Annotated in this window: 53 protein-coding genes (1 of these 53 only partly in view); 32 read left to right on the forward strand and 21 right to left on the reverse strand. The window is 36.3% G+C overall.

Translation table 11 applies throughout. The features are described 5' to 3' along the window. Positions 1-56: 56 nt before the first annotated feature. The 6 genes from OPU68_RS06145 (at position 57) to OPU68_RS06170 (ending at position 3682) form a co-directional block, all read left to right on the forward strand. Positions 57-734: a type 1 glutamine amidotransferase domain-containing protein gene (locus OPU68_RS06145; RefSeq protein ID WP_498473121.1), complete on the forward strand. Its 678-nt coding sequence runs from the start codon at positions 57-59 to the stop codon at positions 732-734. Positions 735-736: 2 nt separating this feature from the next. After that, positions 737-1048, forward strand: a complete 312-nt coding sequence (locus tag OPU68_RS06150) for a putative quinol monooxygenase (protein ID WP_498473122.1) — start codon at positions 737-739, stop codon at positions 1046-1048. A 101-nt stretch (positions 1049-1149) separates the two neighbouring features. After that, positions 1150-1479, forward strand: a complete 330-nt coding sequence (locus tag OPU68_RS06155) for a DMT family transporter (protein WP_498473123.1) — start codon at positions 1150-1152, stop codon at positions 1477-1479. Positions 1480-1530: 51 nt separating this feature from the next. After that, positions 1531-2172, forward strand: a complete 642-nt coding sequence (locus tag OPU68_RS06160) for a tetratricopeptide repeat protein (RefSeq protein WP_498473124.1) — start codon at positions 1531-1533, stop codon at positions 2170-2172. Positions 2173-2187: 15 nt separating this feature from the next. Next, positions 2188-2775 (forward strand): YdeI/OmpD-associated family protein, encoded by a 588-nt coding sequence (locus OPU68_RS06165; protein ID WP_498473125.1) that lies wholly within the window; start codon positions 2188-2190, stop codon positions 2773-2775. Positions 2776-3085: 310 nt separating this feature from the next. Next, on the forward strand, positions 3086-3682 hold the full coding sequence (locus tag OPU68_RS06170; protein WP_498473126.1) for a Crp/Fnr family transcriptional regulator: 597 nt from the start codon (positions 3086-3088) through the stop codon (positions 3680-3682). Between the two features lie 6 nt (positions 3683-3688). On the opposite strand, the gene OPU68_RS06175 is transcribed toward OPU68_RS06170, so the two are convergent. Continuing rightward, positions 3689-4285: a Crp/Fnr family transcriptional regulator gene (locus OPU68_RS06175; protein ID WP_498473127.1), complete on the reverse strand. Its 597-nt coding sequence runs from the start codon at positions 4283-4285 to the stop codon at positions 3689-3691. A 216-nt stretch (positions 4286-4501) separates the two neighbouring features. On the opposite strand from OPU68_RS06175, the gene OPU68_RS06180 reads away from it, so the two are divergent. The 6 genes from OPU68_RS06180 to OPU68_RS06205 all read left to right on the forward strand — a co-directional run bounded on the left by OPU68_RS06180 (position 4502) and on the right by OPU68_RS06205 (position 10009). Next, on the forward strand, positions 4502-4882 hold the full coding sequence (locus OPU68_RS06180; RefSeq protein WP_498473128.1) for a response regulator: 381 nt from the start codon (positions 4502-4504) through the stop codon (positions 4880-4882). 155 nt (positions 4883-5037) lie between these two features. Next, a complete protein-coding gene (locus tag OPU68_RS06185; RefSeq protein WP_498473129.1) occupies positions 5038-5880 on the forward strand; it encodes a transporter in 843 nt (280 codons plus the stop codon). 135 nt (positions 5881-6015) lie between these two features. Beyond that, positions 6016-7689, forward strand: coding sequence for an ATP-dependent nuclease (locus OPU68_RS06190; RefSeq protein ID WP_498473130.1), 1674 nt, complete (start codon positions 6016-6018; stop codon positions 7687-7689). Between the two features lie 584 nt (positions 7690-8273). Further along, the gene (locus OPU68_RS06195) at positions 8274-8438 is read left to right on the forward strand and encodes a hypothetical protein (RefSeq protein WP_498473131.1); all 165 of its coding nucleotides are present in this window, start codon (positions 8274-8276) and stop codon (positions 8436-8438) included. A gap of 38 nt (positions 8439-8476) precedes the next feature. Continuing rightward, positions 8477-8968 carry a hypothetical protein gene (locus tag OPU68_RS06200; protein ID WP_498473132.1) on the forward strand — a complete coding sequence of 164 codons (492 nt, stop codon included), beginning with the start codon at positions 8477-8479 and terminating at the stop codon, positions 8966-8968. A 177-nt stretch (positions 8969-9145) separates the two neighbouring features. After that, positions 9146-10009, forward strand: a complete 864-nt coding sequence (locus OPU68_RS06205) for a T9SS type A sorting domain-containing protein (RefSeq protein WP_498473133.1) — start codon at positions 9146-9148, stop codon at positions 10007-10009. A 157-nt stretch (positions 10010-10166) separates the two neighbouring features. Here the strand turns inward: OPU68_RS06205 and OPU68_RS06210 are convergent, their stop codons facing one another. From OPU68_RS06210 to OPU68_RS06220, 3 genes are all read right to left on the reverse strand, one after another. Then, entirely contained in the window at positions 10167-11603 is a 1437-nt protein-coding gene (locus tag OPU68_RS06210) for an OmpA family protein (protein WP_498473134.1), read from the reverse strand. A 324-nt stretch (positions 11604-11927) separates the two neighbouring features. Continuing rightward, a complete protein-coding gene (locus tag OPU68_RS06215; protein ID WP_498473135.1) occupies positions 11928-12377 on the reverse strand; it encodes a PA2169 family four-helix-bundle protein in 450 nt (149 codons plus the stop codon). 219 nt (positions 12378-12596) lie between these two features. After that, positions 12597-13343 (reverse strand): DUF421 domain-containing protein, encoded by a 747-nt coding sequence (locus OPU68_RS06220; protein ID WP_498473136.1) that lies wholly within the window; start codon positions 13341-13343, stop codon positions 12597-12599. A gap of 75 nt (positions 13344-13418) precedes the next feature. On the opposite strand from OPU68_RS06220, the gene OPU68_RS06225 reads away from it, so the two are divergent. Beyond that, a complete protein-coding gene (locus tag OPU68_RS06225; RefSeq protein WP_498473137.1) occupies positions 13419-14027 on the forward strand; it encodes a DUF4142 domain-containing protein in 609 nt (202 codons plus the stop codon). 110 nt (positions 14028-14137) lie between these two features. Here OPU68_RS06225 and gcvP read toward each other — a convergent pair whose 3' ends face one another. The 8 genes from gcvP to OPU68_RS06265 all read right to left on the reverse strand — a co-directional run bounded on the left by gcvP (position 14138) and on the right by OPU68_RS06265 (position 23361). Continuing rightward, on the reverse strand, positions 14138-16996 hold the full coding sequence (gene gcvP / locus OPU68_RS06230) for an aminomethyl-transferring glycine dehydrogenase (RefSeq protein ID WP_498473138.1): 2859 nt from the start codon (positions 16994-16996) through the stop codon (positions 14138-14140). 132 nt (positions 16997-17128) lie between these two features. Continuing rightward, a complete protein-coding gene (locus OPU68_RS06235; RefSeq protein ID WP_498473139.1) occupies positions 17129-18889 on the reverse strand; it encodes an AMP-dependent synthetase/ligase in 1761 nt (586 codons plus the stop codon). After that, entirely contained in the window at positions 18889-19899 is a 1011-nt protein-coding gene (locus OPU68_RS06240) for an NAD-dependent epimerase/dehydratase family protein (protein WP_498473140.1), read from the reverse strand. Before OPU68_RS06240 ends, OPU68_RS06235 begins: the two co-directional genes overlap by 1 nt. After that, positions 19896-20150 (reverse strand): hypothetical protein, encoded by a 255-nt coding sequence (locus OPU68_RS06245; protein WP_498473141.1) that lies wholly within the window; start codon positions 20148-20150, stop codon positions 19896-19898. The genes OPU68_RS06240 and OPU68_RS06245 overlap by 4 nt, the downstream gene beginning before the upstream one ends. Positions 20151-20174: 24 nt before the next feature. Then, complete coding sequence (locus OPU68_RS06250; RefSeq protein ID WP_498473142.1) at positions 20175-20951, reverse strand: alpha/beta fold hydrolase; 777 nt, start codon at positions 20949-20951, stop codon at positions 20175-20177. A gap of 16 nt (positions 20952-20967) precedes the next feature. Beyond that, positions 20968-21687 (reverse strand): pyridoxine 5'-phosphate synthase, encoded by a 720-nt coding sequence (locus OPU68_RS06255; RefSeq protein WP_498473143.1) that lies wholly within the window; start codon positions 21685-21687, stop codon positions 20968-20970. Positions 21688-21720: 33 nt separating this feature from the next. Beyond that, entirely contained in the window at positions 21721-22977 is a 1257-nt protein-coding gene (locus OPU68_RS06260) for a mechanosensitive ion channel family protein (RefSeq protein ID WP_498473144.1), read from the reverse strand. A gap of 75 nt (positions 22978-23052) precedes the next feature. Then, positions 23053-23361 (reverse strand): hypothetical protein, encoded by a 309-nt coding sequence (locus OPU68_RS06265; protein ID WP_498473145.1) that lies wholly within the window; start codon positions 23359-23361, stop codon positions 23053-23055. A gap of 63 nt (positions 23362-23424) precedes the next feature. Here OPU68_RS06265 and OPU68_RS06270 point away from each other — a divergent pair, with 63 nt between their 5' ends. Both OPU68_RS06270 and OPU68_RS06275 read left to right on the forward strand, forming a co-directional pair. Further along, positions 23425-23913 (forward strand): DUF456 domain-containing protein, encoded by a 489-nt coding sequence (locus tag OPU68_RS06270; protein ID WP_498473146.1) that lies wholly within the window; start codon positions 23425-23427, stop codon positions 23911-23913. Positions 23914-23925: 12 nt separating this feature from the next. Next, a complete protein-coding gene (locus OPU68_RS06275; protein ID WP_498473147.1) occupies positions 23926-24345 on the forward strand; it encodes a hypothetical protein in 420 nt (139 codons plus the stop codon). 47 nt (positions 24346-24392) lie between these two features. On the opposite strand, the gene OPU68_RS06280 is transcribed toward OPU68_RS06275, so the two are convergent. Continuing rightward, on the reverse strand, positions 24393-25037 hold the full coding sequence (locus tag OPU68_RS06280) for a uracil-DNA glycosylase (RefSeq protein ID WP_498473148.1): 645 nt from the start codon (positions 25035-25037) through the stop codon (positions 24393-24395). Positions 25038-25192: 155 nt separating this feature from the next. On the opposite strand from OPU68_RS06280, the gene OPU68_RS06285 reads away from it, so the two are divergent. The 3 genes from OPU68_RS06285 (at position 25193) to OPU68_RS06295 (ending at position 29865) form a co-directional block, all read left to right on the forward strand. After that, complete coding sequence (locus OPU68_RS06285; protein ID WP_498473149.1) at positions 25193-26305, forward strand: lactonase family protein; 1113 nt, start codon at positions 25193-25195, stop codon at positions 26303-26305. A 64-nt stretch (positions 26306-26369) separates the two neighbouring features. Continuing rightward, entirely contained in the window at positions 26370-28673 is a 2304-nt protein-coding gene (locus tag OPU68_RS06290; protein WP_498473150.1) for a DUF5686 family protein, read from the forward strand. Between the two features lie 64 nt (positions 28674-28737). Further along, entirely contained in the window at positions 28738-29865 is a 1128-nt protein-coding gene (locus OPU68_RS06295; protein ID WP_498473151.1) for a lactonase family protein, read from the forward strand. Here the strand turns inward: OPU68_RS06295 and OPU68_RS06300 are convergent. Beyond that, a complete protein-coding gene (locus OPU68_RS06300; RefSeq protein ID WP_498473152.1) occupies positions 29862-30347 on the reverse strand; it encodes a hypothetical protein in 486 nt (161 codons plus the stop codon). The genes OPU68_RS06295 and OPU68_RS06300 overlap by 4 nt on opposite strands. A gap of 86 nt (positions 30348-30433) precedes the next feature. Between OPU68_RS06300 and rsmA the strand changes: the two genes are divergently transcribed. From rsmA to OPU68_RS06315, 3 genes are all read left to right on the forward strand, one after another. Next, positions 30434-31207, forward strand: a complete 774-nt coding sequence (rsmA, locus tag OPU68_RS06305; protein WP_498473153.1) for a 16S rRNA (adenine(1518)-N(6)/adenine(1519)-N(6))-dimethyltransferase RsmA — start codon at positions 30434-30436, stop codon at positions 31205-31207. Positions 31208-31391: 184 nt separating this feature from the next. Beyond that, a complete protein-coding gene (gene idi, locus OPU68_RS06310) occupies positions 31392-31901 on the forward strand; it encodes an isopentenyl-diphosphate Delta-isomerase (protein ID WP_498473154.1) in 510 nt (169 codons plus the stop codon). A 42-nt stretch (positions 31902-31943) separates the two neighbouring features. Continuing rightward, the gene (locus tag OPU68_RS06315) at positions 31944-32597 is read left to right on the forward strand and encodes an NAD(P)H-binding protein (RefSeq protein ID WP_498473155.1); all 654 of its coding nucleotides are present in this window, start codon (positions 31944-31946) and stop codon (positions 32595-32597) included. Between the two features lie 35 nt (positions 32598-32632). Here OPU68_RS06315 and galE read toward each other — a convergent pair whose 3' ends face one another. Both galE and OPU68_RS06325 read right to left on the reverse strand, forming a co-directional pair. Continuing rightward, on the reverse strand, positions 32633-33652 hold the full coding sequence (gene galE, locus OPU68_RS06320) for a UDP-glucose 4-epimerase GalE (RefSeq protein WP_498473156.1): 1020 nt from the start codon (positions 33650-33652) through the stop codon (positions 32633-32635). A 30-nt stretch (positions 33653-33682) separates the two neighbouring features. After that, positions 33683-34810: a DegT/DnrJ/EryC1/StrS family aminotransferase gene (locus OPU68_RS06325; protein ID WP_498473157.1), complete on the reverse strand. Its 1128-nt coding sequence runs from the start codon at positions 34808-34810 to the stop codon at positions 33683-33685. A gap of 143 nt (positions 34811-34953) precedes the next feature. On the opposite strand from OPU68_RS06325, the gene OPU68_RS06330 reads away from it, so the two are divergent. Continuing rightward, the gene (locus tag OPU68_RS06330; RefSeq protein WP_498473158.1) at positions 34954-36561 is read left to right on the forward strand and encodes a S8/S53 family peptidase; all 1608 of its coding nucleotides are present in this window, start codon (positions 34954-34956) and stop codon (positions 36559-36561) included. Here the strand turns inward: OPU68_RS06330 and OPU68_RS06335 are convergent. Further along, positions 36551-36718 carry a hypothetical protein gene (locus OPU68_RS06335; protein ID WP_498473159.1) on the reverse strand — a complete coding sequence of 56 codons (168 nt, stop codon included), beginning with the start codon at positions 36716-36718 and terminating at the stop codon, positions 36551-36553. The two genes, OPU68_RS06330 and OPU68_RS06335, sit on opposite strands and share 11 nt — an antisense overlap. A gap of 31 nt (positions 36719-36749) precedes the next feature. On the opposite strand from OPU68_RS06335, the gene OPU68_RS06340 reads away from it, so the two are divergent. Beyond that, positions 36750-37892, forward strand: coding sequence for a vWA domain-containing protein (locus tag OPU68_RS06340; RefSeq protein ID WP_498473160.1), 1143 nt, complete (start codon positions 36750-36752; stop codon positions 37890-37892). A gap of 4 nt (positions 37893-37896) precedes the next feature. Further along, positions 37897-39351 carry a sigma 54-interacting transcriptional regulator gene (locus OPU68_RS06345; protein WP_498473161.1) on the forward strand — a complete coding sequence of 485 codons (1455 nt, stop codon included), beginning with the start codon at positions 37897-37899 and terminating at the stop codon, positions 39349-39351. A gap of 73 nt (positions 39352-39424) precedes the next feature. Here OPU68_RS06345 and OPU68_RS06350 read toward each other — a convergent pair whose 3' ends face one another. Beyond that, positions 39425-39601, reverse strand: a complete 177-nt coding sequence (locus OPU68_RS06350; RefSeq protein WP_498473162.1) for a BF3379 family histone-like protein — start codon at positions 39599-39601, stop codon at positions 39425-39427. A 215-nt stretch (positions 39602-39816) separates the two neighbouring features. Here OPU68_RS06350 and OPU68_RS06355 point away from each other — a divergent pair, with 215 nt between their 5' ends. The 8 genes from OPU68_RS06355 (at position 39817) to OPU68_RS06390 (ending at position 54340) form a co-directional block, all read left to right on the forward strand. Next, positions 39817-41076 carry a glycoside hydrolase family 88/105 protein gene (locus OPU68_RS06355; RefSeq protein WP_498473163.1) on the forward strand — a complete coding sequence of 420 codons (1260 nt, stop codon included), beginning with the start codon at positions 39817-39819 and terminating at the stop codon, positions 41074-41076. A 32-nt stretch (positions 41077-41108) separates the two neighbouring features. After that, complete coding sequence (locus OPU68_RS06360) at positions 41109-41843, forward strand: rhamnogalacturonan acetylesterase (protein WP_498473164.1); 735 nt, start codon at positions 41109-41111, stop codon at positions 41841-41843. Between the two features lie 24 nt (positions 41844-41867). Continuing rightward, on the forward strand, positions 41868-42770 hold the full coding sequence (locus OPU68_RS06365; protein WP_498473165.1) for an alpha/beta hydrolase: 903 nt from the start codon (positions 41868-41870) through the stop codon (positions 42768-42770). 6 nt (positions 42771-42776) lie between these two features. Then, positions 42777-45248 (forward strand): glycoside hydrolase family 95 protein, encoded by a 2472-nt coding sequence (locus OPU68_RS06370; RefSeq protein ID WP_498473166.1) that lies wholly within the window; start codon positions 42777-42779, stop codon positions 45246-45248. Between the two features lie 116 nt (positions 45249-45364). Next, positions 45365-46768, forward strand: a complete 1404-nt coding sequence (locus tag OPU68_RS06375; RefSeq protein ID WP_498473167.1) for a glycoside hydrolase family 28 protein — start codon at positions 45365-45367, stop codon at positions 46766-46768. Position 46769: 1 nt separating this feature from the next. Next, entirely contained in the window at positions 46770-50378 is a 3609-nt protein-coding gene (locus OPU68_RS06380) for a DUF4450 domain-containing protein (protein ID WP_498473168.1), read from the forward strand. Positions 50379-50747: 369 nt separating this feature from the next. Beyond that, on the forward strand, positions 50748-52883 hold the full coding sequence (locus OPU68_RS06385; protein WP_498473169.1) for a hypothetical protein: 2136 nt from the start codon (positions 50748-50750) through the stop codon (positions 52881-52883). A 410-nt stretch (positions 52884-53293) separates the two neighbouring features. Beyond that, positions 53294-54340 carry a GntR family transcriptional regulator gene (locus tag OPU68_RS06390; RefSeq protein ID WP_498473170.1) on the forward strand — a complete coding sequence of 349 codons (1047 nt, stop codon included), beginning with the start codon at positions 53294-53296 and terminating at the stop codon, positions 54338-54340. A gap of 148 nt (positions 54341-54488) precedes the next feature. Here the strand turns inward: OPU68_RS06390 and OPU68_RS06395 are convergent, their stop codons facing one another. The 3 genes from OPU68_RS06395 to OPU68_RS06405 form a co-directional block, all read right to left on the reverse strand. Continuing rightward, positions 54489-55640, reverse strand: a complete 1152-nt coding sequence (locus OPU68_RS06395) for an alpha-hydroxy acid oxidase (protein WP_498473171.1) — start codon at positions 55638-55640, stop codon at positions 54489-54491. Between the two features lie 111 nt (positions 55641-55751). Continuing rightward, positions 55752-57137 (reverse strand): FGGY-family carbohydrate kinase, encoded by a 1386-nt coding sequence (locus tag OPU68_RS06400; protein WP_498473172.1) that lies wholly within the window; start codon positions 57135-57137, stop codon positions 55752-55754. A 240-nt stretch (positions 57138-57377) separates the two neighbouring features. Beyond that, positions 57378-57671 carry the 3' end of a sugar isomerase gene (locus tag OPU68_RS06405; protein WP_498473173.1) on the reverse strand. 984 nt of this gene lie beyond the right edge of the window, so only the last 294 of its 1278 coding nucleotides appear in the window; the start codon falls outside the window, past its right edge; its stop codon occupies positions 57378-57380.

The raw sequence follows: 57671 nt of genomic DNA on the forward strand, positions 1-57671 counted from the left end.
TTGAACCTACTTTTGTCTTATCAATTTTAAATAATCATCAATTAAAATTATAAGGTATGAAAAAGAAAGTTTTAATCATCGTTTCAAACGCCAATTCAATTGGACCAAACAACAGAAGGACCGGAACATTTTTACCGGAAGTGGCACATCCTTATGCAGATTTTGAGAATGCAGGATTCCAGATTGATTTTGCTTCATTAACCGGCGACACGCCTTATCTTGACGGACTAGATCTTGCTGGCGACCCGGACAATTTGAAATTCCTAACCGGCGACGGCTGGGCAGAAATGCAGAAAGCAACCAAACTAAGTGATGTGGATACCAGCGTTTACGATGCCGTTTTCACACCAGGCGGATTGGCACCAATGGTCGATATGCCGGAACATCAGACTTTGAAAAAAGTACTTGCAGAAACTTATGAGCGTGGCGCAGTCGTAGGTGCAGTTTGTCACGGTCCGGTTTCTTTGCTGAATGTAAAGCTGAGTAATGGAAAATATCTAGTTGATGGAAAAAAAATCACGTCATTTACCACTGAGGAAGAAGCAATATACGCGATCGCAGATGTTCCTTTTGATCTTCAGACCGAATTATCAAAACAAGGTGCCATCTTCCACGCAGAAGCGCCATGGTCCGCACACAGCATCGAAGACGGAAATCTCGTGACAGGACAAAATCCTGCATCTGCAAAAGGTGTTGGTGAGAAAATAGTAGCTTTACTAAATCAAAAAAATTAATAATGGAAAATCAAACACAACACATCTTCATCTTTGCTAAATGGCAAGTGAAAGATGGAGAATTACAAACCGTTTTGGATCTGCTTCCGTCATTAATCGAAAAAAGCAGAAACGAAGAAGGCAATCTGTTCTACAAAATCTACCAGGATAATGCTGAACCCAACACCTTGATGCTGAGTGAAAGTTACAGAGATATGGCGAGTATAGAATCACATAAAAACTCCGATCATTATCAGGGAATTGCAGTGAAACAAATCATTCCTCTTTTGGAAAACAGAGAAGTTGTTTTGGCTTCTGAGTTGGATTTAGGATAAGAAAAAACATTTATGGATGACAGGCTGAGGTGAAAACTTCAGCTTTTTTGATTACTTTCGTTTAGGAAAAACTACATTTTCTATTATCAATTAATTCAAAAATGAAATATCTATTTTTAGGATTAGCAATCTGCCTGAAAGTTTTAGGAACGAGTTGTTTGGCGCGGTCGGAGAATTTTACAAAACTATGGCCGAGTTTCATTACGGTAATTGCATTTATAGCTTGTTTTTATTTCTTTTCCCACGCCATCAAGGAGATTCCGCTGGGTTTGGCTTACGCGATTTGGGCAGGATTAGGAATTGTTTTGACGGCTTTGGTGTCCGTTTTCTTTTTCAAACAGAAATTGGATCTGCCAGCCATCTTAGGAATCGCAATCATCATCATCGGCGTTTTAGTCATTAATTTATTTTCAAAATCTGCGATGCATTAGAAACAATTTCTTCTTTAATTAATTTATATTTCTAATATCAACTTTTAAGATATGAAACAAATAGCTTTAATTCTTTTTACTTTATTCGCAGTATCAATTTTTGCACAGAAAAAAATTGACTATTTGTCTGCTGGTAACGATTTGCTGAATCAAAACAAACCAAAAGAAGCAGAAGAAATTTTTAAAAATGGACTAAAAGAGGAACCAGACAATCTCATTCTGAAAAATCAGATTGCATTGGCTCAGATGGATCAAAAAGAGAACAACAAAGCCCAAAAAACTCTGGACGAAATCCTGAAAAAAGATTCTTTAAATGTTGCATCACTTTGGTACAGTGGTATAAACAATTACTCAAGAGAAACTCCGAATTTTGTACAAGCTATCAAATATTTTGAAAAAGCTTATCCGTTGATTGACAAAAGTTCAAAGCAATATTATGCTGTTAATTACTATATTGGAAATGCATATCGCAACTTACTTTTTTCAGAAGGCTTGTCCTACCAGGAAGTAGACAGAATGCTGGAGACCCTTAACATGTACACAGAGTTACAACCAAATGCCACGGATTATGCACAGACAAAGCAGCTAATTGAAAAAATTAAAACAAGCAGACCTCCTAAAAATGTAATAAAATGGGTGATTACTACTGAACAAAATGCATCAAAAATAATTAAGAAAAGTCTCAAAGAATAAATATGATCTTTTGATATGATCTCCAAACCCTCTAAAATCCAAGAAACCTTCTACCCCGAAACGCAAGAACAATGGCGCAATTGGCTCATAGAAAATCATACGCGCGACAATGGGATTTGGCTGGTTCAATACAACAAGAAATCTGGCAAACCATCTGTCAGCTGGAGCGATGCTGTGGACGAAGCGCTCTGTTTTGGGTGGATAGACAGTCTCAAGAAAAAGCTGGACGACGAATCTTCCATACAGTATTTCGGCAAACGGAAACCCAAAAGTACATGGTCCAAAATCAATAAACTAAAAATAGAAAAACTAACCGCCGAAAACAGAATGTCCAAAGCGGGATTAGACATCATTACTCTTGCAAAAGAAAACGGCTCCTGGGAAATCTTGGACAGTGTGGAAGAACTTACCATCCCGGAAGATCTCCTACTCGAACTGTCCAAAAAAACCGATGCAACAGAGTTTTTCCTCAGCCTCAGTAAATCTGCAAAGAAAATGATGCTCCAATGGATCGTCCTTGCCAAAAGACCTGAGACCAGACAAAAAAGAATCCTTGAGATTGCGGATGCCGCAGAAAAGAAAATAAAGCCAAAGCAATTTTAACTAATTCCTATAATTATATAATCCAAAGACCTCACTTTAAAGTGAGGCTTTTTTATTATGAATTATTCCGCAAAAGCACTTATTTGTAAGACAATTCTACTTTTTTTCAATATGACCCAAATCATACTATAAATCTATAGTTCTAATTATTTTTGGTCTGAAAAATTAGACTATGAAAACCCGCTTACAACGCCCTTTATTCTTCTCTTTAGATGTCGCTTTTAACCACGTGAAATTTTATTAAAAACTTATTTAAAACATCAGATTATCACAAGGATAATATTGTGAAATTTTTTAGTGCAGACAATAAATGAATATCGAAGAATACCTTTTAAAATTATCGGGCGGAAAAGTAAAAGAATACAGCACCGGGGATTTTATTTTTACAGAAGGCAGTTTACCTAACTATTATTATCAGATCATCGAAGGCGATGTTAAGCTTAACAACCTCAGTGAAGATGGAAAAGAATCCATCCAGAGCATTGCAGCAAAAGGACAGAGCATTGGAGAGTTTCTGCTTTTTATCAATAAAAAATATCCGGCCAATGCAGTCGCCATTTCTCCCAGCAAAATAATGAGGATTTCCAAAATCAAATTTTTAAAAATGCTGGAGGACAATCCCGATCTCAAGGTCAATATGATAGAAAATCTTGCGGATTCTCTGTTTTCCAAATTTGTAATGCGACAGATTATTTCTATAAAAAATCCTGCAACAAAACTTAAAGTTTTAATGGATTATCTTAAAAGCTCACAAACCGAAACCGCCGCTTTTTCTTTTCAGATTCCACTTACCAGACAGCAAATGGCAAGTCTTACAGGCTTGCGTGTGGAGACTACCATCAGAACTCTGAAGATTATGGAAAAAGACAATATTGTTACGATCAAAAACCGCAAGATTTTTTACTAATTAATCTTAGTAGTAGATTTTTCCCTTAATAATTTTTAAGACACCTTCTTTTTCAAAGTTTTTGATATTTCTGATAACAGTTTCTACTCTCAATCCGGTCATGGCCGCTATCTGCTGCCTCGTGAGAGGTGTATAGTATGAGAATTGGCTTTGGTTCGGACTGAAGCTTTTGTGATAATCCAAAACTCCTTTGATTCTTACATTTGCGTACAGGGATGAATTATTTTCCATCATAATATACTTCTGATAAAGCCTTTCTGCAAGGAAATTATTAACATCTCTCGCTACTTTTGGATGATCATCCAGCATCTGAATGAATTTTTCTTTTGACAGCCGCAGTACCGTTGCATTCTCAAAAACAACAGCATTCACTGGGAATGTGTGGTCTATGAATAGGAGCATTTCGCAAACACTCAGGCCTTCGCTCAGGATGGCAAATATCAGTTCTTTTCCCTGCTCATTATAATGGTTTAGTTTGATGCTTCCGGAAATAATTTGGTAATAATTCTTTGGCGTTTCGTATTCACTGAAGATGATGTCGCCTTTTTTAAAATGTTCTGTCGTTGCGCCGTAAGATTCAAGAAGCGCCTCTGATATCAGCATATTTGAAATTCATATTTTAATAGACCGAATTTACACAAAATTGTAAAGATTTAAAATTATACAGATAACAAAAATCTTAAAATCCTTCTTTTTCATAGAAAAACGAATATGATCATAATCATAAACAAGATTGAGGAGAAATTCTAATTTTGAGTATTGTAAAATGATGCAATTCCTACCACAGATAAAGGAGTTATCGAACCAAATATAGCGTATATGAATAAGAAGAAAATTTTGATCTTTGATGATGATACTGCTACCTTGGAGGTCGTTTCTATCATATTCCAGGAGATTGGATATGATGTAGAGATGGCAGAGACAGTGGATCATATCATTCCAATTGTCAGTACTTTTTTACCGGATTTGATTCTGATGGATGTAAATATCCCAATGATAGGCGGCATAGAAGCTACCCGATTACTGAAAAATCACGACTTCTACCACTCTATTCCCGTCATCATTGTGACTGCAAAAAATGATATAGCCAGGATATCCTCCCAGGCTTCTGCAGATGGGCATCTTTCTAAACCTTTTAATATAGATGAATTAGAAGAAATGGTAGAAAAACTTACTTCGGACAAAAAACACCCTTGCTGATATTAGATAAACTGAATGTGGAAACAGTTCTAATCTATTTACTGTGATTTATTTTTAACTAAATTTTACAAATTACTGTCACCTATTTCATTTACGGCACAGCTTTTATTCTACTGATTTCATATTACAAAATCTCACTACTAAAAATCATCGGTATGAATAAAAATTACATTTTTTACACAGTTCTTCTTTGCGGGTTATTAATTCCTTTCCAAGGATCCGGGCAGCAGGCTGCACAGAAGAAGTTCTCACTTTTCAATCCTGTTCCCCGCTCACAGATGAGAGAGATGGAGACCGACCGTCCCGATGTCACCGAATCCCCATACACCGTAGATGCCGGCCACTTCCAGATGGAAACAGATCTGGTAAGAACCATCAGAGAACAAAGCGAAACCACACAGACCAATACATTCCTCATCAATCAGATGAATGTCAAAATCGGTATCACAGGTTCTACCGCTGTTCAGATTGGCTTCCAGACCTACGGCAGACAAAGCGAAAAGGAATTGGACACTGATGAAAAAGAAATAACTGACGGTCACGGTGACCTCACACTTAGGATCAAGCAGAATCTGATCGGGAACGATAGTGGTAACTTCGCACTGGCATTGTTGCCTTACGTGAAATTTCCAACCTCCAAATATGAAGGCAGCCGCTTCGAAGGCGGAGTGATTGTCCCGATGCAGTACCAGCTTCCCGGGGAATGGCATCTCGGATTTCAGGTAGAAGTAGACCGTCTCAAAGATCAGGATGAGCAGGCGATGCACACAGAATTTTTACAGACCCTTACCATCAGCCACGCTATCATCAAAGGTCTGGATGGCATTGCCGAAACCTATTACACCTACGATTTCAAAGCGCACCAATTCTCCAATTACATCAACGCCGCTATCCAGATGGATGTTGCCAAAGACTTCAAACTGGATGCAGGCCTGAATCTCGGAATCCAGCATACCGCAGCGAAGCATTTTTTTGTTGGGGCTTCTGTTAGGCTTTGATAATTTTAGATATCATTTTAAATAATAATACCTCGCTTTAAAGTGAGGTTTTTTTGATTCGTAATAGACATTAGAAATATTGGTGTAAATAATTTAAATTTACCTATCAGTATATTTTCAAACAAATATCACTACATGAAAAATTTTAGTATTCAAAACTATAAATGCTTTGGAGAAACCGGAGCTGATATTACGAGCTTTAATGATATCAATATAATAATTGGAAAAAATAATTCTGGCAAAAGTTCAATCATTGATATTGTAAAATACTTAATATTATTCAATAAAGATTTTACTGGACAACAGAGAAATGGTAAGCATCCTATTTTAACTTTTAATTATGAGATGACCGAGGATCTTATAAAACAATCTTTTCCAGATAATGTAAGTGGTGGGACAATAGGATATGGTGTTAATCATCAGGAATATGGTCTTCGATATGTAAACAAGATCATTTCATTCCAAATTACTGAACTAGGAAAACTTTTTTTAAGTGTTCAAGATGAAGATATACCTAATGATATGAGGAGATACTTCGATAATTACATTAGATTAATTCCTCTTATTTTCGATAATAAATATTTTGTTCACTTAACAGCGGAAAGGGATATTCAACCTGAAATTTCATCTGCTAAAAAAGATGTTTTACCTAATGGTGATGGAGCAACCAATTTTATTCAACAAATAATTAATAGAAGTGACTTAGATAGCACATTGGTCGAGAAAATATTACTTGAGCATATAAATGAAATTACGAATCCTGATATTTTATTTACAAGAATCTTGGTTCAACTAAACGAAGATGAAAAATGGGAAATTTTTTTCGAAAATGATATTGATGGAAGAATACCTTTATCTAAGATGGGTAGTGGTGTAAAAACAATCTTATTAGTTATTATTTTAATATTAATCAAACCGCGTATTGAAGATAAGCCTATATCGAAATATATTTTTGCTTTAGAAGAATTAGAAAATAATTTACATCCTTCACAACAAAGACGACTTTACTATTATCTTCATAAATTTTCTCAAGAATATAACTGTAAATTTTTCTTTACAACACACTCAAACATTGTTATTGATTTATACTATAAACTTGACAACACACAAATATTACATATCTCAAGAAAGGATGATAAAACCGACGTAAAGACAATAAATCAATATTCGGAGTTGAATCACATTTTAGAAGACTTAGATATTAAAGCAAGTGATATTCTTCAAAGCAACTCAATAATCTGGGTTGAAGGCCCAAGTGATAGAATTTATATAAATAAATGGCTTTCATTACTTGATCCTGCTTTAAAAGAAGGATATCATTATACAATTATGTTTTACGGTGGTCGTCTTTTATCAAACATCACTTTAGATTATGAAAATTTGAAAGAAGATTTAATTCCATTATTAAAACTCAATAGAAATTGTTTTGTAGTATTAGATAGAGATGGTAAAAGTAGCACTGCCAAACTTAATGAAACAAAAAACAGAATTATACAAGAGATTGGACAAGAAAAAATTTGGGTGACTAAAGGGAGAGAGATAGAAAATTATATTACTGATATGACGATTAATAAATGGCTTGAAAAATCGCATAACATAAAAACTAAAATTGGAATAAATGCTAATCTAAAGTTTGAAGAAATTTTAGATAAAAATGAAAAAGCAAAAAAGATAAAATATAATTTAAACAAAAATAAGTTTGCTTTACAACTTGTCGATCATATTAATGAAAACGATTTAGTCACTTTAGATTTAAAAGTAAAAATCCAACAGATGATATTTTTGATAAAACAATGGAATAAAGAATAATTTATATGAAAAAATGACTCAATAGCGTGGATTTGCAATTCGTGCTTATAAACAAAGGACAACTAAACCCTCGCCCCCAAGCGAGGGTTTCCCATTTTAATCAACCCAATCTTTGTTTCCACAAAAAAAATTATCGGACAATCATTTTTATTCAATATTAATTTTATATTTGTGATAAGAACACAAAAAAAACAAAAATGATGATCGGGACTATTTATCCTTCAGCCCGCGCAAGAATCTTTGCCGGCACCACTCCACTTTTTTACAGACAAATTACCCCTTCGTAAAGCGAGAAAAGTATTAAGAAATTCCGGACAAGCTTTCAGATGAGGCTTTCAACCGTTTAGTTGGGCAATTCAACCGCTTAGTTATGGCATCTAAGCGTTTAGTCACCTCTATCAACCGCTTAGTTAAGGCAATCAAGTACTTAGTTGAACCGTTCAACCACTTAGTTGAGGCGATCAAGTACAATTTGTTACATATCAGCACTTTACAGTCATATTTAAAAACTACCCTAACACAAAATAGTAATTTTTATAAACCATTTTCAATTCAATTTTATTAACTCAAAAACCAAATTTCTTATGAAAAAAGAACAGGTAAAAAGAAATTTTATTTTAACAGATGCCGTAATGAAACAGAAAGCGGATGAGTTCATAGATCTTATAGACAGAGACATCGCCGAGTTCACAGACCGCGTTATGACAGCAAAAAGAGAACAGAATTCACAACCGTACGCAACACTGTAGATGAGTTCCCAATTGACGAGCAGTTTGAAGCCATCAAAATGGAACTGACCGAGCAAAAAGATGCCGCAAGAAACGATGTGGAAAGAAGTATGCGAAGTATCTTCAATATGGCAGCCAATGTCTTTGGGCAATTCAGTGCCAGATACAAGGAGTTCGGTAACGCCACAATCAGCCAGCAAAGTGACTCGGAACTGGTAAGAACAGCAAAAAGCACCACTACCACAGCTTCCAAATATCTTGATGAACTTGCAGAGGAAGGTCTTACCGAAGACAAAATCACCACACTCATCAGCCAGCGGGAAACTCTGGATCTGGCAATAGATGCTCAGGCACAAGGCATCTCCAACCGTGACCTTGCCACTGAAGACCGCATAGAAGCGCTAAACAAACTTTACAGTCTGGTTACAAAATATGCAGGCATCGGCCAGGATATTTTCTATGAAACAGATGAAGCGAAATACAACGATTACATCATCTACGATACGCCGGATGGATTGCCGGATAATACGCCGCCACCTGCGCCGGTGTAAAACTTTAAAATAAAAAACCTCTCAATGATTTGAGAGGTTTCTTTTACATTTCTAAAATGAAAAAATTTAATCTTGTAATATGATTCAAATTAAATAATATTCAAATGTATTTATTACATGGATCATAAAAATAAATCCTTAAAAAAATATAAATTTGCCGACTAAAATAATTTAGCTATGAAAACAAAATTACTTATTGCAACATTTTGCATTCCACTATTAGCATCTTCTCAAGTAACTTTGGGACAAAAAGATGATTTTGAAGATTATACAACTCGTAACTGGACCAAAAACAACAGTATTCCTAACGTTAATATATATGATGGTGGACCAAAAGGAACAGATGATAATTTCTTACGTATTACCTCCAGCGGAACAGGTGCTAACCTAAATCTAATGACATTGAACAATTCACAATGGATTGGAAATTACCGCAAAGGAAATGGCGCTAATAAAATTACATATGTCTCTATGGATGTTCGTAATTCAGGATCTAATGTTGTTTTCTTAAGAATGTCATTCAGATATCATAATCCTGCGCTCACGACTGAGACATGGTCGACCATTAATCCTATTGCAGTATTACCTGGTGCGGGTTGGAAGACAATTAACTTTCCAATTGATGAAAACTCGGTTGTAAGAACAGGTGGACTAAATGATTATTACACCACATTCGAAACAGTTACTGAAACAAGAATTCTTCACAGTGATGTGCCTTCTTGGGATGGAAAACCAGTAGAAACTATCTTGGATATCGATAATATAATGGCTAGGAATTCCCCAATGCTTACTGTAAAAGAAATCACAAATACTGAAATTAGAATTGCTCCAAATCCTGCTAAAGATTTTATCGTAGTTCAAAACAAAGAAAATAAAAATTTTGAATTTAGGATATTTGACTATACAGGAAAATTAATTAAATCAGGAAATACCAAATCTAATGAAAAAATAAATTTAGAAAACTTGCAAAAAGGTAATTATATTATTCAAACAAAATCGGAGAATGAACAAGTACAATCTTCAGAAATTATTAAGAATTAATTTTCGAAATTACTTTAAATAATAAGATAAAAGTAATAAACCTCTCAAATTATGAGAGGTTTTTACTTTATATTTTTGAATTACTGAAAATCATTCATCATTAAACAAAAAAGACTGCCAAAAAGATGACAGTCTTCGAAAGATAGAATTGTAAAATTTATTTTGCTTTAAAATACACTCTTCTATTTGCTTTATTTTTCCATTCAGGACATTTGGATGCAGGGTCACATTCAGGATATTTCAAATCCATTTTACCATTTCCCTGTGTTTCTAATTTTGAAGAATTAGCACCGTTGGTCACCAGATATTGTTTCACATTATCAGCTCTTCTTTGAGAAAGTGCCTGGTTGTAATCTGCAGTTCCTCTGGTATCAGTTGCTCCTACAACCACGTAAGATCCGCTGGTAGAGTTGATATAGTTGATAGCACTGTTAAGAACTGGTGTATTGTTTGGCAAGATTCTGTCAGAATTCAAATCAAATTCAATTCCGCTCATTGATGTTTCGTCAGCAGATACAGTACCATTTCCTGTGTTTGCGTTTGTCAAAGGACAACCAGCGTTTTCAACCGGGCCAGCAACAGTTACACATTTATCATTAAGGTCAATCACACCGTCCAAATCTACGTCCAATGCTACACCGGAACCGTCAACTCTTGCACCTGCAGGTGTATCAAGCTGTCTGTCCCAATCGTCGCAAACGCCGTCATTATCCACATCACCAGTTTTACAAAGTTTGATATTATCAACTTTAGTTTCCAGCTCATCTATTCTGGAGTAAATTCCCTGCAATGGATCGTGCCACATTACACTGTTGGTGTTTCCACCTAAATGAACGGTAAGACCCAATGTCGTATTGAAGAAATTATCAGAAGTGTGTGCGCTGATTCTGTTAACAGCACTGTATTGGTCGTTTCCACCACCGTCGAATTGCTCATCACCACTTACAACATACATCAATCTTCCTTCGATATCTATTCTGTTACTTATTTTATATTTCAAACCTGCACCAGCCTGTCCGAACAATGAATTAAATTTGAAAGCCTCTTTCTCAGTCGTCATTCTTTGACCGAATTCATCCTTCTGGTAAGCGCGGTAAGCCAATACACCTACACCAGCATAACCGTGAAGCGCCCATCTGTAAGGAGATTTGTTATCCACTCTTCTTAATAGGTTTGAGAAATTGATGTCTCCCAAAAGTGAGATCGCATCGTATTGTGTTCTTGCTCCAACCTGAAGATTAGCTGCTGCGTTTGCAGGTGCTGCATCTTTAGTATTGAAATAACCCTGTCTTGTTTCGCCACGGTCGTACTGTAACTTCAAACCAAATGCGTGAGAGATAGCTTTATCAATACTGAAATATGCTGAATAGCCTATAAGTGTATTATCGTTCTGGATGGATTTCAGATCTGCATTTTGCATCCAAGGAATACCACCACCAAAGGAAACAGACCAGCTGTTGAATTTTGGAGAAGCATCCATAGGCGTTTCTACTGGAGTTGTGTTTGTAGTTGAAGTTGTCTGCATCATTTCCTGCGAGAACATTACTGCCGGGCAAGCCAAGGCCAATGACAAAATAGTTAATTTTGATTTCATATAAAATAAATTTAAATTGTTTTAATTATTAATAGTACAATTGGAATAACTATACTATACTAGCCTAAATACCGAAGTATTTGGTAAGATGGGATCGTTTATTCAATTACCATACCAATAATTATAATACTTTATTATTTTGAATTATTCAAAGCATAACAGATAGTAATTTTAACAGTCGTTATCTGTTAAATCCGAGATGTAAACTTCACGAAATCAACACACAAAAAAACCTTTCAATTGCTTGAAAGGTTTTAAATTTTTTCTCATCATTATTTTTATGTAATTTTAGGTTACATAATGCCGGAAGCCATTTTTCAAAATTTAGCTGATGCTTTCTAAAGTTTCGAACTTGGCATAAGATGCTTTCAAATGAAGCAATTGTTCAGTGACCAAAATTTTACTCTCCGGGCAAAGATCGCCACTATCCAAAGCATCCTGGTAAGCATCGATTGCTGCTTTCTCTCCAAAAACTACATTTTCCAGTGTTGACTCATCTTTATCAGAAGCAAAAGTGTTTTTCACATCGATCCAAGCCCTGTGAAATGCACCCGACACGCTGGTAGAATTGTCTACTTGACCACCTTTCAGGTTGATCAAATTGATCAGATCATTTTTCATATCCGTAGATCTTGAAACCATATCATCATAAGTCGATTTAAGATCGGAGCGTGTTTCCCAGACTTTGTCTTCAACTTTTGAGAAGCCCGCTATTCTGTCGTTTGTAATGTTTAGAAGATCGTTCAGTACAGGAATTGATTTGTCGTTGTTCATAATATTTTATTTAGTGTACTCGTAGTTTTGCAATAATGGTGCCCGCTGTGCCCACAAAAAGACTTTGTGAAAATATTATGTTTTGAGGTTAATTTAATTTTACAATTATAGATTTCAGGCAATTATAAAATCTTAATTTTAACATTGTGACTTAAAATTGTCAGCCTTCCTGGTAATCGATTGATTAATGAAAAATTGGAATAGAAGGGAAATTTGATCCTAAGTTAGCCGTAAAGTGTTGATGGCGGTCACCCATTCCGTCTGGTTGCATCGGGAACAGTGGTGATTTCCGGCGTTTAATTTTTCGGTATTTCCACAATAGGTGCAGGCGTAGATATTTTCTGCTGTGATTTGATTAATTTTTTTTTGATAAGGTTTTGGGAGAACTGGTAAACCGTAACACACTTCGTCATCCTGATAATAATAAAAACTGATATTCCCAGTGGTCTCCAGAATAGCAATTCTCACTTGTCCCAAATGCTCGATGGATTCCTGGCGCATTTCGGAGAAAAATTCGTCCTTGGCAAATGTATGGTCTTTGTGTACTCCTAAAACAAACCTCCCATTCTCAATAACATAAATAGGTTCTCCTTCAATAATATTTTCAAACTTTTCACTTTTCATCGCAAAATAGGTGATTGTACGGTAAAGAAGGATGATGGCAGCAAAGACAATTACCGAAGGCAGTATCGCAGCATCCTTATTAAACATCGGGTCGCCGGCGGCTGAACCAAGAGCGATAATAATAGCCACCTCAAACAATGAAAGCTGGCGTACGCCTTTTTTGCCGGAAAGTCTTAAGATTAATAAAACCATGCTAAACATAATCAATGTCCGAATGATGATTTCCAAGGCGAAGCTGAAGTTCAGATCACCGATAAAGAGTTTGTTCCAATCCAAATCCATAATACTTTTTAAGGTGGTTTTACATTGGTTCAGATTACAAAATTCCCGCCAAGCATTCATTATGAAATAATTACGGAGGATTTACGGCTTGGTTTTTGAAGTTTGCATTTTAATCAACCACAAATATTTTTTATTATGAAAAATTCAATCTTAACAATTCTTGCTATAGCTGCACTAGTCGCTTGTGAGAAAAAGGAAACAGTAAACACAGATATGTCAGCGGACAGTTCAGCAGTAGCAATTGACTCTGCAATGCCTGCTACCGACTCTGCAGCTGTTAAAACACCTACTACAAACACACCAGCTTCTCTTACAGATCAGGACAAAAAATTTGCTGATGCTGCAGCCCAGGGCGGTATGATGGAAGTTATGCTGGGAGAGCTGGCAGCGACCAACGCTTCTGCAGCGTCTGTAAAATCACTTGGTGCGATGATGGCAAAAGACCACGGAAAGGCTAATGAAGAACTCAAAAGCTGGGCGTCCACCGCAGGTTATACTTTACCAACTACTATGAATGCCGAACAACAGAAAATGTATGATGACCTGAAAGCAAAAAAAGGAACTGACTTTGATCGTGCTTATGCCGATGCGATGGTAACAGACCATAAAAAAGACATCGCAGCTTTCAAAAAAGAAGCGTCAGACGGTGGCGAAACTTCCCTGAAATCATTTGCAGGGAAAACAGTTCCGACATTGGAACACCATTTAATGGAATCTGAAAAAACAAAAGCAGCAGTTAAATAATATTAAGGAAAGACAAATTTTGTCACTCTTTTTTAAAGTAAAAACCTCTCAATCACTTGAGAGGTTTTGTTTTATTTAATTAATGAATAACAAAATCATTCAACATTGATTTACATATAAGCTTCAATCGGCTCACAAGTACAGATCAGGTTTCTGTCGCCATAAGCTTCATCAATTCTAGAAACCGTTGCAAAGAATTTATGCGTTCTCACCCACTCCAATGGATAGGCCGCTTTCTCTCTGCCATAAGGTTTGTCCCAAGAGTCAGAGATTACCAACTGTTCTGTGTGAGGTGCGTTTTTCAACACATTGTTTTCTCTGTCTGCGTCTCCGTTTGCAATCTCATCAATTTCTTTTTTGATATTGATCAGCGCTTCAGCAAATCTGTCGATTTCGTCTTTGTTTTCAGACTCGGTTGGTTCTATCATTAATGTTCCTGCAACAGGGAAACTTACTGTAGGTGCGTGGAAACCATAATCCATCAAACGTTTTGCAATATCAGCCACTTCAATTCCCAAAGTCTTAAACTGACGGAAATCTACGATACACTCGTGTGCCACTCTGCCTTTGTCGTTTGCATAAAGGATTGGGAAATGTTCAGCTAAAATTTCTTTTAGATAATTAGCATTTAGAATTGCGTGTTCCGTTGCTTTCTTCAAACCAGAGGTTCCCAGCATTTTGATATAGGCATAAGAGATATTCAAAATCAATCCAGAACCGTAAGGTGCCGCAGAAATTCCTTCTATCGCTTCTTTACCTCCAATCGAGATATTTGCGTTGGTTGGTAAGAATGGAACCAAATGCTCCGCCACACAGATTGGTCCAACACCAGGACCACCGCCACCGTGAGGGATTGCAAAAGTCTTGTGAAGATTCAGGTGACAAACGTCTGCCCCGATATTCCCGGGACTTGTGAATCCAACCTGCGCATTCATATTTGCACCATCCATATAAACCTGTCCGCCGTGGTCGTGCGTCAGTTTTGTAATTTCCTTAATATTGGCATCGAAGAATCCGTAAGTCGAAGGATAAGTAATCATTATACAAGATAGATTCTCAGAATGCTCCTCCGTTTTCGCTTTGAAATCTTCAAAATCAATTTCTCCACTTTCAAGATTCTTTACCACAACGATTTTCATTCCAGCCATTGCTGCAGATGCAGGATTTGTTCCGTGCGCAGATTGAGGGATTAGAACGACATTTCTGTGACTTTCTCCTCTGTTTTTATGGTATTCTCTGATCACCATAAGTCCGGCGTATTCGCCTTGCGCACCAGAGTTTGGTTGTAGAGAAGTTCCTGCAAAACCTGTGATCTCAGCAAGATCTTTTTCCAATTCTTTGATCATTTGTTGATAGCCGCCAGCCTGATCTGTTGGTACAAATGGGTGAACACTTCCCCATTCTCCCCAGGATAATGGGATCATTTGAGTTGCTGCGTTCAGTTTCATTGTACAAGATCCAAGGGAAATCATAGAATGTGTCAAAGACAAATCTTTCCTTTCCAGGCGTTTGATGTAACGCATCAATTCTGTCTCAGTATGGTATTTGTTGAAAACTTCTTCTTCTAAAATTTTATCTTTTCTCAACAATTCTGCAGGAATCGAATATTCTTCTTTCAAAGTCACTTTGTAACCTTGCTTGCCTTTGAACTGAGCAAATGCCTCGATCAATTGGTTTAATTTGTCAACCGTCGTCGTTTCATTAATTGAAATACTTACAATGCCTTGAGAAAAATAATTAAGATTGATTTTCTGATCTCTCATTTTCATTCTCAAAGAAGATTTCTCCTCTTCGTGCAATCTGAATTTTACGGTATCAAAAACTGGTTCGTCCACGATATCATAACCCAAAACTTTCAGCGCATCACCCAAAGCATTGGTTTTAAAATGGATCTGGTCAGCGATAAAATTCAAGCCTTTAGGACCGTGATAAACAGCATACATACCAGCCATTACTGCAAGAAGAACTTGAGCTGTACAAATGTTGGAAGTTGCTCTTTCTCTTTTGATATGCTGCTCTCTCGTTTGAAGCGCCATTCTCAATGCACGTTTACCATACATATCTTGAGAAACGCCAATAATTCTTCCGGGAATATCTCTTTTATAATCTTCTTTACAAGTGAAAAATGCTGCGTGAGGACCACCGTACCCCATTGGAATTCCGAATCTTTGGGAAGTTCCAACGGCACAATCTGCTCCTATATCAGCTGGAGATTTCAGCTTAACCAAAGCCATTGGATCACAAGCTACAACCACTTGAAGATCAAATTCTTTATAATAAGTGATGTTTTCCGTATAATCTAATACAATTCCGTTTTTCCCCGGATATTGCAACAGAACGCCATAATAAGAATCATTAAACTGATGGTTACTGTGATTGCCTACAATCACATCAATTCCAAGACCTTCCGCTTTTGTTTTAAGAACAGAAATTGTTTGCGGAAGAACCAGATCTGAGATAAAAAATTTGGTAGCATTAGCTTTCTTTTGATCCTTAGTTCTGTTATTGAAGAACATGTGCATTGCTTCTGCTGCTGCCGTGGATTCATCAAGCAAAGAAGCGTTTGCCAAAGGAAAACCTGTCAAATCAGAAACCACGGTCTGGAAATTAAGCAAAGCTTCCAATCTCCCTTGTGCAATCTCTGCCTGATAAGGTGTGTAAGCCGTGTACCAGCTTGGGTTTTCAAGAATATTTCTCTGGACTGGAGAAGGCAAAATGGTGTTGTGGTATCCAAAACCGATATAGTTATCAAAGTTAAGATTTTTCTCTGCCAATTCTTTGGAGTGCATCAGCATCTCATATTCCGAAAGTGGCTCCGAGATGTCCAGATCCTTCTCCAGCCTGATGGCATCCGGAATGGTTTGTGAGATGAGTTCTTCAATACTCGCTGCTCCTACTTTCTTCAGCATTTCCGCTTTATCAGACTCATTAAGGCTGATGTGACGATTTACGAATTGTTGTGTATTCATTTATAAAACTTCAAATTAGATTCTTATTAATAAGGTTTGTAAATTTAATCAATTTTGTAAATATCTCTGAAAATGAAAATATGATAAAATCTATCATCACCATATTATTCATACAAATCATATTTTTAAAAACTATTTATTATAAATTAAATCAATTTTCTCCGAGTACTTTTTGAGAACAATATTCCTTTTAATTTTTAAAGTCGGTGTGATTTCTCCACTTTGGATCTCAAAATCCGCAGGCATCAATATAATTTTTTTTATTTTCTCAAAACCAGAGAGATTAGTTTGGATTCCGTCAATCAATTCCTGATAGAAGGATTTGACCTTTTCATTTTCAACGATTTTTTCCCAATTTGTAAAAGGAATATCCATCGTTTTTAATTTTTCTTCAAGTGTTTCAAAATTCGGAACGATGAGTGCTGAAACAAACGGCTTATCATCTGCAATCAACAGGATTTGGTTGATGTAACTATTGTTGGAAAACATATTTTCGATCTGTTGAGGCGCAATGTACTTTCCATTGGAAGTTTTCATCAAATCCTTAATTCTATCAGTAATTGTCAGGTTTCCTTCATTATCCACAATCCCGGCATCTCCGGTCTTCATCCAGCCATCTTCTGTAAAAATCTTCGAAGTCTCTTCCGGATTATTGTAATAACCTTTCATCACGCCGCTTCCTTTTACAAGAATCTCGTCATTCTCTCCTATTTTAATTTGCGAATCGCCAATCAGTTTTCCTGCTGTTCCGTATTTGTATTTTGTAAAAGGGAAAGCTGTGATGGTTGCAGTGGTTTCCGTCATCCCATAACCAACGGTAATATGGATTCCCATTGCATCAAAAAACTGTGTCACTTCAGACGAAATAGATGCACCGCCACAAGGCATAAACCAAAGTCTTCCGCCTAATTTTGTTTTGATTTTATTAAAGACCAAAGTATTAGCAATCTTATATTTTTGATTTAATAAAAAAGGAACGTTTTGCTGATTTCTTTTTCTTTCTGATACTTGAGTTCCTGTTTCAATAGCCCAATTGAATATTTTCTTTTTTGTTGGAGAAGCTGATACAAGCATTTCGTTGATGCCTGCATAAATCTTTTGGTAAAATCTCGGAACGGAACACATTGTCGTAGGTTTTACTTCCTGAAGGGCGTTTGCAATCAATTTTGGATTTTCCAGAAAGCTGACTTTAGCACCCATCGAAAAACAAAACAAAGTCCAACATCTTTCGAAAACGTGGCTGAGTGGCAAAAACGCCATCGACTGTTCTTTCTCAAAATCTTTAAAATTGAAAAAAGCAACGTGCGCATCAAACGCTTTTTGGAAATTGCCATGTGTCAGCATCACGCCTTTCGGGATTCCGGATGTTCCGGATGTGTAAATGATTGTTGCCAGATCTTCATCCAATCTTTCTACAATCTGAAATTTATCCGAAGTATTTTCTATAAAATCTGCTAAAAAGAAAGAATGATCCTTTAAAGTAAAATTCTTTTTTGCAGAGATAATTGTTTCTAAACTTGATGTTTTCCCCAATAGATCGTAACAGATTTCGTATTGATCCTTGTCACCTGTCAAAATAATTTTCGGCTCCGCATGATTGATGATATACTCAACCTGGTCAGCACCATTTGTTGAATAGATCGGAACTGTCACTGCGCCAATCGCAAGCGTTGCAACATCCATAATGATCCATTCCGGGGAATTGTCGGCATAGATTGCCACTTTATCATTTTCTTTGACACCAGCTTCTATCAGTGCATTTGCTGTTCTGAAAACCATCTGCTTGAATCGCATCCAGGTCAGTTCTTTCCATTCGTCATCTTTTTTGAATCCTACAGAGGCTTTCTGTGGAAATCGTTTGGTGTTCTTATTCAGAAATTCCGTAATGTTCATTAATTTGATTTTGAAATGCTCTCAGCATAATTTTTCAGATGAAAATCTATACTTTCATCGATTGGAATAAATTCGTAATTCAACGTTTCACGGATTTTTTTGTTGCTAATCTTCGAATCCGATTTGATGGTTTCGACGTTCGTTTTATTCCCTAATTTAAGAATTGGAATAAACCAACCGAGAATTGCAGAAAAAAACGGAAGTAAGTCAAGAATTGAATTCGATATGATTTTCGCAGGTTTTTTCCCGAAATATTTTCGAACTTTATCTGCAATGTGTTTGTATTTTACGACTTCAGATGTTAGTATAAAACGTTGTCCGAAGATGGACTTTTCCATTAATTCAACGGCAATTTTCGCAACGTCTCGTACATCTACATAAGCTGTGGAACCCGGAAAAGTGAAACCGTTCGACATTTCTTTGAACAGTTTTCCGCTGCTGTGATTCCAGTTTCCGGAACCGATGATCAAACCAGGATTGATGATTACCGTGTTCAAACCTTCTGCCGAAGCGCGCCAAACTTCCATTTCTGAAACATATTTGGAAATGGCATAATTGGAATGATCCAGTTTTTCATTAAAATCAGAATTCTCGTCCATTTCGCCTTGTTCGTTATAGCCATCCAGGACCGCGATGGAACTTACAAAAAGGAATTTGTTAACTTTCAAAGGGTCAATTGCCAACAATAATTTTTCTGTGGCTTCAGAATTATTTTTATATAATTCTTTTTCTGCGCTTGGACTGAAACTGACTTTTGCAGAGCAGTGATACACTTCTTCAGCATCTTTCAGAGCATTTTCGAGAGAATCGTGGTCATCAAAATCAATATTAACCCACTCGATTTGGTCAAAATAAAAATCGGGCTGATCTGTATAAAATTGATAGGATTTCCGAACGTCTTCAAGATTGCTGGTTTTTCGCTTTGTTGCTCGGATTTTTTTTCCTTTTTTCAAAAGTTCTAAGGCTATCACCCTTCCCAAAATTCCTGTTGCGCCTGTAATTAAAATCATTCTTCAATTGGTTTTTCGGGTTCGATTTCAGTTGCTTTTTTCAGAAACTGAATGATGAAATAGGAGTTTGCAAAACAATAAGCGGTAATAATACCAACAAAATACCAGAAACTTTTACCCTCCAAAAAATATTCTCCATTTCCGGAAATTGAATCTCTGAGTACCAGAAATAAAATCCCCAACAGAAAAAGATTGATTAATACTGAGAATATTAGAATGAATTTGAAGATTTTTTTTTGAGACTTAATCATGATTTCCAAAGATAAAACTTCAAATTAATTCTGCAAGAATTCTTTTACAGCCGCATTGAAATCAACAGGATTATTGGCCTGAACCCAATGTTCTGCATTAGCAATTTTAATGATTTTTGAATCCGGAAATTGTTGTCTGATCAGCAATTCGTCCTGGGGTAAAATGTAGTTGGAATTGGCTCCGGCAACAAACAATGTTGGTCCTTTGAAAACCCCAAACTTGATGGCATTGGAGACAAACTCCGTATATTTTTCCGCTAAAGTAATGAGATTGAATCGCCAATCTAGCTTTTTATCATCTGTCCAATAAAGATTTTTCATCAGAAACAGAATGACAAATTTCTCGTGAATATATTCGCCTAAAACTTTTTCAACGTCTTGCCTGGATTCAACTTTCGAGAAATCTACAGTTTGTAAAGCTTTGATAATTCCCTGATGATGTGGCGGATAAGCTTTTGGAGAAATATCAACAACGATTAATTTGCTTACTTTCTCAGGAAATTTGACAGCGAATTGCATTACGGCTTTTCCACCGAGTGAATGTCCCAGAAGATTAACTTTTTCAATTTTATGGAATTCCATGTAATTGAGAATATCATTCGCCAAATCGTCGTGAGACATAGATTCCGAATGAAAACTGCGTCCGTGATTTCTTAAATCCAGAAGATGCGTAGGCATCAATTCCCCAAATTCTTTCCCGAAACTTCCCCAGTTGTCCAGCATCCCGAACAACCCGTGGAAAACCAAAAGCGGTGTTTCTATTCTTTCTTCTCCGTATATTTTTGAGTGTAATATTTGCATTTGATTCAAATTATTTTTACCATTTCGCCAACCTTTTCAAATAAGCCTGAACCGTATTTTCCAAACCAAGATAAAGCGCTTCCGAAATCAAAGCGTGACCAATGGAAACTTCCAGAAGATTCGGGATATTATCTGAGAAATATTTCAGATTATCCAAACTCAAATCGTGTCCGGCATTGATTCCCAAACCAAATTTCTCCGCTTCTAGCGCCGTTTCTACATATAAGCTGATCGCTTCCTCTTTACCTGTAGGATAATTGGTTGCGTAGGCTTCTGTGTAAAGTTCGATTCTATCTGTTCCTGTTTCTGCAGCAAATTTTACCATTTCGGGATTTGGATCCAGGAAAATCGAGGTTCTGATTCCAGCATTTTTGAATTCAGAAATGACGGATTTTAAGAAATCAAGATTTTTTTCACAATCCCAGCCAGCGTTGGAAGTGATTACATTATCAGCGTCGGGAACCAAAGTTACCTGCTCCGGTTTTACTTCCAAAACCATATCAATAAATGGCCGATGCGGATTTCCTTCGATATTAAATTCAGTTTTCACCAAAGGTTTGAGATCGTAAACATCTTTTCTTGTAATATGTCGTTCGTCCGGTCTTGGATGAATTGTAATACCTTGTGCTCCGAATCTTTCCAGATCTACAGCAACCTGGGTAACACTGGGAACATCGCCGCCTCTTGCGTTTCTTAATGTTGCGATTTTATTAATATTGACACTAAGTTTAGTCATAAATGATTATTGATGAATGATAAATAATATTTGTTAAGCCTTTTGAACAATATCGAGTTCAAATTCCTTAGCAGCAGACAATAGATGATCAAAAATATCAGACTGTATATTTTCGTATTTTTCTGTATCTGCCTCGGTTGCAAAACAGTAGATTTCTAAAGGCAAACCTTCCGGCATACTTTGTAACTGTCTTACAAGAATGATTTCTTTCTGATCGATTTGATCATTATTATTAAGATAATTCTGAACATATTTCCGGAAAACCCCAATGTTGGTCAACTGAGTTCCGTTGATAATCTCTTCTGGATTTTCTATTGAATTTTTCTCGTCCAGAATTTCTTTTTCTTTAAGATTGAGATATGTTTTGATAAGGTTTATTTTCTTTAAACGGATCATCAGATCATCATTAACAAACTTCAGGGACTTCATATTGAACATGATCGATTTCTTGATTCTTCTTGTATTTTCGTCTGAAATAACCTGATAATTTTTAATTTCTGTTGTCAGTAAATCATAAGTTGGAATCGTGGAAATTGTTTTATCGAAATTCTTGATTTTGGTTGTCAGAAGACTTATATCTTCAATATTTCCCTCCAATGAATATTTTGGAATAGAAACCCAGTCTCCTACTTTGATATTCTTGGAAGTGGCTACGTGAATTCCGGTTACAAATCCCAGGATAAGATCCCGAAAAATCAAAACCATAACCGCAGTTATGGCTCCCAGACTTCCAATGATGGTTGTACTATTGATCCCGAAAACAACACAAATTCCAATGACGGAGAAAATAAAAATTCCAATGGTTTTTACAGTCTCCGAAACAGTTCTTATTGCAAAATTCTTGTAATAATCTTTTTTGATTAAACTATAATATTCTAAAGCTTTAAGAGAGCGGAAAGCCATTCCTGCAATCACGAGAACTATAGCAAAATTGATCATTCTCTCCGAAAAGATCGTCGTTTTGGTCAGATGACCAAGAAAAATGGAAGTCTGTATAGATCCGGCAATCAATAGAGAAAAAATGTGCGAAAGGGAATTTGTTATCCTTGACTGATAAATAGATTTCATCACAGGATATTTGTCCTCATTCCCAAAAAACTTGAAAACAGAATTGATTACAATCTTGAAAATGAAATCAAAAAGTAAATAGACGAGAAAGATTAAAAGAATTTTTGCACCAATCTGAACAAAAAGATTCAGACCGTCCGGAAAATATTCTGCAATATATTTATACAGAAACTCGGTTGCATCTTGTATTAAATCCTTGGTATCTTGTAATTGGTCATTCATTGGTGCAAAATTAGTAAATGAATATTAATTTACACCATTAAATAAAACCTTAAAATCCTCATTATATATTAAAAATCAACACGAAAAACCACCTCCGCCGGGCATCATTGTTCCGGTTTCAGCAACTTGCTGATTTATCATTTTAAGCATATCTTGTCTCCATTGCTTACAATTATCTTGACCAAAAATTCCACATGGATAACCAGTATAGGTTTGTGTTCCAACTAATTGTCCTCCACTATAGAAATTAACAGTAAGAGAGCAAGTATCTTCTTGCTGAATTTTTCTTTCAAAATTGATTGCATTTGGTATTTCTGCCTTGTAAGGATTAACAGTTAAAAATGATGAAATTAATATTAATAGATAAAAAAAACGCTTTTTCATAATAAAGATTAATAAATTTACTCAAATATAAATAAATTATTTTAATATTTAGCAAATCAAACTATGGATCCAACCTTAATCAACATTATTTCCTTAGCACTCCTTTTCATAGGACTTTTAGGAACTTTCCTTCCCGTTTTACCGGGACTACTATTAAGTCTATTTGGACTTTTAATTTTCAAATTCGGGACAGAAAATGATATGCCGATGATCTACGTCTGGATTTTTGTCTTACTGACGATCATTTCCACCGTCCTGAATTACGTCATTCCTGCAAAAACCAACAAAAAATACGGAGGAACTCGTTACGGAAGTATTGGATCTTTTGTGGGAACAATCGTCGGATTGATATTTATTCCTATTCCGTTGGGATTTCTAATCGGAATGCTTCTGGGCGTTTTTGTTGGAGAATTATTACACGACTTCAATGACAGAAAGAAAGCTCTTAACTCTATGAAAGGTGCTTTTATTGGATTTGTTTACGGAACTGGTTTTAACCTGATGGTTGGACTGGCAATGTTTTTGGTTGTAGGATATTATATTTTCTTTTAAAAAAATCCAGTGATGAATATTAAAATCTTCTTTTGCATTCCTCTTTTATTATTAATGAGCAACTGCAAAACACAAACTTCAATTACAGAAGCATCTACGGTTGCTGATAATACAGTAACCATTGGTCTGGAAAAACAAGTAAAAATTCCTAACTCAAATGTAAGCCTTCAGTTCAAAGAAGTTATGGAAGACAGCCGTTGTCCGGTGAATGTGACTTGTGTTTGGGAAGGAGTCGCAACTGTAAATATGGCAGGAATTTCCGGAACTCAGAAAACCAATTTCCAGGTTGGAACCAGAGATTTCCTTCCCAAGAATGTTACCAATTCTTTTACTTTTTCCGGCTATAAATTCACATTGACAGAGCTGAAACCGCAACCTGGTGCAAAAGAAGAGCCTGTAACAGTCAGTTTTAAATATGAAAAAGAAAATTAGTATGAACATAATTCATAATTCATAATTCATAATTCATAATTGAAAAATTATCCCCAAACAATCGGATTTTTCCCTTTCTCTAAAAGATAATTGTTAATTTTAGAAAACGGTTTGCTTCCGAAAAATCCTCTGTAAACTGAAAATGGAGACGGATGTGCGGATTGAATAATGAAATGCTTAGTCTCATCAATTAATGAGACTTTTTTTTGTGCAAAAGAGCCCCAAAGTACAAAAACCACATTTTCTTTTTGATCCGAGATTTGCTTAATGATAAAATCCGTAAAGGTTTCCCAACCGATATTTTTATGAGAATTTGGTTCGTGAGCCTGAACAGTTAATGTGGCATTCAAAAGGACAATGCCTTGTTTTGCCCAGTCTTGTAAATCATTATTTTTTCTTTCAACGCCCATATCATCTTTCAATTCGATGAAGATATTTTTGAGAGATGGCGGAGCAGTTACATTTTCTGAAACCGAAAAACATAGCCCGTTTGCCTGTCCGTCGTTATGATAAGGATCTTGACCAATGATTACGACCTTCACATCATCGAATTCTGTAAGTTCCAATGCACGGAAAATCTGTTTCGTGGGCGGAAAACATTTTTTAGAATTAAATTCCATTTTTACTTTCTCCCAAAGGTCTTTGAAATAAGCACTTTCTTTAATCGGTTTCAGAACATCGGTCCAGGTCATAGCAAGATTTTTGGCAAAATTAAATTTAGAAATCGATTAATGCAAATCTGCTGACATTTACGTCAATTAAAGTTAATTATTCACAAATATCGTTTGGCTTAATTTTATATGTAATAAATTCGCGGAAAATATACATTTTCCCATCAATTTTTAGAATGAAAATCTGGAACACATTTATCTTTTCGATCATTTTTATGGCTCATCTTTCAGCACAAAACACCATTATTGTAGGCACTTACACCAATAGTGAAAAGTGCAAAAGCGGTGGAATTTATATTTTTGATTTTGATGAGAATACTTACCAATACAATCTAAAATTCCATACTGAAAATGTTATCAATCCAAGTTTTGTAAGCCTGAGTCCGGATAAAAAATTTCTTTTCTCAGTGAATGAAGATGGCTATAAAAGCACGATCACGTCTTTTTCAATTGATGAAGCTGATGGAAGATTAACCAAAAAAGATCAGAAAAAAACACAGGGCGAAGATCCGGCTTTCCTGATTTCTGACGATCAAAATGTCATCACAGCCAATTATTCCGGCGGAAGCATCAACGTTTTTAAGCGATTTGAAGATGGAAAATTATCCGAAGTGTTTCAGAATATTAAGTTCGAAGGAGTTGGTGTAAATCCGAAACGTCAGGAGAAGTCGCACATTCATCAGGTTCAGTTTTCTCCGGATCATCAATATGTTTTGGCAACGGATCTTGGATTAGATAAAATTTACGTTTTCAAATATCATCAATCGGGAGAAAATGTTTTAGAAAAAATTGGAGAATTTGATGTGAAGAAAGGTTCAGGACCAAGACACATTGCTTTTGATAAAACAGGAAAATTAATTTATTTGGTTCAAGAACTGAGTGGCGACCTTTCTGTTTTAAGTTTTAATGAAGGTAAAATTGAATTGATTCAGGAAGAAACGTTGTTATCCAGAAAAGTAAGATTCCATTTCCGCGCTGCTGATATTCACTTGTCTGAAAATGAAAAATTCCTCTACGTTACGAATCGTGATGATGCGGATGACATTACGACTTTCAAAATTCTGAAAAACGGGAAAGTCAAAAAAGTTCAGCAAATCAAAACCACAGGTAGAAATCCTAGAAATTTTGCCATCAGTCCTAATAATAAATTGGTGCTAATTGCCAATCAGGACACCAATAGAATCAATATTTTCACCAGAGATTTGAAAACAGGCGAATTGACTTCAACCAGAAAATCAATTCCAGTCTGTAGTCCTGTGAATGTTATATTTTACGAAAAAGGTAAATAATTTTGCTTCAAAACAATATTTAAATTAAAACACAGTTATTAATAGTTAATGCTTGATGAAATCGATGCTTGATAAAAAAATTATTCTCTCTTTCTTACTGATTTTCATTAGCAGTTTGCTCTTCTCGCAGACTGACAAAGAAAACGAAATCGAAAACGTCGTTATCCAAGGCGTAAAAAAATACAAAAACAAAAGAGAAAATCCTGCATACGCAATTATGCGCGAGGTTTGGAAAAAGAAAAAATCCAACGGATTGCTCCTTCACAAAGATTACAAATACAAAACTTACGAGAAAATAGATTTCCGCCTGGATAATATTGACAGCGCTTTTACCAAAAAAAGAGCTTTCCGTGGAATGGATTCTATCATTTTCAAATACAATGATTCCTCGGAAATCGCAGGAAAAGCTGTTCTACCAGTCTTCATCACCGAAAGTATTTTCGAAACCTACGGAAAGAATGACCCGAAAAAAGAACGTAAAGATCTTTTAGCAACGAGACTATCCGGTCTCAAGAACAATCAGATCGTAACGAAGACTGTCCAAGGTATGTATAAGGACATTAATATTTATGATAACACGATCAATTATCTGAATATCGGTTTTGTAAGCCCTGTTTCCACGGATGGTTTTGGTGTTTTTGATTATAATATTACAGATACAATTGAGGTCAATACCGTCAGAAGTTACGAGATCAGATTCACACCGAAAAATCCGGAAGCTCTTGCGCTTAAAGGCAGACTTTATATTTCGATGGACAAATATAATGTGATGAAGGTGGAAATGGAAACGAACAAAAAGATCAACATTAATTTCGTTAAAAAAATCTCCACGGATTTGGAGTTTGATAATCCCGACGATTCCACTTTTATCCCAACCAGAAATGAAACGACAATCAATCTCGTCACCAATGATAAAGACAAAGCAAAATCCATCATAGCAAGGCGAGTCGCCAATTATTCGGATTATGAGTTTGATAAAGGAATTCCGGATGATTTTCTAAATAAAATCGTGATCCCGGAAGATGAAATGGTTGCAAAAGATGAAAGTTATTGGGAAACCAACAGAACAGAAGCACTTACAGAAAGCGACCAGAACATCTATAAAATGTACGACGAGTTAGCAGAAAATCCGAAGTACAAAAAGATTGTGAAAATCGTGGAAATAGGAAATTCCGGCTATTTTCATATTGGGAAAGGCATTGATATTGGAAATATATTTCAGTCATTTGGATACAACGATATTGAAGGCGTAAGATTGCGAGGCGGCTTCCGAACTTATCGTGGCAAAAACGATATGTGGAGAATTCAGGCTTACACGGCTTACGGTTTCCGCGATCAGAAATGGAAATTTGGAGGCGAAGCCAAATATATGTTCAACAAGGACAACCGATTTATGATCGGAACTGGATATAGAAAAGACGTGCTTCAACTTGGTGTTCAGCTGACGACGGATGAAGGCATTATGACCAGATCATTCGCTTCTTCTTCTGTTCTTAACAGCGGCGAAACTACATCTATGAGTTCAGTAAATCAAACCAATATTTTTACAAGCATCGAACCTTGGAAAAACTTCCAGATAAGATTGGATGCGACTGCTCAGAATATTAAATCGGCAGATTCTAATTTATTCAACATCGATTACTACAGACAAGGTGTTCTAAGAAATGATCTGAATGACACCAGATTCACCACAACGTTGATATACAGACCAGGAATCAAATTCTCTACCTATGGCGTGGATCGATACGAGATGACTGCTTTGGCAACGAATCCATCAATTATTTTAAAATACACGAAAGGTGTGGGCGGTGTTTTCAATTCAGATTTCAATTATAATAAATTGCAATTTTATTATTATCAACCCTTCATTTTGGGGAATTGGGGACGTTTGTTCACCAATGTTGAAGTTGGTAAAAACTTCGATTCTCTCCCACTCGCTTTGCAGAATGTAATGCCTGCCAACCAATCTTACGGTTTGGTAAGAGGAGTTTTCTCGTTGATGAATTATTACGAATTCGTTGCAGATTCTTACGCAGTTTTGTTTTTGGAACATCACTTCAACGGAAAGATTTTGTCTCAGATTCCATTAATTAAAAAACTGAAACTTCGTGAAGTTGCCTTTTTCCGTTCAGGAATTGGAAGCCTGAAACAAGGCACAATCAATATGAATGCGGGGAATCTTACGCTTAGCGCTCCGGAAAAACCTTATTATGAATATGGTTTTGGTATCGAGAATATTGGTTGGGGAAATTTCAGATTGTTAAGATTGGATTTCAACTGGAGAGGAAATTACCTCAATCATAATACTTCTGCGACTTCCGAGGTTAGAAAATTCGGTGTTCAGTTTGGTTTCCAGATGAATTTTTAGGAAATTTGTTGAAAGTCAGATTTATATTTAAATCTGTGACAGAAATCTCTAAAACTCCTTCTCAATGACAATCCAGAAAATCACGCTATTTCTAAGTTTTTTAATTTTCACAAGTCTTTATTCGCAAAGAGAATTTGTATTCTTTGGTTCTTATAACTGGGAAAAAGGTTCAGAAGCTGTTTACGTATATGAACTTGATACAGAAAGCGGAAAATTGACCAAAGTTGCTTCATCATGTGATGTCATTAATCCGGGTTACATTACTATTTCCAACGACGGAAAATACGTTTACGCCGCATCCGACGCAAAAACTCCGAACTATGGAACAGTAAGCTCGTTTGCTTTTGATGCCGATAAAAAATCATTGACTTTCCTCAATCAACAAAAAACAGGCGGCGAAAATCCCGTTTATGTGAATGTTGACAAAAGTGGAAAATGGTTGATTAATGCAACTTACAACTTAGCAACGATTTCAGTTTTTCCACTTCTTGAAAATGGAAAAATTGATTCGATAGCGCAACATTTTACATTCACGGAAGGAAGTGGTATTAACCCAAAAAGACAGGAAAAAGCACACACGCATTCTGCTGTTTTCTCACCAGATTACAAAACTGTACTTGTTGCAGATTTGGGCGCTGACAAAATTCTACAATATCCATTTGACTTCAATCAGGAAAAACCTTTGATAGACAGTCAAAGTACATTTATCAGTACAAAACCTGGTAGTGGACCAAGACATATCACTTTCAGCAAAGATGGAAAATTGGCTTATTTGATTGAAGAATTAGCTGGAATGATTTCCGTTTATGATTTTTCCGAAAACAAGTTGAAGGAAATCCAGAGAATTGCAACGCATCCAGACAAAATCAAAGAAGGTTTTGAAAGTTCTGATGTCCACATTTCGCCAGACGGAAAATTTCTTTACGCGAGCAACAGAGGAAAAGAAAATAACATTGCGATTTTTAAAATCAAAGAAAATGGAACTTTGGAATCTATCGGTTATCAATCTGTGAAAGGGAAACATCCAAGAACTTTTGCGATAGATGAGACAGGAAAATTCATTATTGTAACTAATGTTATTTCTCAAAATGTAACCGTTTTCAAAAGAAATATAGAAACCGGAATGTTGAAAAAGGTAGGCAAACCAGTTTCTATTAAAAATGTGACTTGTGTGAAGACGAAGATGTATTAATTGCTTCCACTAAAACTGTAAACATCTCCAGATTTATTTTTACATTCTCTGAAAAATTCTTTTGGCAAACCATTTTTAAGATTTATTTTAGATGCAACATTTTTATCACAGTTCGAATCTAAATTTCTAAAAATCAAAATTCCATTGTGCAACTCAGTTGGTAAATCAAGAATAACAGACACATTATAGTTTCCTAAATATTGATTTTTTTCATTAAAGATTAATATTCTGTTCGTAAATCTTTTTGACAATCCCCAGACCCAAACCGAGTTCATAACTTTGTAAATTTTCCTATCAGGGGTTTTTACTTTGCCTAAATATTTTAAATGAGTTTCTGTTCGTCCTTTCTCATTCCAATTTCCAAAAATAAATTCTTTATCAATTATATTTTTACGCAGTACTTTTAATCTAATGTTTTGGTCATTGATTTGTGTTTTCCATAAAAGTGGAAATATTATTAATAGTAGAAATAAGCTTTTCAAATTGATGAATATTTAAGACTTTGATATGAAATTTTACTGTCTTTAAAAATACTTATAAATTACCTTATCTTTGCAAAAAATCGGAATTGGACGTTAGAGCAAAAAAACACCTTGGTCAGCATTTTCTTACAGACCAGAATATCGCACGTGACATTGTAGATTCGCTTTCTTTGGAAGGTTACAAAAAAGTTTTGGAAGTAGGTCCGGGAATGGGCGTTCTTACCAAATTCCTTCTGGAAAAAGACGTTGAAACTTATGTTGCGGAAATCGATAACGAGTCCATCGATTATCTCAAAAAACATTATCCAAAATTAGAAGAGCAACATTTCGTTGGCGACTTTCTGAAGACAGATATTCCAGCAGTTTTTGGTGGCGAAGAATTGGCTGTGATTGGGAATTTTCCATACAATATTTCGTCTCAGATTTTATTTAAAATCATTGATAATTTCCAGTATGTTCCGGAAATGAGCGGAATGTTCCAGAAAGAAGTTGCAGAGCGAACTTCCGGCGTTCCAAGGACAAAAGATTACGGGATTTTGTCAGTTTTGGTTCAGGCTTATTACGATGTGGAATACCTTTTCACGGTTCAGGAAAATGTGTTCAATCCACCACCAAAAGTGAAATCCGGCGTTATCCGAATGAAGCGAAATCTGAAACCTGGATTGGAAGGAAATGAAGTTCTCTTCAAACAAATCGTGAAAGCTGGATTTGGACAAAGACGCAAGAAGATGAGTAATTCTTTAAAAGTTCTTGGGATTCCTGAAGCTATGCAATCGCATCGTTTTCTTGACATTCGTGCGGAGGAATTGTCTGTTGCAGATTTTATTGATTTTACGAATGAGTGGAAGAATAGTTTGTAGGTTTTAATTCTCGCAGATTTAATTGATTTAGCAAATTCTTTCTATAAATTATTATATTAAAATTTTACTTAAAGTTTGTCATTCCGTAGGAATCTCGAGAGTCAAGTTTAGATTCCTGCGGAATGACAAATACGACAGTCATTAAGCTTCTGGAAATTTAGTTTAAATTCCTTATTTTTGTGGTATGGAAAAAGTGGTATTGGTAAATCCGAACGATGAAGTTTTGGGGCAAATGGAAAAAATGCAGGCGCATGAAAATGGACTTTTGCATCGTGCATTTTCGGTGTTTCTATTCAATGACCAAGGCGAAATGCTTTTGCAGAAACGTGCTGACGAGAAATACCACTCGCCAAAACAATGGACCAATGCTTGTTGTTCTCATCCAAGACTCAACGAATCTTATCTGGATGCAGCGAAAAGACGCATCAAAGAGGAATTGGGAATCGATTGTGAGTTGACGGAGAAATTTCATTTTATCTATAAAGCAGATGTTGGAGACGGACTTTGGGAACACGAATTGGATTATGTTTTCACGGGAAATTTTGATGGAGATTTCAATCTAAATCCTGAAGAAGTTTCGGAAATACGATATGTATCTATTGCTGATTTGCAAAAGGAAATTTCTGAAAATCCTGAACATTTTACCGAATGGTTCAAAATCATTTGGGCGAAATATCGCAATCAGTTGAATTAATCCCGAAAATATTACTTAACTTTATTATCAAATCTCAGAATTATGAAGGCTTTGGTAATTGGTGCAACTGGCGCAACGGGGAAAGATCTTGTAGATCAACTTTCTCAAGACCCGGAATTTGAGCAAATTGATATTTTCGTACGACGACGTTCTGATTTTCATAATGACAAGATCACGGCACACATCGTAGATTTTGACCGACCGGAGGAATGGAAACATCTTGTGAAAGGCGATGTAGCATTTGCCTGTCTGGGAACGACTTTGAAAACGGCAGGAAGCAAGGACAACCAGTGGAAAATAGATTACGATTATCAATATAATTTTGCAAAAGCGGCGAAGGAGAATCAGGTAGAGGATTTTGTCTTGGTTTCTGCCTACGGTGCAAATCCTGATTCTAAAATCTTCTATTCCCGAATGAAAGGTGAATTGGAAGAAGCGATCAAAAATCTGAAATTTGAGAAAACCACGTTCTTCAAACCTGGGATGCTGGAACGGAAAAATTCTGATAGAAGTGGCGAAGTTTTCGGATTAAAAGCTTTGAAGTTTATCAATAAATTGGGACTTTTCAAAAGTCAGCAGCCTTTGCCAACATCGGTTCTTGCAAAAGCGATGATTAATGCTTCGAAGATTAAATCCAAGAGTTTTTCGGAAGTTAGCTTACACAGTATTTTCAGTTTTGCTGAGAAATGTAAATAAAAAAACCAATCGGTTTTGATTGGTTTTGAATTATATTAATTTGTTCTTTCTTTCAAATATTTTTGCCATTCCCAAGTGGTTTTGAGTGCTTCTTCCAGAGACGTTTCGGATTTCCAGCCCAATTCTTTTTCGGCTTTGTCTGCATTGGCATATGCTACCGTAATATCGCCTTCTCTTCTTGGACAGATCTGATATGGAACTGCTACATTATTTGCCAACTCAAATGCTTTTACGACTTCTAGAACGGACGAACCTTTTCCAGTTCCCAGATTGTAAATATCCAAAACAGTTTGCTCTTCGGAAATAATTAATTTTTTAAGCGCTGCAACGTGTGCCTTTGCCAAATCTACAACGTAAATATAATCACGAATTGCTGTGCCGTCTACCGTTGGATAATCGTCGCCCCAAATGCTCAGTTTTTCTCTAATTCCTGCTGCAGTCTGCGTTACATAAGGAACAAGATTATTCGGAATTCCGGATGGTAATTCTCCTAACAAAGCTGTTGGATGTGCACCAATCGGATTGAAATATCTTAACAAAGTCACTCTTTTGTGGTAAGCTCTCGAGAAATCTTTTAAAATATCCTCACCCATTTGCTTGGTTTTTCCGTAAGAAGATTCGGCTTCTTTGAGAGGCGTATTTTCGTCGATTGGCATTACGTCTGCTTGGCCATAAACGGTGCAAGAAGAACTAAAAATAAAATTCGAGATATTTCTTTTTCTGAATTCCTGAAGAACATTAACCAATGAAAACAAATTGTTCTCATAATAATCCAAAGGCTCTACCATGCTCTCTCCTACTGCTTTTGAAGCCGCAAAATTGATACAACCTTTGATATCGTGCGCCTCAAAAACCTGAGTTAATAATTCTTTTCTTCTTAGATCGAATGGATAAAAAATCGGACGTTTGCCTGTAATTTCCTCAATATTATTAAGAATGAATTTTTCTGAATTTGAAAGATCATCTACAATGATGACTTCAAAATTGTTATTAATTAGTTCTACAACTGTGTGTGAACCGATGTAGCCGAGACCGCCTGTTACAAGTATGGACATTTAATTAATTGTGAGTAGTGAATTATTAGTTTAATTATTGAAAAACTCCAAAACCGAATCCGTAATATACTTCAACTGCTCTTCGTCTAATTCAGTGTGCATTGGAAGAGAAATAACTTCATCCAATAATTTATCTGTATTCACAAAATCTGCAGGATCACTTTCCTGATAATAAGCTTTTTGCTTTCTAAGCGCAACCGGATAATAGATCATCGCAGGAATTTCTTTTTCAGTAAGATATTTCTGTAATTCGTTGCGTTTTCCGTTTGTGATTCTTAAAGTATATTGATGAAAAACGTGCGTGGAATAATCAGCTCTTTTTGGTCTAAGGATATTTTCGTTTCCGGAGAAAGCTTCATCATAATAATCAGCCGCTTTTCTTCTGGCTTCGTTATAAGAATCAAGGTTTGGTAATTTTTTTCTCAAAACCGCTGCCTGAATGCTGTCCAGTCTGGAATTAACACCAACTTCGTCGTGGTAATAACGCTCGTACATCCCGTGATTTACAATGCCTCTCAGTCTGTGAGCAAGTTCATCATCATTAGTGAAAATTGCTCCTCCATCTCCGTAGCAACCAAGATTTTTGGAAGGAAAAAACGAAGTCGTTCCCATTGTTCCCATTGTTCCGGATTTCTTTTCGGTTCCGTCTGAGAAAATGAAATCTGCACCGATTGCCTGCGCATTATCTTCGATGACGTATAAATTATGTTCTTTCGCGATTTTCAGAATTTCTTCCATATTTCCGCATTGTCCGAAAAGATGAACTGGGATTATCGCTTTGGTTTTTGGGGTAATTGCTTTTTTGACAGCTTCTGTATCGATTGTAAAAGTATCATAATCAACATCTACCAAAACTGATTTTAATTTTAATAAATGTATCACTTCTACCGTTGCAGCAAATGTAAAATCTGCCGTTATAACTTCATCACCTTCCTGAAGGTCTAAAGCCATCAATGCAATCTGAAGTGCATCTGTACCGTTGGCACAAGGAATCACGTGTTTTACATCCAAATAACTTTCCAGATCTGCCTGAAAAGATTTGACTTCCGGACCATTTATAAAAGCCGCAGAATCCATAACATTCAGAACTGCATTGTCAACTTCACTTTTTATTTTATAGTACTGGCTTTGTAAATCAACCATCTGGATTTTCTTCATAATCAAATATTTATTATTAAAATGCATTTGAAATCGTGATGAATACTATCTAAAATATTTTTTGAAAACGATTTCGAAAGCAAAAACATTATTTTGTAAATTTACATTTATTTATCAGTTTAAAAAATCAAAATCCCCGAAACGTGAGAAAAATCTTTACAATTTTATCGGTTAGCTTTTCTTTGATAGCAACGGCTCAAACCGAATTAGTTTTTGTTTTCTTCAAAGATAAACCGAACAAAGCTGCATTTTATTCAAACCCATTGGCGGAACTTACTCAGAAATCTCTTGACAGAAGAGCCAATCTTGGAATTGCACTTTCAGACCAGGATGCACCAATTGAACAGAGCTATATTAATAATATCAGGAATCTTGGATTTACTGTAACAGATTATTCCAAGTGGCTGAATGGTGTTGCTGTGAATGCGACTGCTGCTCAAATTCAAACTTTATCTCAGCAGACTTATGTAGACCACGTAGAAAGTTTTGTTAAAAACCCAAATGGTGGAAAGCGAAAAGAAAAAATTGAAAAATTCCAAGAATTTAATCAGGAATTTGCTAATCGAGATGGCTTGACAACTTTTAATTATGGCAGCGGAGTGAATCAAATCAATCAAGTTAATATCCGTGCACTTCACGTGGCTGGATTTACCGGAACAGGTATGACAATTGCTGTCATTGATACAGGTTTTCCAACGGTAAATACAGGAACTGCTTACAAAAGACTGCGTGATAATGGACAGATCAAAGGTGGATATAATTTCATTAATAAAAGTTCTGACATATATAATACTTCTTTAAATTCACACGGTTCTATTTGTCTTGGAACAATAGGCGGATATCTTGATAACCAGTTTGTGGGAAGTGCACCAGATGCAGATTTTTATCTTTATGCCTCAGAAGATGGTCCGAATGAAATCCCGGAAGAGGAACTCTATTGGATTGAAGCCGCTGAAGAAGCCGACAGAAAAGGCGTGGATGTGATTTCTACTTCACTGGGTTACACAGAATTTGATGATAGCCGATATGACTATACTTACGCAGATATGAACGGCACAACTTCCTTCATCGCAAGAGGCGCACAAATTGCTGCGGAAAAAGGAATTTTCTTAACTGTTTCTGCAGGAAATAGCGGAGCAAGTGCCTGGCATTACTTAGGAACACCTGGAGATAACGCAAAAGTTTTCACGATTGGTGCTGTTACAAATCAGGGGAATATTTCCGGTTTTTCTTCTTTTGGTCCAAATTCCGCAGGAGTTGTAAAACCGGACGGCAGCGCAAGAGGAACTGACACATATACCGTTTTTGGCAGTCAGGTAACGCAGGCCAGTGGAACTTCGTTATCAAATCCTTTGGCAGCTGGAGGCGTAGCCTGTCTTTTGCAATCGCTGCCAAAAACACTTTCGAGAGAAGAAGTCAAAACCAAACTAAGGCAAAATGCGTCTCTTTATCCAAATACCTCTCCACAAATGGGTTATGGCATCTTCAATTTTTATAAAACTTACCAGGCACTTGGTGTAAAAGATCTTCAGAAAATCCAGGTAAAAGTTTATCCAAATCCTGCAAAAGATGTCATTAATATTACTGCTGAAAAACCATTGCAATCAATCGAAATTTATGATGTTTTAGGAAGATTAATAAAAACAGAAACTAAAAATAATATCAATATTTCTCAACTTGCCAAAGGTAATTACCTTATCAAAATAAAAACAGGTAATCAGGAATTGATCGAGAAATTTATTAAGGAATAAAAATTGATTTAAAAAAAATATAGCCACTGAACTTTTCGGTGGTTTTTTTGTTTAGGATTAAATCATTTAATATTTTCTGTAAAGCATAATCAATTTTCAGATCACTACCATTCTTTTTTTCTATTTCTAAACTTTGTTCTTGGTATAATAATTCCATAACTTGTCTGTTCTAAAAGGAGATTCATCTAATGACGAATAAACAATTAAATTTCCAACAAGGATTTACATTCAGCAAACACGTTCCGGAAGAAATATCCAATTTCGACCGTGTTTTTGACGTGTTCAAAGACCTGTTGACACACACTTCGGGCGATATTGAAGAAGCATTTGACTGGCTCGATATGCTGGATAAAGAATATGATATTTTTACTGACGAATATACACTTGAGGATTTTGAAGAAGACCTCAGAAAGCGAGGTTATATCAAAAAAGAGGACGATTCCGAAGATGGAAATCAGGGAACCGGAAAAGGCAAAAATATCCTAACAGCCAAACTGGAAGCTGCCTTGCGTGAATATGCCCTAGACCAAATCTTTGGCAAACTAAAAAAAACTGGAATCGGAAATCATCGAACCAATAAAACAGGAATAGGTGATGAGCGCGATGGCGAAAACCGGAACTTCCAATACGGAGATGATCTATCAACCGTAAATATGACCGAAAGTCTTAAAAATGCTCAGATCAACAACGGAATTTCTGACCTCAGAATGACAGAAGACGACTTAATCGTAGAAGAAACAAAACACAAAGCACAAATGAGCACGGTTTTGATGATAGACATCAGCCACTCTATGATTTTGTATGGTGAAGACAGGATTACACCTGCGAAAAAAGTAGCAATGGCTTTGGTAGAATTGATCAACAGAAAATATCCTAAAGATTCTATCGATATAATAGTTTTTGGAAATGAAGCCTGGCCAATTAAGATCAAAGATCTACCTTATTTACAAGTTGGTCCGTATCACACAAATACAGTGGCAGGATTGGAATTGGCAATGGATATTCTCCGCAGAAAAAGAAATACCAACAAGCAGATCTTTATGATCACAGATGGAAAACCCAGCTGTATCAAATTACCAAGCGGAGAATTTTATATGAATAGTGTTGGTCTTGATGAAATGATTGTCGGACAATGTCTCAGCAAAGCTGTACAAGCGAGAAAGCTGAAAATCCCAATCACCACTTTTATGATTGCACAGGATCCTTATCTACGAAGATTTGTGGAAGCCTTCACTGCTCAGAATAAAGGAAAAGCTTTCCTGACAGGACTTTCAGGTTTAGGGCAAATGATTTTTGAAGATTACGAAAAAAATAGAATAAAGAGAATTTAATATAATGAAAAACGATATCACATTCAAGGAATTGAAAAATTCCGGTTACACAGATAAAACCATCAGTCAGGAAATTAAGGCTAATCTAATTGAAAAAATTAAAGCCAAAGAACCTGTTTTCGAAGGACTTTGGGGTTACGAAGATTCTGTAGTTCCTCAACTGAAAAAAGCGATTTTGGCTGGCCATCACATCAATCTTTTAGGTTTGAGAGGACAGGCAAAAACGAGAATTGCCAGAAGTATGGTCAATCTTTTGGACGAATATATGCCAATTGTAAAAGGTTCTGAAATTAATGACAGTCCGTTTCAACCAATTTCAAAATATTCGAGAGATCTAATTGAAGAATTGGGCGACGAAACACCAATTTCCTGGGTTCACCGTTCCGAACGTTTCTTTGAGAAACTGGCGACTCCGGATGTGAATGTTGCAGATTTAATTGGCGATATCGATCCAATCAAAGCTGCGACATTAAAACTTCCTTATTCCGACGAACGCGTTTTACATTACGGAATGATTCCAAGAGCGAACCGTTCTATTTTTGTATTAAATGAACTTCCTGATTTACAAGCTAGAATTCAGGTTTCTCTATTTAATATTTTGCAGGAAGGCGATATTCAGATTCGTGGATTTCAGTTGCGAATGCCTTTGGATATTCAGTTTGTGTTTACAGCAAATCCTGAAGATTATACCAATCGAGGAAGCATCGTAACACCTTTGAAAGACAGAATCGGCTCGCAGATTTTCACGCATTATCCAAAAACAATTGCGCTTGCAAGACAGATTACTGAACAGGAAGCTGCAATTTCAGCAGAAGACAAATCACAGATTCAAATTCCTAATTTAGCCAAAGATCTTTTGGAAGAAGTAGCTTTTGCAGCACGAGACAGCGAATACGTGGATGCGAAAAGCGGTGTCAGCGCAAGATTGACAATCAGTGCTATGGAAAACCTGATTGCAGCAGCAAAATTACGTCTGATTGAAACTGATTCTGATAAAACCTCAGTTCGTTTGTTAGATTTTATATCGATCATACCTTCCATTACAGGAAAAATCGAATTGGTTTACGAAGGCGAACAGGAAGGTGCGGATTATGTTGCGAAAATTTTGATTGATAAAGCTGTGATGACGCAGTTTGAAAGTCTGTTTCCACGAATTTCAAAACTTGATAAAGAAGGAATCAAAACGCCTTACACCGATTTAATTAAATGGTTTAATAAAAATCACCTTGAACTTAATTACACAGATACAGACGAAGAGTTCTATGCGAAACTCAACAGCATCAATCCTTTAGTAACCGTGGTTGAAGAAAATGTTTCAGAATTGAGTACAGAAGATCAGAATTTCTGTAAAGAACTGGTTTTATGGGCTTTGACGATCAGTAAAAAATTAGACAGATCGGAAAATTCTTCAGCTTATACTTTTGATTCTGCCGGAATTGGCCAGTTTTTGAGAGACTAAGAATTTCTTTATAAATCTTATTTTTAAATACAAAACCCTGCTTAGATGCAGGGTTTTTAGTTTTCAGCAGAATTTATTTCTTAGATTCTTCAACAGAAACTTTTCTGAAATCTTTGAACAATTTGCTCAGTTCCAAAGCAGCTTTTCTTGCTCTTGTTCCTGCAGCTTTGTTACCTTTTTCTGCTTGTTGGCTAGCTTCGTTAGAAAATGATTCAAATTCAGCATTGATTTTTTCAATAAGTTCTTTCATAAGTTTATTGTATAAAATATTAAATTGGATTGCAAATATAATGGTTTATCTCATTTTCTGCTGTAATTGTGAGATTAAATTACAATTTAACAAAAATTGAATTTCATTTTTAAGTATCAGTACAGTTCAGACAGTGCAGGATAATTTACTTTTACAATAATTTTAGATTGCGATGTATAATTATAAGTTCTAATATTAATTAAAATCAATAAAAAATGAAATTCATTAATCATAAAATAAAACTGCTGACTTTTGTTGCTTTTGGGTCAGGAATATTTTTGACTTCTGCACAATCACAAGTTACATCTCAACCAAAAACTGAGGCTTCAAAATCACAAGCCGGAAAAAAAATCCCTACCAATTTCAAATGGTCTGAGAGAATGCTACTTTCGGAAATGACCCGTTTCCCTGAATCCTGGATGCTTGATTTCAGTAAAAGCCCAAAATGGACTTATCCTGCTGCCATTGTTTTGGATGGCGCAGAAATACTTTATGAAAAAACAGGCAAAAAAGAATATTACGACTACGTCAGCAGTTTTGGAGAAAAATTAGTCAACGAAGATGGAACTATCAAATCCTACGAACTTGACAAATACAACATCGATCTTTTGAATAGTGGAAACGTATTGCTTTATCTTTATCAAAAAGAGAAAAAAGAAAAATACCTGAAAGCTTTACAAACGCTTCGTTCACAAATCGACGGACAACCAAGAACTTCTGAAGGTGGTTTCTGGCACAAGATGATCTATCCTCATCAGATGTGGCTGGATGGTTTGTATATGGGACAACCGTTCTATACGCATTACACCAAAGATTTCACGAAAGGTGCTGATGCGGAAAAAGCTTATGATGATATTGTGAATCAATTTGATTTGATTCAGAAACATTTGGTCGATAAAAAAACAGGACTACTCTATCACGCCTGGGACGAAAGCAAAGAACAGGCCTGGGCAAACAAAGAAACTGGATTGTCTCCAAATTTCTGGGGACGCGCAATGGGCTGGTACGGAATGGCGATGGTAGATGTGCTGGATTATTTGCCAAAGAATCATCCGGGAAGAGCGAAATTGATTTCTTACATAAAATCTTATACCGATGCGATCATCAAAGTTCAGGATAAAGAAAACGGACTTTGGTATCAGGTTTTGGATAAAACAGGAGAAAAAGGAAATTACACGGAAGCTACATCTTCAGCAATGTTCGTTTATACGATTATAAAATCTGTAAACAACGGTTATCTTCCAAAATCCTATAAAACTTATGCTAAAAAAGGTTACGATGGCATCATCAAAAACCTAATCACAGTAGATGAAAACGGCGTTGTAAATCTGAATAAATGCTGTGCAGTCGCAGGCTTAGGCGGAAAACCTTACAGAGACGGCTCTTACGAATATTACGTCAATGAACAAATCCGCTCCAATGATGCAAAAGGAACCGGACCTTTCATATTAGCAAGTATAGAATTTGAAAAATAATTAATTATATTTAAATTAATAACAATATTAAAATGAATAGAAAACTTACGGCTTTACTGCTTTTTTTATCATTAATGACATTCGCCCAGAAACCAACGCTATTTTTAATTGGCGATTCTACGATAGCAAACAAGGACAACCCCGATAAAAATCCTGAACACGGATGGGGACAAGTTCTCTCACAATTTTTCACAACCGGAATCGAAATCCAGAACCACGCAATGAACGGCAGAAGTTCCAAAAGTTTTCGGACAGAAGGCCGTTGGGACAAAGTAGAAAAACAATTGAAGAAAGGCGACTTTGTGGTAATTCAGTTTGGTCATAACGATCAGAAAATCAAAGATTCTACAAAATTTACCAATCCTTATACGCAGTACAGAGCTAATTTGGAAAGATATGTGAAAGAGACAAGAGCAAAAGGCGCAACACCAATTCTGATGACTTCCATTGTCAGAAGAGACTTCACTGAAAACGGTGTTTTGGTCGATACTCATAAAGAATATCCTTTGGTTGTAAGATTGGTTGCGGATGATATGAAAGTTCCTTTCGTTGATATGCAGCTATTGACAGAGCAAATGGAAATCTCTGCCGGCCCGGAAAAATCAAAATTGCTTCATTTGCATTTCAAAGCCGGTGAAGTTGAATATTATCCTAAAGATAAAGCAGACGACACCCATTTATCCAAACTAGGAGCAGAAACGGTTGCGAAACTGGCGACAAAATCTCTAAAAAACCTGAAAACAGGATTGGAAAAATACATCAAATAATTTTACCCTTTTAGTTTAATGACAATGAAAAAAGCCGCATTCATTTTATTAATATTAATTATAAATCTGACTTATGCTCAGGAAAAAATAATATTATGGTCAAAAGGTCAAATGCCAAATTCTAAAGGTTTGCAACTGAAAACGGAAGAAAAAGACGGAAGAATCGTACAAATAAAAGAAACCGAACTTTTTGCTTTTTTACCGCCGAAAGAAGAAAGGAAACAAATGGCTGTTATCATAATTCCTGGAGGTGGATATTACAAACTGACTTATGATTTGGGTGGTTATCAAATAGCTAAATGGTTCAATACATTGGGAATTTCAGCATTTGTACTGAATTACAGATTACCCACCTCTCCTGATCTTAAACAAAAAGAAATCGCTCCATTACAAGATGTACAGGCAGCTATCAAATATCTTAGAAAAAACGCCTCGCAATATGGCATTTCACCGGATCAAATTGGAGTTATAGGAACTTCTGCGGGTGGACATTTGGCCGCATCGGTTAGTAATATTCCAACAGATTATACAGAATTGAAAGGCGATTGGGAAAACATTCCCACGATTCCTGATTTTGCAATTTTGGTTTCGCCTGTCATTGATTTGGGAGAATTTGCACACCTTGGAAGCCGAAATAGTTTACTTGGCGAAAATGCTTCTCAAGAAAAAATCAGCGAATATTCTATGCAAAACCGAGTGACTGAAAAGACGCCGCCTACAATTTTGTTCCACGCTCAAAATGATAAAACTGTCCCAGTGATGAACAGCTTGCTTTATTATCAGGCAATGACAAAAAATAAGGTTAAAGGTGCATTATTCATATTTCCCGAAGGTGAACATAAAATCGGAATTACCAATAAAAGTGAACTCACAGATAATTGGAAAAAACTATGTTCAGATTGGCTCAAAACTTTATTCAATAAATAATTAATTATGCTAAAAATCGTTCGTCATAAAATTTTTCTACTCGTTTTCGGATTCATTTCATTGTCAGTTCAGGCACAGCAAAATTTAAAACTAATTTATGACAAACCTGCTGAGAACTGGAACGAAGCCTTACCAATCGGAAACGGAAGATTGGGCGCAATGATTTTTGGTGGTACCTCACAGGAACACCTTCAGTTGAATGAGGAAACTATCTGGGCAGGAGAACCTGGAAATAATGTTCCAAAAAACACATTCGACAGCATCCGGAAAATCAGAAAATTATTGAATGAAAACCAATTTGAGGAAGCACAAAAATTATCGAATACAACCTATCCCAGACAAGCACCAAAAGACCTGAATTACGGAATGCCCTATCAAACGATGGGCGATTTGTTTCTGGATTTCAAAGGTCACGATAATTTCAAAAATTACCATCGGACTTTAGATATAGAAAATGCAGTCAGCACGGTTTCTTACGAAGTCAATGGGGTAAATTTCAAACGGGAATTTTTTTCTTCATTAATTGATAATGTGATTGTTATTAAATTATCCTCCAGCAAAAAAGGAAGTTTAAACTTCAATATCAATGCCTCTACTCCACACAAAATTAATTCAATTTTTACTGATAAAAACCAATTAATCATCACCGGAACAAGTGGATCTGTTGACAATAAAATCGGGAAAATTAATTTTAAAACCATTGCTGTTCCTGTTCTACGAGGTGGAAAATTAACTTCGAAAAATGATCGACTGGAAATTTCGGGAGCTGATGAAGTTATTATTTATATTTCCATCGCCACGAATTTCAAAAAATACAATGACCTTTCGGCAAATCCTGAAGAGAGCGTTTTACAATATTTAAAATCAGTTTTAAACAAAAAGTATGATGTTGCATTGAAGGCTCACATCGAAAAATATCAGAAATATTTCAAACGTGTTAGTTTAAATTTAGGAACTACTGAACAAGCGAAGAAGACAACCGACATTAGAATAAAAGAATTTGGAAATTCGAATGATCCGGATCTGGTTGCTTTGTATTTTCAGTTTGGACGTTATCTTCTGATTTCCTCTTCACAGCCGGGAACGCAACCTGCAAATCTTCAGGGAATCTGGAATGATAAGTTAAATCCAGCCTGGGACAGCAAATACACAGTCAACATCAACACAGAAATGAATTATTGGCCTGCAGAAAATACCAATCTGAGCGAGATGCACGAACCTTTGTTTGATATGATTCAGGATTTGTCGGTAACAGGACAAGAGGCTGCCAAAGAAATGTACCATGCAAGAGGCTGGAATATGCATCACAACACAGATCTTTGGAGAATCACAGGCGTGGTGGACGGTGGTTTTTACGGAATGTGGCCAATGGGTGGCGCTTGGCTGACGCAGCATATTTGGAACCATTATTTGTACAGCGGAGATCTGGAATTTTTAAGGAAAAACTACGAAGTTTTAAAAGGTTGCGCCATATTCTACTTGGATGTTCTTCAGCAGGATCCTTCAAAAAAGTATCTTGTGGTTTCCCCTTCCATGTCTCCCGAAAATACTTACTTGAAAAATGTTGGAATTACTGCCGGAACCACGATGGATAATCAGTTGGTTTTTGATGTTTTTAATAATTTCATTAATGCTTCAAAAATTTTGAATGAAGATTCAAAACTTTCAGATGAAGTGAAAACAGCTTTATCCAAACTCCCTCCAATGCAAATCGGTCAACACGGCCAATTGCAGGAATGGCTTTTGGATATGGACAAAACCGAAGATAAACACAGACATATTTCACATTTATATGGATTATTTCCTTCCGGCCAGGTTTCGCCGTTTAGAAATCCCGAATTGGCAGAAGCTGCAAAAAATTCCATGATTTACCGTGGTGACAAATCTACAGGTTGGTCTATGGGTTGGAAAGTTAATTGGTGGGCTAGATTGTTAGACGGAAACTGGGCTTTTAAACTTATCTCAGACCAATTATCCCCTGCTCCTTTAGACAACAAAGGAGAGTCCGGTGGCACATATCCCAATTTATTTGATGCGCATCCACCTTTTCAGATTGATGGAAATTTCGGTTGTACATCAGGAATTGCAGAGATGTTGCTTCAGAGCTATGATGGTTATCTTTATATTTTACCAGCTTTGCCGGATGCTTTACCGAACGGCTCTGTAAAAGGTCTAAAAGCAAGAGGTGGTTTTGAGATTGATATCGATTGGAAAAATTCCAAGATAACAAAATTGATCATAAAATCCACTTTAGGCGGAAATGCAAGAATCAGATTGGCGAAGAATTCAAATTTGACATCGAGAACAAATTTGGTTAATGCAGTGGGTGAAAATCCCAATCCATATTATCAGGTTAACAGCATTAAATCACCTTTAAAATCAGACAAAGCAGCATTAAAAGACTTTCTGCTTCCTGAAACTGAATTGTTTGATTTTAAGACAGAAAAAGATGGTGTTTATACTTTTGAAATAAAATAATTTTCCTTTTTTGAAATTACAAAATCTTGTACAGACAGTGCAGGATAATTTTTAATCACAATACTTTTAGATTGCGATAGAAAGGAATCGTCCTAAAACTCATTAATTTAAATCACATGAAAAAATATATCCTTCTCTTATTAATATTTTTAATATCGAATTCACTCTCGGCTCAATATCAACCGTGGACTTCCGCTAAGCGACCTTTAAAAGAAATCAAAGCTTTAAAAAAGCAAATCAAAAAACCTGAATTCAGAAAAGTGGATTATTTGATTACCGATTTCGGAGCTGTAGGTGACGGAAAAACAAAAAATACCGAAGCTTTCAAAAAAGCCATCGAAAAATGTAATGCTGAAGGTGGCGGAAGAGTTGTTGTTCCAGACGGAATTTTTCTTACAGGAGCAATTTATTTAAAATCTAATGTCAATCTTCATTTAAGCGACGGTTCAACAATTTTATTCAGTCAGGACAGTAATGATTACCCTATCGTTTTCACCCGTTGGGAAGGAATGGAATGTATGAATTACTCCTCTTTAATTTATGCCTATGAAGAAGAAAACATTGCCGTAACCGGAAAAGGAACTTTGGATGGAAATTCAGATTTAGACAACTGGTGGTTCTGGTGTGGTGCTACAAAATATGGTTACAACACATCGCGTCCGGGAAGACAAAACCCTGCGAGAGCGAAACTTCACGAATATATGGCCAACAGAACGCCAGCAAGAGAAAGAATTTTTGGGGACGGATGGTATTTAAGACCGAATTTCGTTCAGCCTTACAAGTCTAAAAACTTTTATATGGCGGATGTTTTGGTAAAAAATTCTCCGATGTGGAATCTGAATCCTGTTTTGTGTGAAAATGTTTTAATTGAAAGAGTAAAAGTAATCAGCCACGGACCGAACAATGATGGTTTCGACCCTGAAGCCTGTAAAAATGTCTGGATTAAGGATTCATATTTTGATACCGGAGACGACTGTATCGCTATCAAATCCGGAAGAGATGAAGATGGAAGAGATATCGGAAGACCTGCCGAAAACCACATCATCGAAAACTGCGAAATGAAAGACGGTCACGGCGGTGTTGTGATTGGAAGTGAAATTGCAGGCGGTGCGAAAAACATTTACGCCATCGGAAATGTGATGGACAGCAAGAATCTTGACCGTGCTTTAAGAATTAAAACAAGCTCAAGCCGTGGCGGAACGATTGAAAATGTGTTTTTCTACAACACAAAAGTGGGTGCTTACAAAGAAGCGGCCGTGCGTTTCAATATGCATTATGAAAAGCCTGGAAATCACATTCCTACTATCAGAAATATCTGGGTTGAAAATCTAACCGTCGACAAAGGCGGTAAATACGCCGTATTTTCTGACGCTTACGAATCTTCGCCAGTAACCGATTTTACAATGATTAATGCTAAAATGGTGGGCGTTCAGATTCCTTACAAAGTGGATTATCTGAAAAATGTGACTTTAAAAAATGTAACCGTTAACGGACAGCCATTAACTGAGTTAAAACCATAAAATGCGAAGAAAAACCATTTTCGCCGGACTTCTGGTTTTGTCGGCATTCTCACTCTCCTATTCCCAATCGAAACATTGGCAGAATAACGAGCGTGAACTGCATTACAAAGAAGACAAAGGCGATTTTTTATTGGTCAATGGAAAATACAGATTCAACCGTGCGCTGTATGGCGATAACCGTGCTTCACGAGTGGAAGCAGGAGATTTACCGGAATTCGCAGTGTATCTTCCGGGAATGGGCGGGAATCTTCAGTTTGTCATTCAGAAAGGAAATTCTATTAAGAAATTAATTCAGGCTGATAAGATTGAAACCCGTTACCGACCGGGTTCAATGCTGTATGAAATCAAAGACCCCATTCTTGGAACCGGAATTCTAAAATTGACGGTTTTGGCGCAGGTTAATGAAGAGGGTTTGGTTTTAAAAATGGAAACTGTGAATGTAGATTCTTCAACAAAAATTTACGCAGTTTATGGCGGTGCGAGCGGAACGACTTTCAGCAGAAACGGCGACATCGGTGCAGACCCGGAATCCGGTTTTTATCTGTTGCCTGAATATTGTCTGAACAATCAGTTTCAGTTGAACAAAAATCAGTTTCAGCTCAATTATTTAAATAAGAAAAAAGAAACTCAAACGGTCAACGGAAGTTTTTCGAATGTCAATTCATTACAACAAACTGATGCGACGACTTTAGAAAAACTTACTGAGTTTACTCGAAATAAAACGGATAAATCTCCGATTGTTTACGCTTCGTATTCTTCACAAAAACAACCGTTTTACATTCAGGTTGCCAAAGGAAAATCTGATAAGAATTTTTCAGACGAAGATTTGAAAAACATTTTCAATGACGCTGAAAAATCCCGTTTGACATTAACGAGCAGAATTCAGCTAAAAACTCCGGATGCAGATTTAAATAATTTCGGAGCCAATTTAGCGGTTGCCGCCGACGGAATTTGGGAAAGTCCGACCTTTCTTCACGGTGCAGTGGCGTGGAGAATGCGGCTAAATGCGTGGCGTGGCGCTTACACAGCAGATGCATTGAGTTGGCACGACAGAGCGAAAGAACATTTTGAAAGTTATGCCAATTCGCAGGTTTTAAAACCCGATTTTGCACCTGTAGAAATGGACACGATGCGACATCTTGCCCGACACGAGGAAAAAATGGGAACTTCTGTTTTTTCAAGCGGATATATTTCCAGAAATCCGAATGACAACACAAAACCGCACCATTACGATATGAATCTGGTGTTTTTTGACCAGATGTTTTCGCATTTCAATTACACAGGCGACAAAGAATTCCTGAAAAAAATGTGGCCGACAATGGTTCGCCATATGGATTGGGAAAAACGGAATTTCAAACGTGGCGATTTGTATGATGCGTACGCAGCGATTTGGGCGAGCGATGCACTGCAATATTCGGGTGGAAAAGTGACTCACACGTCAGCTTATAATTACAGAGCCAACCGTGAAATGGCAAAACTGGCGAAAATCATTGGCGAAAATCCTCAGCCTTACGAACAGGAAGCGGATGCGATTTTAAAGGCAATGAAAAACCAGCTTTGGATAAAAGAAAAGGGTTATTTTGCCGAATACAAAGATGCTTTGGGCAATCAAATTGTTCACGATAAACCGGGAATCTGGTCGATTTATCACGTTTCCGACGCGTTTATTCTCAATGAATTTGAAGATTACCAAAACTTACAGTACATCAATCATCACACGCCAAAAATTCCGATTACGGTAAAAGGTGCGGATAATAAAGACTATTTTACTTTGGCGACTACGACTTGGCAACCGTACGACTGGTCGATTAACAATGTGGCTTTGGCGGAAAATTTACAGACCGCTTTGGCGTATTGGCAAGCAGGAAGAAGTGAGGATGCATACCAACTTTGGAAAGGAAATTTGGTGGAGTCGATGTATTACGGCATCAGTCCGGGAAATTTTGAACAGCTTTCTCATTACGATGCTTTCCGTGGCGAATTGTACCGTGATTTTGCTGACCCGATTGGTGTGGCATCAAGAACTTTGACGGAAGGACTTTTCGGGGTATATCCGAATTTACTGGAGAATAAAATCAGCATCAAACCTGGTTTCCCGAAAGACTGGAATTCTGCCGAATTGAAACTTCCTGATTGGGATTATCAGTTTACCAGAACTTCAAAAAAGACTGAATATTTATTTAAATCAAAATATCATAATCCGGTGGCGTTGGAAATGCAGATTCCTGTCAATTATTCCAACATCAAATCGGTGAAAGTGAATGGTAAAAAAGTGGATTGGAAGATTAAACCAAATTCCATTCTGCAACCTTTTGTTCAGTTTGAAACACCGAAAGGAAAAGATTTTAAAATTGAAATCAACTATTCCAGAGAAGAAATTAAAACCGAGCAAACCGATTTTGTCAATTATATTTCAGAAAGTCTTCAGTTGAATTTTGATTCAAAAAAGAAAATTAAACAAGTTTACGACCCGCAAGGTTTAATTAAAAATTCCCCTCCTTTGGAGGGGTGGATTCGACCGAAGGGAGAAGACGGGGTGGTTAATCAGGTAATCACATTAGATAATAAAGAAAGAAAAGGAACTTTCTTTGTTCAGGTAGAGCAAAATGGAACAACCTGGTGGCAACCTGTGAATGTTGATATTCGTTTTCCTTTGGAGACAAAATGGGTGAATAAACAACTTCAGGTTCAGTCAAAATCATCCAATCCAGTTAATGGAAAACTATCTGTTAATGGATTAAACAAAACTTTTTCGATTCAAAAAAATCAAAATAGAATAATTGAAATTCCGACGAATGTTTTGAGTAAAGGAACTAATTCAATAGAACTTGATTACAACGGAATCAAGCAAAATATTGAAATCACAGACTGGGAAATTGAGAATCAAGGTCAATTCAACAACATTTCATTAGCTTCAAAATACAATGAAAAAGTAACTGAGATTTTCAACCAAAAATACCTATCACCAAGACTCGAAGTTCCGACTTTGCAGCTTCCGTGGCAGGGAATCGGAAACTGGTGTTATCCGTTAATCACCGCTCAAATCGATGACAGCGGATTGATGAACAAAAGAAAAGAAGGCAAAGTTGAGTTTCTTGGAATTCCTTTTTTAATTGATAAAACAGATAAAAATATTGCCTTTGTAAGTCAGTGGGATAACTATTCAGACGCTCTTGAAATTCCAATTTCAGGAAAAGGAAAGAAAATCTATTTTCTGATGGCAGGAACTACAAATCCGATGCAGTCGCAGATTGTGAATGGAAAAATTACCGTTCAATACGTTGACGGTTCGACAACCGAACTGGAGCTGAAAAATCCGACGAACTGGTGGCCGATTGAGCAGGATTTGTTTGATGATAATTTTGCCTTTGAAATTCCGGATGACAAAATTCCGTATCGCGTGAAACTGAAAACCGGAGAATTGTATAAAGGCGGAACTTTAAGCAAATATTCAAGCATTAAAGGATTTACAGACCGTCAGGTAGATGGTGGTTCTGCAACGATTTTGGATTTGCCAATTGATGTGAATAAAGAATTAAAATCAATAAAACTAACGGCCGTGAGCAATGATGTGGTGATAGGAATGATGAGTGCGACGGTTTTGAAATAAATTTAAAATCAATAGGGACGGGCTTTAGCCCGTTCTGAAAAAATAATTATTCATTGGCTTTAGCCAAAAATCTAAACTAAGTTTGGCTAAGCCAATGATTATTAACATTCATAAAATAGGCTAAAGCCCATTTCTATTGATAAATATTCGAAAATAACAATCAAAATGAATGATGTGCTATTTTGATACGAGAAATGTCGCAGCCCGACTTGAACGGAAATCCTTTTGCGAGGAGGAACGACGAACAAAAGATTGAGAGTGGAAGGCGGAAATGTCTGCCATAAAAAAAAATTAACATTCGAGGTAATCAATAGCTGCCCAGAATAAAATATAACATTGAACAAATTTATTTACTGAAATAAAAGAAAAATGAAAAAAATTACAATATATCTAGGGATTTTCCTGATGGGATTTTCTTCAGTGAATGCCCAGAAAATCGACCGGAAAAAGGTCGTTCAGCGACATAATATTGTCAACACAAAAGCCGATACGCTTTCCACATTTACGGTTGGAAACGGAAAGTTTGCCTACACTGTTGACATCACCGGAATGCAGTCGTTTCCTGAATATTACAAAAACGGAGTTTCTCTCGGAACCCAGTCTGAATGGGGCTGGAATAGTTTTCCAAATAAAGAGAATTATAAATTTGAGGAAACTTTAAAGCCTTACGATTTCAATAATGACGGAAGAAAAGCTTTATACTCTGTTCAAATCAAAGAACCGGAACGCAACAAAAAGGCAGTTGAATATTTCAGAGTCAATCAACATCGTCTGCAACTCGGAAATATCGGGATTGAACTGACGAAAAAAGACGGTCAGAAAGCAAAAATTTCAGATTTGACCAACATCAATCAGAAAATTGATTTGTGGACGGGAATTATTACAAGTGAATTTTCTTTGGAAGGAACTCCTGTAAAAGTTTGGACAGCTTCTTTCCAAAATTCAGATAAAATTGGAGTTAAAATTGAGTCTGATTTAATTAGTCAAAAAAGATTAAAAGTTTTTGCACGCTACCCTTCTCCTACAGGACAATTCTTGGATGATGCCGCTTTTTATGGAAATGAAAACGATCACATTACAAAAATTATTTCATCAAATTCAACTCAGGGATTGATCGAGCATAAATTGCGGACTGCGGATTATTTCACTCAGCTTTATTTTACAGATGGAAAATTAAGCGAATCCGGAAAGCACAATTTCGTTTATGAACCTTCCTCTAAAAGCAAAATAATAGAACTAAGTGTTGAGTTTTCAGCCAAAAATATTAAAAGTAGCAAAAGTTTATTCGCTGATGCTGAAAAAGAAAGTACTTCTGGCTGGAAAAACTTCTGGGAAAGTGGTGCTGCTGTTGATTTTGAAGGAAGTACAGACCCAAGAGCCAATGAGCTTGAAAGAAGAGTTGTCTTATCTGAATATTTAACGAAAGTTCAGTGTGGTGGGAGCAATCCACCTCAGGAAACAGGTTTGACTTTCAACAGCTGGTACGGAAAACCACATACAGAAATGCATTGGTGGCACGGCGTTCATTACGCTTTGTGGGGAAGACCGGAAATTTTGGAAAAGCAACTAGACTATTATTTCAGAACTTTTGATAAAGCCAAAAAATTAGCAGAAAGACAAGGTTACAAAGGCGTTCGTTGGATTAAAATGTCTGATAATGATGGAAACGAAAGTCCGTCTTCAGTTGCTGCATTTTTGATTTGGGAACAGCCACACCTCATTTATATGACCGAACTTTTATATCGTAGTAACAAGGACAAAAAAGTTTTGGAAAAGTATAAAGATTTGATTTATGCAACCGCAGATTTTATGGCAGATTTTGCGACTTATGACAAAGAGAAAAATCGCTACAACTTAGGAAAAGGAGTCATTCCGGCTCAAGAAGTTTTCCCAGCAAAAGATACTTACAACCCGACTTATGAAGTGGCATATTGGGATTGGTCATTGAGAATCGCTCAGGAATGGAAAGAAAGATTGGGACAGCCGAGAGATAAGAAATGGGATGATGTTATCAATAAACTGGCACCGCTTCCGATTCAGGATGGTGTTTATTTATCGACAGAATCGGCAAAAGATTCATTTACCTTTCCAAAATGGATGACCGACCATCCTGCAGTTTTGGGTGCATTGGGAATGGTGCCTGAATCTCCAAAACTGGACAAAAAAATAATGAAAAACACCCTTGATATCGTTTGGGAAAGATGGAATTGGGAACACACTTGGGGTTGGGATTTTCCGATGACAGCGATGAACGCAGCAAGATTAGGACTTCCGAATAAAGCGTTGGACGCACTTTTTATGAAAATACAGACCAATACTTATCTGAAAAACGGACATAATTTTCAAGATGGAAGACTAAGAATTTATCTTCCAGGAAATGGAGGAACTTTGGCAGCAGTTGCGATGATGCTTGAAGGTTGGGACAGCTCGACTGGAGAATTCCCTGGTTTTCCGAAAGACGGAACCTGGAAAATAAAAGCAGAAGGTTTTAAAAAGATGCCTTAAAAAACATTCATATTTTAGTTAGGGGTCTGTCAGAAATGGCAGGCTTTTTTTATGATCGTTTTTTTCAAAAATTAAATTGATAAACTGCACAGTAAAAATTCTGTTAAAAACGAAATGAGCGTAGATTCTAATAATCCTTCAGATGCTATGATGACAAGCAAAATTTGTAATAATTATCTAAATATTGAAATTTATCTCAACAACGTAATTCATAAATAATTACTTTTATATTTTATTATTAATTAAAAAAATTCTATATAAAAAAAAATTACAATTATTATTTTACTAATTTTAACAACGATTAAATTTCACATTCAGATCAACATAAATTTTGTACCTTTTCTCGACTAATAATCAATCTATAAATTTATTATTTTTAAAATCGGGAAGATTATCTCCTACTTGAAATCATGGCTGAAACATTTGAAATCAATATTAATGAAAACTCCAGAGTTCCTAAATACAAACAAATTGTAGATTCTATTCTGAATGGAATTGACGGCGGAGAAATTAAAATTGGAGAAAAAATTCCGTCAATAAACGAACTCAGTGAATCGTGTTTTCTTTCGAGAGATACCGTTGAAAAAGCCTATAAAGAACTCAGAAAAAGACAAATAATAGAGTCTGTAAAAGGAAAAGGCTACTATATTTCACGCATTAATAAGAATGATGTCATCAATATTTTTTTTCTGATCAACAAGCCGAGTACTTATAAAATGATGATTTACGATTATTTTGTTAATGCCATTGGATCAAAAGGAAATGTTGAAATGTACATTTATCATTGTGACGAGACACTTTTCATCAATGCTTTGAAACGAAATTTGGGAGGATTTGATTATTATGTTGTGATGCCTCATTTTCGTGACGATCAGTCCAAACACACCAGTTCTACCCAGGAAGTCATTGATATGATTGAGAAAATCCCGAAGAATAAATTGGTCATGCTTGATAATACAAAACCGAATATTTCAGGTGAATATGGTTCTGTTTTTCAGGATTTTGCACGTGATATTTACAATGCTCTGAAGGAAGGCCTTGACAAAATCAGAAAATACGAAAAAATTATTCTGGTTTATCCGGATAAATCTATCAATCCCTACCCTTTCCGAATTGTACGTGGTTTTGAGAAATTCTGCAAGGAGTTCAAACTGGATTATGAAATTCTGGACGAAATTTACCCCGATATGGAACTGCAGGAAAAAGATATTTTTGTAACAATTCAGGAACGTGATCTGGTAAATTTGGTAAAACAAATCAGACAGAAGAATCTGAAACTGGGCCAAGATATAGGAATCATTTCTTACAACGAAACGCCTTTAAAAGAATTATTGGGAATTACTGTAATTACGACAGATTTCAAAGCGATGGCTGAATCTGCGGCTTATATGGTTCTGAAAAACAAGAAAGAACAGGTAAATAATGTTTTTAAATTTATTGAAAGAGAATCGTTGTAGTAATGTCGCTCCTACGGAGCTTTCTCATATTGGATAATTATTATTCTATAAACATATTGCTCCTACGGAGCTTTATCCCAAATCTAAATAAAAAACGAGCTTTATAAAAAACCCGTTTCATTAGAATAAAATTATTAAAACAACTATATTATTTTACCCTAAAATTCTGTAATTCAGTTGTCTCATTACAACAAAGTTGCTCCATCACTTGTCGGAACTGCATTTTCAGCATTTCAATAATATGATCGCCGCCTTTCTCACCTAAAGCACCGACTGCATACATAAACGTTCTTCCCATAAATGTAAACTCTGCCCCGCAACTCAATACTCGAGCAACGTCCGGACCGGTTCTTACACCGCTGTCCATCATTATTTTGATTTGATCTTTATACTTTTCACTGATTTCTTTGACTACTGAAATCGTTGATTCTCCCGCGTCCAATTGTCTTCCGCCGTGATTGGAAATGATCATTCCATCAAATCCTAAACGTACAGATTCAGCAGCATCTTCGTCAGAAGCAACACCTTTGATAACTAATTTTCCTTTCCATTTGTCACGAATCGCTTTGATTCTATCTGAATTAAGTCTTCCGGAAAATGTAGAATTCATGAACTGTCCGAGCTGTTTCACGCCCATATTTTTGTCCATATATTTATCCATCGTGGCAAAGCTTGGAACGCCTTGTTTCAGCATTTCTAAGCACCATTGTGGTTTTACCATCGCCTGAGAAACCGTTCGTAAATTCAATTGAGGCGGCATTGCGAGACCATTTCTGATTTCCTTTGCTCGGTAACCAAAAGTCGGAACGTCTGCCAAAACTACCAAAACATCATAGCCGGAATCTTCACATCGTTCAAGAATATCATCTCGCAGCCATTCTTCTCTCGGATGATACAATTGATACCAGGCTTTTCCCTCCGTTAATTCAGCAATTCTTTCGATGCTGCTTGTCGTAACGGTACTTAGAATGAAAGGAATGTTATGTTTGAAAGCTGCTTTTGCCAAAATTTCCGGCGCATTTGGCCACATTAAACCTTGTAATCCAACAGGCGAAATCCCAAACGGCGCTGAATATTTAACGCCGAATAATTCGGTTTCCATATTGGCTTCACGGTAATTATCCTGAAGATATTGAGGACGAAGCAAAACGTCTCTTAATTCACTCGTATTTCTGTCACGGTTGATATTCTCATTGCAGCCACCATCCAGATATTCGAAGGCAAAACGGGGCATTCTTTTCTTAGCTTTTTCGATCAGAAGTTCTAGCGAAGCGTAATTGGTATCAAATGGAAATGACATAATTGTTGGATGTTTGATGTTGGGTGATGGATGTTTGATGTTCGAAGCTGAATAATAATTGATAATATTTCTTTAGACTTCCAGCATCTGACTTCCGGCTTCCAACAAAATTTATAAGTTAAGAATTAGTGGTTGAAGCACTTTCATCTGATAATGCTGTTGTAGAAATGTTTCGTCAATTTTCTTGTTCGAAATGACCATCGATGCTCCCAAAGCCGAACCAAGCGGCGAATGCGTTGACATCACATTATAATGCTGAAAATGATGCGACATTAGTTTCATAAAAACGTCATTATCAGTAAATCCACCGTCAATATAAATCGTATCAATTTCTGAATTGCCGATGGCGTTTTTGATCGTGTGAATCTGAAGATCCATTAATTCTATCATTAACTGATGATAAGCTTCTTCAAAAGTTGCAAAAGATTTGAGATCGGTTTCATTGATCATTTTTCGTTTCAGGATAATGCCTTCGAAACGGAAATAGACCGCCTTGTTTTTCATTAAATTTAAATATAATTCCTGATCAAACTCCAGTTCTCTGTGGGCGCCATATTCTTTTCCGTAATAGGCACAAAGTTTTTCCACTTGGATTCGGTATTCATTTCCCATAAAGAACCGGGAAGCTTTCACACGTTTCCCATCGATCCGCATATAATTTAAGCAGTTGTTTTCGATATCTTCATCCGTCAGACTTTCATCATTAAAAGGATTCAGGGAAATACTCCATGTTCCTGTTGATAATAGTAAAAACGGATTTTTCTTGCTTAAAATATAAGGCAACAATGCCGACGAACTGTCGTGAATTCCAACACCGATTTTAATTTTTTTGTTTCTGTAAGATGTATTCATACTAGCCGAAGTCGGTACGATTGGCGGCATCAAAACATCGATTTCTTCTTCATAAACCCAATCGTGGTAATCGCCTTTGTCATAATCCCACAAGTTGGTGTGACAGCCGATTGAGGTAAATTCCGAAACGCAAATTCCGGTAAATAAGTACGATAAATATTGAGGTAAATGAAGACTGTAACGGATTTTGCTGAAAACTTCCGGATGTTTGTATTTTAACCAGAATAATTGCAATCCGGAGTTCAACATTCCTGCCTGAGGTGATGCTGTCTCTCGTGCAATTTTTAGTTTGTCGCCGTGTTTTTGGTAGAATAAATCGAGAATATCTTCGTCGATTGGTTTGGTGTAATTGTATAAAGGTGTCAGCACATTTCCCTTGTGATCCAAGTGTACGAAACTAGCTCCGTAAGTGGAAAAATTGATGGCTTTTACATCGAAATTTTCATCGTCAAGAATCGCATTGAAATTATCTTTGATCCAGTTTTGAAGTGCCGCAAGATCTTCTGTCGGATAACCGTCTTCGTCCGTTGTGAGCGGTAATTCTGTGTATTCCCTTACAACTTCCTTGTAATTTTTATCAAATAAAAAAAACTTTTTGTTGGTTTTTCCAATATCAAATACGATGGTAACCTTTTTTTTGGACATTCTTGCAATAAGTTAATTGTTGGATGACAGAATAAGATTTCTTAGGTTTGAATTTAAGCTTATTCTATCAAATTAATGATCATTAAAGGAGTGTTTAGATATCAAGAAAATCATTACTTCTTACTTTATTGAAACTTAATGCTCTAAACACTTTACCTTAAATGAAAAAAAATTGAGTGGTTTATAATAAAAACTTTCAGATCGCATGAAAGCTAAAATTATCAAATTTAAAACTGGATTTTACAATCCTGTTGCTTTTGCCCAGCCTCTTTCGGAAATCAAAGTTTCTCTTACTTTTAGATTTCTGTAAGTGGCAATCGGATCTAATGCTGCGCCAGTCTGCAATCTTGCAGCCTGTAACAATGGACGAACATCCGTTCTGTACGCATTCTGTAAAATATCCTGCGCTTCTACAACATCATTGTTTAATTGTGCCGTTTTCAAAGCTTTCTGATCGACCAAAAGTGCCTGAGCATAAGCAATTAAAATAGCTTCCAAAGATTGTAATAAATCTTCCAACGGATCTTTGATGTT

It is taken from the genome of Chryseobacterium sp. TB1-D10, from assembly GCF_059803555.1.

What these genes read in the sequence shown, in the direction of transcription:
- OPU68_RS06255 (WP_498473143.1), bottom strand. Translation starts at nt 21,687, where the DNA reads ATGACTAAACTTAGTGTCAATATTAATAAAATCGCAACATTAAGAAAC.
- OPU68_RS06220 (WP_498473136.1), bottom strand. Translation starts at nt 13,343, where the DNA reads ATGAATGCTTGGCGGGAATTTTGTAATCTGAACCAATGTAAAACCACC.
- OPU68_RS06380 (WP_498473168.1), top strand. Translation starts at nt 46,770, where the DNA reads ATGCGAAGAAAAACCATTTTCGCCGGACTTCTGGTTTTGTCGGCATTC.
- OPU68_RS06215 (WP_498473135.1), bottom strand. Translation starts at nt 12,377, where the DNA reads ATGAACAACGACAAATCAATTCCTGTACTGAACGATCTTCTAAACATT.
- OPU68_RS06210 (WP_498473134.1), bottom strand. Translation starts at nt 11,603, where the DNA reads ATGAAATCAAAATTAACTATTTTGTCATTGGCCTTGGCTTGCCCGGCA.
- OPU68_RS06225 (WP_498473137.1), top strand. Translation starts at nt 13,419, where the DNA reads ATGAAAAATTCAATCTTAACAATTCTTGCTATAGCTGCACTAGTCGCT.
- OPU68_RS06265 (WP_498473145.1), bottom strand. Translation starts at nt 23,361, where the DNA reads ATGAAAAAGCGTTTTTTTTATCTATTAATATTAATTTCATCATTTTTA.
- OPU68_RS06165 (WP_498473125.1), top strand. Translation starts at nt 2,188, where the DNA reads ATGATCTCCAAACCCTCTAAAATCCAAGAAACCTTCTACCCCGAAACG.
- OPU68_RS06240 (WP_498473140.1), bottom strand. Translation starts at nt 19,899, where the DNA reads ATGATTTTAATTACAGGCGCAACAGGAATTTTGGGAAGGGTGATAGCC.
- idi (WP_498473154.1), top strand. Translation starts at nt 31,392, where the DNA reads ATGGAAAAAGTGGTATTGGTAAATCCGAACGATGAAGTTTTGGGGCAA.
- OPU68_RS06200 (WP_498473132.1), top strand. Translation starts at nt 8,477, where the DNA reads ATGGAACTGACCGAGCAAAAAGATGCCGCAAGAAACGATGTGGAAAGA.
- OPU68_RS06235 (WP_498473139.1), bottom strand. Translation starts at nt 18,889, where the DNA reads ATGAACATTACGGAATTTCTGAATAAGAACACCAAACGATTTCCACAG.
- OPU68_RS06190 (WP_498473130.1), top strand. Translation starts at nt 6,016, where the DNA reads ATGAAAAATTTTAGTATTCAAAACTATAAATGCTTTGGAGAAACCGGA.
- OPU68_RS06360 (WP_498473164.1), top strand. Translation starts at nt 41,109, where the DNA reads ATGAATAGAAAACTTACGGCTTTACTGCTTTTTTTATCATTAATGACA.
- OPU68_RS06315 (WP_498473155.1), top strand. Translation starts at nt 31,944, where the DNA reads ATGAAGGCTTTGGTAATTGGTGCAACTGGCGCAACGGGGAAAGATCTT.
- OPU68_RS06350 (WP_498473162.1), bottom strand. Translation starts at nt 39,601, where the DNA reads ATGAAAGAACTTATTGAAAAAATCAATGCTGAATTTGAATCATTTTCT.
- OPU68_RS06340 (WP_498473160.1), top strand. Translation starts at nt 36,750, where the DNA reads ATGACGAATAAACAATTAAATTTCCAACAAGGATTTACATTCAGCAAA.
- OPU68_RS06275 (WP_498473147.1), top strand. Translation starts at nt 23,926, where the DNA reads ATGAATATTAAAATCTTCTTTTGCATTCCTCTTTTATTATTAATGAGC.
- OPU68_RS06325 (WP_498473157.1), bottom strand. Translation starts at nt 34,810, where the DNA reads ATGAAGAAAATCCAGATGGTTGATTTACAAAGCCAGTACTATAAAATA.
- OPU68_RS06160 (WP_498473124.1), top strand. Translation starts at nt 1,531, where the DNA reads ATGAAACAAATAGCTTTAATTCTTTTTACTTTATTCGCAGTATCAATT.
- OPU68_RS06195 (WP_498473131.1), top strand. Translation starts at nt 8,274, where the DNA reads ATGAAAAAAGAACAGGTAAAAAGAAATTTTATTTTAACAGATGCCGTA.
- OPU68_RS06185 (WP_498473129.1), top strand. Translation starts at nt 5,038, where the DNA reads ATGAATAAAAATTACATTTTTTACACAGTTCTTCTTTGCGGGTTATTA.
- OPU68_RS06170 (WP_498473126.1), top strand. Translation starts at nt 3,086, where the DNA reads ATGAATATCGAAGAATACCTTTTAAAATTATCGGGCGGAAAAGTAAAA.
- OPU68_RS06365 (WP_498473165.1), top strand. Translation starts at nt 41,868, where the DNA reads ATGAAAAAAGCCGCATTCATTTTATTAATATTAATTATAAATCTGACT.
- OPU68_RS06395 (WP_498473171.1), bottom strand. Translation starts at nt 55,640, where the DNA reads ATGTCATTTCCATTTGATACCAATTACGCTTCGCTAGAACTTCTGATC.
- OPU68_RS06280 (WP_498473148.1), bottom strand. Translation starts at nt 25,037, where the DNA reads ATGACCTGGACCGATGTTCTGAAACCGATTAAAGAAAGTGCTTATTTC.
- OPU68_RS06250 (WP_498473142.1), bottom strand. Translation starts at nt 20,951, where the DNA reads ATGCAAATATTACACTCAAAAATATACGGAGAAGAAAGAATAGAAACA.
- OPU68_RS06145 (WP_498473121.1), top strand. Translation starts at nt 57, where the DNA reads ATGAAAAAGAAAGTTTTAATCATCGTTTCAAACGCCAATTCAATTGGA.
- gcvP (WP_498473138.1), bottom strand. Translation starts at nt 16,996, where the DNA reads ATGAATACACAACAATTCGTAAATCGTCACATCAGCCTTAATGAGTCT.
- OPU68_RS06385 (WP_498473169.1), top strand. Translation starts at nt 50,748, where the DNA reads ATGAAAAAAATTACAATATATCTAGGGATTTTCCTGATGGGATTTTCT.
- OPU68_RS06345 (WP_498473161.1), top strand. Translation starts at nt 37,897, where the DNA reads ATGAAAAACGATATCACATTCAAGGAATTGAAAAATTCCGGTTACACA.
- OPU68_RS06370 (WP_498473166.1), top strand. Translation starts at nt 42,777, where the DNA reads ATGCTAAAAATCGTTCGTCATAAAATTTTTCTACTCGTTTTCGGATTC.
- OPU68_RS06270 (WP_498473146.1), top strand. Translation starts at nt 23,425, where the DNA reads ATGGATCCAACCTTAATCAACATTATTTCCTTAGCACTCCTTTTCATA.
- galE (WP_498473156.1), bottom strand. Translation starts at nt 33,652, where the DNA reads ATGTCCATACTTGTAACAGGCGGTCTCGGCTACATCGGTTCACACACA.
- OPU68_RS06175 (WP_498473127.1), bottom strand. Translation starts at nt 4,285, where the DNA reads ATGCTGATATCAGAGGCGCTTCTTGAATCTTACGGCGCAACGACAGAA.
- OPU68_RS06260 (WP_498473144.1), bottom strand. Translation starts at nt 22,977, where the DNA reads ATGAATGACCAATTACAAGATACCAAGGATTTAATACAAGATGCAACC.
- OPU68_RS06205 (WP_498473133.1), top strand. Translation starts at nt 9,146, where the DNA reads ATGAAAACAAAATTACTTATTGCAACATTTTGCATTCCACTATTAGCA.
- OPU68_RS06295 (WP_498473151.1), top strand. Translation starts at nt 28,738, where the DNA reads ATGACAATCCAGAAAATCACGCTATTTCTAAGTTTTTTAATTTTCACA.
- OPU68_RS06180 (WP_498473128.1), top strand. Translation starts at nt 4,502, where the DNA reads ATGAATAAGAAGAAAATTTTGATCTTTGATGATGATACTGCTACCTTG.
- OPU68_RS06285 (WP_498473149.1), top strand. Translation starts at nt 25,193, where the DNA reads ATGAAAATCTGGAACACATTTATCTTTTCGATCATTTTTATGGCTCAT.
- OPU68_RS06245 (WP_498473141.1), bottom strand. Translation starts at nt 20,150, where the DNA reads ATGATTAAGTCTCAAAAAAAAATCTTCAAATTCATTCTAATATTCTCA.
- OPU68_RS06375 (WP_498473167.1), top strand. Translation starts at nt 45,365, where the DNA reads ATGAAAAAATATATCCTTCTCTTATTAATATTTTTAATATCGAATTCA.
- OPU68_RS06355 (WP_498473163.1), top strand. Translation starts at nt 39,817, where the DNA reads ATGAAATTCATTAATCATAAAATAAAACTGCTGACTTTTGTTGCTTTT.
- OPU68_RS06290 (WP_498473150.1), top strand. Translation starts at nt 26,370, where the DNA reads ATGCTTGATAAAAAAATTATTCTCTCTTTCTTACTGATTTTCATTAGC.
- OPU68_RS06400 (WP_498473172.1), bottom strand. Translation starts at nt 57,137, where the DNA reads ATGTCCAAAAAAAAGGTTACCATCGTATTTGATATTGGAAAAACCAAC.
- OPU68_RS06150 (WP_498473122.1), top strand. Translation starts at nt 737, where the DNA reads ATGGAAAATCAAACACAACACATCTTCATCTTTGCTAAATGGCAAGTG.
- OPU68_RS06155 (WP_498473123.1), top strand. Translation starts at nt 1,150, where the DNA reads ATGAAATATCTATTTTTAGGATTAGCAATCTGCCTGAAAGTTTTAGGA.
- OPU68_RS06335 (WP_498473159.1), bottom strand. Translation starts at nt 36,718, where the DNA reads ATGGAATTATTATACCAAGAACAAAGTTTAGAAATAGAAAAAAAGAAT.
- OPU68_RS06390 (WP_498473170.1), top strand. Translation starts at nt 53,294, where the DNA reads ATGGCTGAAACATTTGAAATCAATATTAATGAAAACTCCAGAGTTCCT.